We start from the raw sequence: 56,978 nt of genomic DNA, 5'->3' as shown, positions 1-56,978 counted from the left end.
TGGCGGGGCTCCTCCATCGTCCTGCTGCACAATCTGAGCCCGGAGCCGGTGGTCGTCGGCTTCGAGCTCGAGGACCTGTCGGAGGGCACGGAGCTGGTGGATCTGCTGCAGCCCGGGGCCTGCCGGCTGGATGCCGGCCGTCGCTCCGAGATCGACCTGGAGGGCTATGGGCACCGCTGGCTGCGTGTCAGGAGGCAGGAGGACCCGCGGCTCGTCTGAGGCCCCAGGTCATGTGGAGGCACGGACCAGGTTCCGTGGGTATAGTCACGCTTCGGACCACTCTGCCGCGAGGCGTCGGTGGTCCGACAGCACCCTGTGATCCGTTGCTGAGAGGCACCTGACGATGAAGCCCACCGCCGTGACGTCCCTGGCGATCGCCGGGACCCTGCTGCTCACCTCCTGCGCGTCGAACCCCTTCGCGGACGACGCCCCCGAGGACTCCGACGACGGCACCGTCGCTGAGGCCGAAGTCCCCAGCCTCGGCGAGATCCAGGACGAGATGTGGGAGACGATGCTCGCCGCCGAGACCGTCACCATCGAGGGGCAGGTCGAAGCCGGGGAGGCCGATCTGGACGAGCTGTTCGAGCAGATCGACGAGGACGCGGTCGGCGACATCACCATCACGGGTGCCCTGGACGGGACGGATTCGGAGATGAGCTACGCGGCCGGGGAGGGCAACACCTTCACCCAGCGTGCGGTCGGTGGTGTCGAGTACTTCCGCGGGGAGGACTTCGGCGCCCTGCTGTACGGCAACCTGGACGACGACGTCGCCGCCGCGGTGGAGCCGGAGTTCATCGAGGACCTGGTCGCCGACCAGTGGGTGGAGTTCTCCGCCGACGGCTCGGCCTCCATCTTCTCCGCCGAGGACTTCCTGGGCATCTGGCAGCGCGAGCTGCGCGAGGAGGACACGGACGCGATCTCGGGAGTCCGGGAGACCCGAGACGGGCAGGAGGTCTACGTCTACGCGCAGCAGGACGGCGAGACCGAGTACGTGGTGGCCGCGGACGGACAGCCGCACCTCCTGGAGCTGCGGGATGAGGACAGCACGTACACCTTCACCGACTGGAACTCCGCGGACATTCCCGAGGAGCCTGAGAACGTCATCACCCTGGACGACATCTTCGACGCCATCGCCGACCATCAGGGGTGGCCCACCGAGGAGGACGTCTCGGACCAGTGATGGGGTCGCGCGGCGACGCGCGGCGGAACGGAAGAATCATGCACCGCCTGAAGGAGGCACGACGTGACTGAGGAGATGGAGACCGCTGCGGTCCCGACCACGGTGAGGACGCTGGGGATCGTGGGGATCGCCCTGCTGGCCCTCACCGGCTGTGGGGCCGGCGAGGCCGAGGAGGACGCCGGCGAGCAGGACGCCGGTCAGGAGGATGTGGATCCGGACGGCGCCGAGGACCAGGGCGACGAGCCGGACGAGATCGCCGAGGACGGGGCCGACGAGGAGCCCGAGGACGAGACGGAGGCTGAGGCGGGAGACGCTCCGGCCATCGAGGAGATCGAAGCCGACCTGTGGCGTGCCATGGAGGAGGCCGAGTCCGTGGTGCTCGACGCCGAGGTGCCCGCCGGCGCCGAGGAGGTCGAGGCCGACATCGACGCCGAAGAGGGTGCGGACACCATCGTCCAGCACTACTCGGGGCAGATGGACGGCTCGGCGCTGACCCTGCGGGAGGAGGCAGGCGGCGCCTCGGCCGAGTACATCTCCTTCGACGACGGCACCTATCTGCGCGGCGAGGACGAGCTGGCCGCCGTGGCGCGACAGTTCCCGGGTGAGATCGACGAGGACGAGCTGGCCGGTGAGTTCGAGGGCAAGTGGGTGGACTACTCGCAGATCTTCCCCGAGGGCTTCACGGTGGACGAGTGGATGGCCGACTTCCGCGGCAGCCTCGAGGAGGCCGGAGGATTCGGCGAGCTCGAGGCGGAGGCGGACACCCGCGACGGCGAGGACGTGTGGATCTACACCGATGACCGCCGGGAGATCGTGGTCCGGGCCGGGGATGACCCGGTGCTGCTGTCGGTCTACGCGGACAATGACGGCGACGTCTTCGACGTCCGGTTCAGCGACTGGGACGAGGCTGCCGAGCCGGAGCGACCCGCTGACGAGGACATCCTGACCGTCGACGATATGGAGGACATCCTCAGCTGATCGGTGCGTCGACCCGGCGCCCCGGTTCAGCGGAGCTGTTGCTCGAGTGAACCGACCGCCGAGTGGACGTTCAGGTTCCGTCCAGATTCAGCGTGATCCGGGCGACAACCTGGACGATTCATGGGAGCGTCCTCATAGATTCGGGAGAAAGCTTTTGCAGAGCTTTCTTTCAGGGAACTTCTATGGTGAGAATGGTCACGAGTCATCTGGTCGAAGGCAGGCGACTGCCGCAGAACGGTCAGATCAGGTGACCAGCGGAAAGCCCGCGATGCATCGAGAATGCACCTGGACGGAGGTACTGATCCTATGGTTACCACCGACGACAACAAGCTTCGCTCCCTGGCTGCCGCCATCGGAGTCGGATCCCTGGCACTGTTCGGCGTCACAGCCTGTGACACCAACGGGGACACCGGCGAAGAGGACCCGGCGGTCGAAGAGGAAGAGGGTATGGAGGAGGACCCGGCCGAGGACCCGGCTGAGGACCCGGCCGAGGAGGAAGAGGAGGGCTGATCCCTTCTCCGACGTCCGGTTGAGGTCGTCTCCTGCAGGGCACGGTCCCGGCGGGAGAGCTTCTCCAGTACGACGATGGTCGGTGCGGCTCGGCCCATGGTGGACCGAGCCCACCGATCCAGTGCGGCCCCGGCGGTGCATACCGCCGGGGCCGTTCTGTGTCCGGAGGGCGTGCCCGTGGTCACCCCGGCGCGTCGCTGCGCACGTCCAGCGCACACCCCGGGGCTCTCCAGGGCCTTTTCGGCGGGCCTCCTGAGGGTGGTCTTCGGGAGGCTCCCTACCCCGTATCGGCCTGTACCCAGGGTCTGACCAGGGAGGATTGCCAAGGTGGGCACTTCCTCGATGCTCCGTAAGAGGTTCCCGAGAGTTTCCCGATCTGCCCGTGCTGAGCTTTTCCGAGCCCCTCTCCGTGTGGTGATGATGGGGACAAGCCATCCGGACGGCGTCGCGGTCAGCGGCCGAGGCGCCAGGCTCGGAAGGCCTGGAAGACAGACGCGGAGAGTCCGCGGAGCATCACACACGATGCATGACCACGGAGGTGCACACCATGGCTGCAACCGACGCGAACAAGCTTCGTTCCCTGGCCGCCGCCGTCGGCGTCGGCTCGCTGGCGCTTTTCGGCGTGACCGCATGCGACACCGAGGGCGAGGCCCCGGAGGACGCACCGGTCGAGGAGGAGGGCGCTCCCGAGGAGGACCCGGCTGACGAGGGCCTCCCGGAGGAGGACCCGGCTGAGGAGGACCCCGCCGAGGGTGACGCCGGCCTCGAGGAGGACGGTGCCGCTGAGGACGACGCCGCCGACGAGGAGCTCGAGGGCGGCCTGGAGGACGAGGGTGCTGAGGAGGAGGACGGCCTGGACGGCTGATCCGCCCGAGGCGCCCCGGTGCGGTCACGGTCTCCGTGACGCACCGTCGGGACACACAGGAGGCCCCCGACCGGGATCAAGCCGATCGGGGGCCTCCTGCTGTGTGCGTCCGTGGTGACGTCACACGGTCAGGTCACCGGATCAGCCGCTCTTCACGGCGTCCTGGATGCGCTGGCCGATCTCGGCGTCGACGTTCTTCCAGTACTGGAAGGCGTTGGAGAGCACCGGCTCACGGACGCCGTCCAGTGCGCCGGAGACGGTCTCCACGAGGCGATCACGGGCGGCGTCGTCGAAGACCTCCCGGACCAGGATCCCCGGCTGGGTGAAGTCGTCGTCCTGCTCACGCAGCGTGTAGGCGGAGCGGACCAGCTCGCCGTCGGCCTCCCAGCCGTTCTCCACGGGTCCCTGCTCGTCGGACCAGGTCGAGCCCTCCACGGTGTTCGGGGCGTACACCGGCTTGTCGCCGCTGTGGTCGAACCACATGTTGCCCTCGAAGTTGTAGGTGTGGACGGGGTTCTTCGGGCGGTTGACCGGCAGCTGCTGGAAGTTGGTGCCGATGCGGTAGCGCTGGGCGTCCGCGTAGGCGAAGTTCCGGCCCAGCAGCATCTTGTCCGGTGAGTTGCCGGTGCCGGGGACCATGTTGGCCGGGGAGAACGCCGCCTGCTCGATCTGGGCGAAGAAGTTCTCCGGGTTCCGGTTCAGGGTCAGCTTGCCCACCGGGATGCGCGGGTAGTCCGCCTTCGGCCAGGTCTTGGTCAGGTCGAACGGGTTGATCTTGTAGGTCTTGGCGTCCTCGTACGGCATGACCTGCACGTAGAGGGTCCAGGTCGGGTAGTCGCCGTCCTTGATCGCGTCGAACAGGTCGCGGCGGTGGTACTCGGCGTCGGCGCCGGCCAGGCGCTCGGCCTCCTCGCCGGACATGGTGTCGAAGCCGGCGTCGTTGATGAAGTGGTACTTCACCCAGAAGCGCTCGCCCTCGGCGTTGACCCAGGCGTAGGTGTGGGAGCCGTAGCCGTTCATCCGGCGCCAGGAGGCCGGCAGGCCGCGGTCACCCATGAGGTAGGTGACCTGGTGGGCGGACTCGGGGTTCTGGGTCCAGAAGTCCCACTGCATGTGGGCGTCGCGCAGGCCGGAGTCCGGCAGGCGCTTCTGGGAGCGGATGAAGTGCGGGAACTTCATGGGGTCGCGCAGGAAGAACACCGGAGTGTTGTTCCCGACGATGTCCAGGTTCCCCTCCTCCGTGTAGAACTTCAGCGCGAAGCCGCGCACGTCGCGCCAGGTGTCGGGCGAGCCGATCTCACCGGCCACCGTCGAGAAGCGCAGCAGGGTCTCCGTGGTGCGGCCCGGCTGGAAGACGTCGGCCTTGGTGTACTTCGAGACGTCTTCGGTGACCTCGAAGGTGCCGAAGGCACCGGCGCCCTTGGCGTGCGGACGACGCTCGGGGACGTTCATCCGGTTGAAGTGCGCCAGGGTCTCGACCAGGTGGTGGTCATGCAGCAGCAGGGGACCGTCTGCGCCGACGCTGAGCGAGTGGCGGTCGCTCACCGCGGGGATGCCGGCCTGGGTCGTCGACCCGGTGGCGTTCGGGGTGTTGCCAGTGGTCATCACTGTTCCCTTTCTCTCTTCCTTGGGTGTTTCTCGGGTGAGGCAGGTCTGGTCGGCCGCGCGCCGTGGGCCACGACGGCGGACAGCAGGCTCAGCGGGCGGCTGAGCTCTCGGCGGGGGAGGCGGGCGCGCTCTGACGGGCGGCGCACTCGTCGCAGATGCCGCGGAACACGACGTCGGCGACCTCCACGGTCATGCCGAGACCGGGAGGCGGCTGCAGGCATGGGGCCTCACCGGGGACGCATTCGACGTCCTCGATCCGCCCGCACACCGTGCAGATGGCGTGGTGGTGATTGTCATGGGTGCGCGTCTCGTAGCAGGCGGGCGAGCCCGGCGGATCGAAGCGGCGCAGCAGGTCGTGGGCGGTGAGGTCGTGCAGCACGGTGTACACCGACTGCACGGTGATCTCCGGGAGATGCTCGGTGACCTTGGCGTGGATGGCCTCCGCCGGGCGGTGCGGCTCATCGGCGACGGCGTCGAGCACGGCCAGGCGCTGGCGGGTGACGCGCAGTCCGCGGTCGCGCAGCTGGGAGGGCCAGTCGGTCGTCAGGGTCACGAACACCAGTCTGCCCTAGATCTGAGTGATTCACAATTACTGGGGAGCCGTAAGTTCGGCAGGGTTGGCGCCGTTCACCCTCCAAAGGCTGTCGAGTCGACCGCAGGGCTACTTCTTCGCAGGTCAGGTGGATTTCAACTGGCGTTCACGCCTCGTCTGCGTCACCTCTTCCCGCCCCTGGCATCGTGAGGGCGTTCTGCCCCGTCGTCAGTGAGAGGATCCATCACGATGCCCGTCCGAGAGCTGCTCCCCATGCTCGGTCATGTCCGCGGCAAGCGCAGCGCCGTCACCTGCGCGCTGAAGTGCGCCAACGCCTGCGCTGGAGAGGTCTGCAACACCTCCGGCAATGAGACCTTCCGGGAGGTCGCCTCGGCGGCCCTGACCCGACGCCAGCTGCTCGGCGCCTCCGCCGCGGGCGCGCTGGCCATCGCGGTGGGGGCGGCCGCCGGGCCGCAGGCGGCACCGGCGTCCGCGAGCACAGGATCCCGGCTGACGTTCCGTCCGATCAGCCCCGTCCACCGCGACGTCGACGGGCTGATCGTGCCGGAGGGCTACACCTGGGAGCCCGTCATCCGCTGGGGCGACAAGGTCTTCGCCGACGCCCCGGAGTTCGACGCTGGACACCAGACCGCCGAGGCGCAGGCGAAGCAGTTCGGGTACAACAACGACTACCTCGAGATCGTGGAGGTCCCCGGATCGAAGGGGCGTCGGGCGGTGCTGTTCGCCAACCACGAGTACACCAACGAAGACATCATGTTCCCCGAGGGCACCGACGAGGCCACCCGCCGGTCCGTGGGCATGGCCGCCCACGGGCTGACCGTCGTCGAGGTGACGCGGAAGAATCGGAACCATGCCTGGCAGGTCGACGTCGACGGCGTGCGCAACCGCCGCTTCCTGCTGGACACCGAGTTCGAGCTCACCGGTCCGGCCTCCGGCTCGGAGCTGCTGGTCACCGCCGACGACCCCGAGGGCCGGAGGGTCCGCGGCACGCTGAACAACTGCGCCGGCGGTCTCACCCCCTGGGGCACGTTCCTCTCCGGGGAGGAGAACTTCCACGGGTACTTCGTCTCCGAGGGGACCTCCGAGGCGGACCGTCGGTATGGCATCGACGCCGAGCCCACGGTCCGCGGCTGGGAGCAGGACGAGCCCCGATTCGACACCCGGAACCCGGGGTATGAGAACGAGAAGAACCGTTTCGGCTGGATCGTGGAGGTCGACCCCTGGGACCCGGAGTCCACCCCCGTGAAGCACACCAGCCTGGGCCGGTTCAAGCATGAAGGCGCCACCGTCATCCTCTCGGAGTCCGGCCATGCGGTGGCCTACGCCGGTGATGACGAGCGCTTCGACTACCTGTACAAGTTCGTCTCGCGCGGGACCTACGTCGAGGGGGACCGGGCGCACAACAAGACCCTGCTGACGGAAGGCGACCTGTACGTCGCGAAGTTCACCGGGAACTCCCCGGCGGCCGAGATCGACGGGACTGGGGCGCTGCCCTCCGACGGCGCCTTCGACGGCACCGGTGAGTGGCTCCCGCTGCTGGTGGACGGCGAGCCTCAGGTGCCGGGCTTCACCGCCGAGGAGGTGCTGGTCCATACGCGGCTGGCCGCCGACGCCGCGGGGGCCACGGCGATGGACCGCCCCGAGGATGTGGAGCCCAACCCGCACACCGGCAAGGTCTACATGGCCTGCACCAACAACTCTCAGCGCGGGCCGGACGGCGCCGCCGGCGCCGACGAGGCGAACCCGCGGACGGCGAATCGCGACGGGCACGTCGTGGAGATCACCGAACGCGGCGGTCAGACCTCCACGGTGTTCGACTGGACGCTGCTGCTGGTCTGCGGAGACCCCTCCCGGGATGACTCCACCTACTTCAGCGGGTTCCCGGCGGACCAGGTCTCTCCGATCTCCTGTCCGGACAACGTCGCCTTCGACTCCCAGGGGAACCTATGGATCTCCACCGACGGCGCCCCCAGCGGGATCGGTCTCTGCGACGGGCTGTTCAAGGTCCACCTGGATGGGGAGGCCCGCGGCAAGGTGGAGCAGTTCCTGTCCGTGCCCGCCGACGCCGAGACCTGCGGGCCGGTGATCCACGATGACCAGCGCAGCGTCTTCGTGGCCGTCCAGCACCCCGGCGAGGACGGCGTCTGGGGCGACCAGCGGTCGGCGTTCCCGGACTATGTGGGCGAGGACGGGCCGGGGCTGGCCGCCGTGCCGCGCCCCGCCGTGGTGCAGGTGCTCCCCGGCAGGCCGAAGAAGGGAACGGCCGACGCCCGACAGCGCCGGCTCATCGGCGACGTCCACGCCGGGGAGGAGCTGAAGCACGGCCTCGCCACGGGCTGAGGCGCCGGGAGGGATGCGTCGGACCCCGCCGCTAGACTGGTCGCGGAGTCCGACGGATGAGGAGACGACGTGCAGCGACAGGTGCGCCGACAGGTCACCGCGGCGGACGTCGCCGCCCGGGCCGGGGCGTCACGCAGCGCCGTGTCGCTGGTGCTCAACGGGCGTGCCGACGGCAACGTCGCGCCAGCGCTCCAGGAGCGCATCCGAGCCGCCGTCGAGGAGCTCGGCTACATCCCGCAGAGCGTCGGGCAGTCGCTGCGCAGCCGCAGCACCCGGACCATCGGCGTCATCACCGATGAGATCGTGACCTCGCCCTTCGCCGGCGGCATCATCAGCGGGGCCGACGCCGTCGCGCGGGAGTCCGGCTACATGGTCATGGTGGCCGACACGGAGGGCGAGGAGGCGCGCATCGGGCGGATGTGCGAGGTCTTCTTCGCCCGCAACGTCGACGCGCTCATGCTCGCCACCGGAGGGCTGGTGACGGTGGACCCTGCGGAGACGTTCTTCTCCGCGCCCGCCGTGCTGGCCAACTGTCTGGATCCCTCACGACGTGCTCCCGCGGTGATTGCCGACGAGGCCGACGGATCGGTGCAGGCGGTGCGCCATCTGCTGGAGCTCGGTCACCGGGACATCGCCCTGCTGTGCGGCACCGAGGAGTCACCGGCCACCCCCCTGCGCAGGGACGGTTTCCTGCAGGCCGCCGGGGAGGTGGCCACGCAGGTGGTCCCCTGCGGCTGGGAGATCGCCGAGGGCTACCGTGCTGCCTCCGCGTTTCTCGACGGCGCCGCGCCGCCCACCGCCGTGCTGGCCTCGAACGACCGCACGGCGGTGGGAGTCCTGCTGGCTGCCGCGCATCGCGGCGTGGACGTCCCCGGTGACCTCTCGGTGGTCGGGGTGGACGACCAGGCACATGTGGCCGCTCAGGTGGTCCCTGCGCTGACCACGGTGGCGCTGCCCCACCAGGACATCGGGCGACGGGCCATGGAGATCCTGCTCACCGGGATCTCCAGGGCGGACACGCAGGCGCCTCACGAGCCGGAGCTGCTGCCGACTCAACTGATCAGGCGGGACTCCACGGGCGCAGCGCCCACCAGGTGACGGCGGCACCCTGGGGGATCAGCTGCCACTGCTGCCCCGGCGCGGGTTCCGCCCGCACCGTGCGCGCCGGCCCGTCCTCCCGGTAGACCTCGATGATCGACCGGTCGATCACGATCCGGGAGGCGGGCCCGCTGTAGACCGTCTCGGCCGTCTCCGATCCCGTGTCCGATCCCGTCTCCGACCCCGTCAGCGGACTCGTGGGCATCCGCAGCGTCACGACTGCCGGGCTCCCCGTCGAGCCGTGGGGCTCGAGACGACGTCACAGCGTCCGGGAGGACGACGACGTCGTCGTCGGCACGGTGCGCCGGGCCCTCGCGCCATCCCTCGCATTCCGGGGCGGGCCGGCTGACCAGTGCGCCGTCCTGCAGCGTGAGCACCCGGGGCCAGGTGAGCAGTCCCGACCACCCGGCCGCGTCGCTGAGCTCCTGAGCACGGCGCTCGCGGGCCCACCCGATCATCAGCGCCCGGTCGGGCTCGGCGAGCACCTGCGGCGCGTAGAAGCTGGGGCCGTCGTCGACCGCCGAGGTGCCGACGATGCGCGGAGTGGGGACCGTCGTGGGGGCTCCATGCGGCGCGGCGTCTGCAGGGGCGGCGTCCTCGATCTCGAGCAGCAGAGCCTGGGTGTCGCCGAGCTCGTGGCCGCCGTCGGGCCTGCGGTGCCACCGGGACACGACCAACGCCCAGGTCTCGGTGCCCGTCAGCCGCACCAGCTGCGGGCACTCCCAGATGTCGCGTCGACGGCGGCGGGAGCCTGACCGGAGCTCAGCCAGACGCCGTGATACGTCCACCGGTCCAGATCCTCGGCGTCATAGAGCAGGACGGCGGCCTGTCCGTCCGCCAGTCCTGCGCCCTGCAGCGCCCACCGGCGTCCCGCGATGCGCACCAGGAACGGATCCCGCACCCCGATGACCCGATCGTCCTCGGGCATGCCGGCGGCCACGTGACGCTCGGCCGACCACTCACGCAGGTCCGCGGAGCCTCGGGCCAGGGTCACCTCCGAGGCGTTCTCGATGCCCTGGACCCCGCTGTAGACGGCCACGGGGGCGCCGTCGTCGTCGAAGCCCATGACGCCGGACCAGCACCCGTCGCGGTCCGGACCGTCGGTCGAGGGGACGAGTGCCACGGGTTCCTCGGTCCAGTCCACGAGGTCCGGGGAGGAGAGGTGGCCCCAGTGGATCCGGTCGTGTCGGGCGGAGCGCGGATTGTGCTGGAAGAACACGTGCCAGACGCCGTCCACCCGGCACAGGCCGTTGGGGTCGTTGAGCCATCCCCTCGCGGGCCGGGGGTGAGCCACGGGGAAGGCGGGGTCCGGGTGGGAGGCGGTGGGGCTGGGCATGGAGTCCTTTCCGTGGGTGGCCACGAGCGGGTCGGTGGTGAGAGGGGCGGCAACGGTCATTTGCCGGCTCCGGCGGTGAGGCCTTCGCGCAGATAGCGCTGCCCGAAGAGGAACACGATGAGCGCCGGAATCATGGAGAGCACCACACCGGCCAGCACCACTGAGATGCTCCCGGTCCCGAGGTGCCCCTGCAGGGAGACCAGGCCCAGGGGCAGCGTGAAGTTCTCCTCCGAGTTGACCAGCACCAGCGGTCGGAAGAACTCGTTCCAGTGGTAGTTGAAGGCCAGGATGCCCACGATCGCCATGCCGGGAGCGGAGAGCGGCAGGTACACGGATAAGAACACTCGCCACGGCCCGGCGCCGTCCAGGGAGGCGGCTTCGGCGTAGTCGCCGGGGAGGTTGAGGAAGTACTGCCGCATCAGAAACGTCCCGAAGGCCGTCGGGACCGCCGGAATGATGAGCGCCAGCAGGGTGTCGGCCAGCCCCATGCCCCGGATGAGCATGAACACCGGGACGATCGTGACCTGCACGGGGATCATCATGGTGGCCAGCACCAGGGCGAAGAGGAGCCCGGAGCCCCGGAACCGCATGCGGGCGAAGACGTAGCCGGCCATCGCCGCGGTGAGCATCTGCCGCCGGCGATCAGCGCGGTGACCAGCGCGGAGTTCAGCACCAGCCGGGTGACGTCGATCTGGGTGAAGACCTCGCGGTACGCCGAGACGTCGAAGCCGAGGGGGATGAAGTGCGGCGGCAGGTCGAAGGACTCCGCCGGCGCTCGCAGGGAGGTGGACAGCGTCCACATCACCGGGCCGAGCACGGCCACGGCGGCGACGATCATGAACAGCAGGGCGGCGGCCCGCGAGGGAGAGGGCAGGCGCAGGCGTCGGCGGGGTCTGTCGGTGACAGGCTGGAGGGTGGTCATGGGTTCAGAGCTCCTTCGTCCACGGCGCGACGGCACGGAGGCGGCGGCGTCGGACGGTTCACTGGTAGAAGACGAATCGGCGGGAGAGGCGGAACTGCGCCCAGGTGATGAGCATGATGATGAGCATCAGCACCAGTCCGGCGGCCGAGGCCAGCCCGAACTCCAGGCGCTGGAAGGCGGCCTCGAATACCACCATGACGGCGGAGCGGGTGGAGTCGCCGGGTCCTCCGCGGGTGAGCACGTAGGGCTGGTCGAAGACCTGCAGGGCCATGATCATCGCGGTGACGGAGGCGACCAGCAGCGAGGGGGAGACCAGCGGGAAGGTGACGTTCCTGAAGGCTCCCCAGCCGCGGGCGCCGTCGAGCTCGGCGGCCTCGTAGAGCTCCTTCGGGATGGAGGCGATCCCGCCCAGCAGGATGAGGAAGGAGAATCCGAAGTTCTGCCAGACGAAGACGAAGATGACGACGGCGGCGGCACCGGTCGGCGTCGTCAGCCAGGGGACGTTCGGGATGCCGACCAGGCCCAGCAGCCAGTTCACGACGCCGAACTGCTCGTTGAACAGGTAGCTCATGAAGATGGAGACCCCTGCGGCCGAGAGGACCAGCGGGAAGAAGAACGTGGAGCGGAAGAACAGCCGCAGCCACTCGGGCATCCGGGACTGGACCATCACGGCCAGGAACATCGCGAGGCTGAGCTGCAGCGTCACGGCGACGATCACGAACACGATGGTGTTCAGGAAGGCCGTGCGCACCGTGGGGTCGGCGCCGAGGGTGAGGAAGTTGTCCACGCCGGCGAATTCGGGGGCTGAGAGCAGGTCCCAGCGGAAGAACGCCAGGGCCAGGGAGCCGGCGATCGGCAGCAGGGTGAAGATCCCCATGCCGACCACGGTGGGGGCCAGCAGAAGCAGGATCACCCAGCGTTCGGAGCGGGAGCGGCGACGGGGAGCGGGGGAGGCTTCGCCGACGACGCCGCGGCGTCGGCGGGTCCGGCCGGCGGTGTGACAGGTGCGGTGGTGGTCATGTGGTCTTCTCCATGGCGACGGTGAGTTCACGGTCGAGGCGGTCCAGGGCCGTCTCCAGCTGGGCGGGGCCTCCGCTCATGCCGAGGGCGACGTTGCGGGCCAGGGCGTTCTCCACCTCCGCCTGCTGGGGCGGGGCGGGAATGGGCCCGGAGGAGGGGAACTCGTCGAGGGTGTCGTAGAAGACCTTCCAACTGCGGGGCCCGGTCTCGCGGTAGAAGGCCTCGTTCACCATCGAGCGGCGGGTCGGGGTGGTCGTGGGCTCTGGCATCGCCAGCTCCATGGACTCCTTGCGCGTGGTGAACTCCAGCCAGCGCCAGGCCTGGTCCTTGCGCTCGGAGGTGCGCATGATCGAGTAGCCGGCGGTGCCGAACTGGTGGCGCTGGCTCCGCCACCGAGGGAAGTACTGGACGTCGAAGTCTTCCTCCGACATCCCGTTCTCATGCAGCCCCTGGGCCCAGTAGCCGCCGGCCGGGGTGGCGCCGATGCGGTCTGCGGCGAACAGGCCGATCAGCGATGTCCCGCCGCCCTCCTCCGGGCGGATGCTCAGCCCCTCGGAGACCCAGCTCTGCAGCCGCTCGAAGGTCTCCACGACGCGGGGGTCGCCGACGTTGGAGGACGTCCACCGGTAGCCGCCCTGGCGGCCTGCCGTCTGCTCCGGGGTGTAGAACCGGTCCCAGAGCCAGTCGCCCCCGTCGAACCGCTCCTCGGTGAGGATGCTGGTGTCGTTGGCGTAGAGCAGGGGACGATTCCGCCGAAGAGCCGGTTGGTCCAGAAATAGGGGACGAACCCGCCGTCTGCGGTGTCCCGCATGGTGCGCAGCATGTGCTCGAACTCGTCGATGTCCCAGTCCGGGGAGGGCATGTCCAGCCCCGCCCGTTCCAGGGTCGGCAGGTTGAGGTACATGTTGGCCGCGTTGAAGTCCAGCGGCAGCACGTAGAGGCTGCCGTGGTACATGAAGGCTTCGATGAGGGATGGGTGGACGTCGCTGAAGTAGTCGGTCAGCCGTGTCTGGTCCTGGGTGATCCAGTCGTCCAGCGGTTCGGCGAGCCGCTCGGCGAAGAGCTGCGCGCCCTCGGTGGCGACGTAGACGACGTCGGGTGCGGTGCCCGCGGCCACCATGGTGAGGATCTTGGTGAAGAAGTCGCCCCAGTCCACGGCCTGGATCGCCTCGATTCGGACCGGAATGTCCGGGTGCTCGGCGGTGAACTCGTCGGCCAGGGCCTGGCGGCGGCGGCGTCCGCGCCGGTGCCCTGGATGGCGACGCGCAGGACGTCCTCGCCGCGGCCCGGGATGTCCTGGCCGGAGAGCCGGGGCCACGCGGCGACCGTGCCGCCCAGGGCGGCGAGCCCGCCGACGCCGAGCAGCGTGCGTCGGGTGATGGTCCGTGACTGTGATGAGATGTGCATCCTGCCTCCTAACACGTGTGAGGAAATGTACTGTGAGTCAGAGCACACGTCAAGCCGCGCAGGTCAGCGCTGCGAGATGCAGGCCGGAGTCGTGATGCGGCAGATCGACGCGGAGAGATTCCGCAGGAGTGTGGGACGAGGAGGCGTCGCGGCGATAGACTGTCTCGGGACTGCGGCCGGGAGCCGGAGCTCCGTCTCCCACGGCATGTCTCTGCGACGTGCCAAGCGCCCCTCCACGAGGCCGGGCCGCGGTCGTCCCTGAACGCACAGCGAGGAGACCGCGTCGATGACCACTGCCGAGTCCACCGTGAACATCAACACTGCGCCACTGTCCGAGGTCGACCCCGAGATCGCCCAGGCGATCTCCGACGAGCTGGGGCGCCAGCGGGGGACTCTCGAGATGATCGCCTCCGAGAACTTCGTGCCGCGAGCGGTGCTCGAGGCGCAGGGGTCGGTGCTGACCAACAAGTACGCCGAGGGGTACCCGGGTCGGCGCTACTACGGCGGCTGCGAGTTCGTCGACGTCGCGGAGAACCTCGCGATCGAGCGCGCCAAGGCGCTCTTCGGCGCGGACCACGCCAACGTCCAGCCCCACGCCGGCGCGCAGGCCAACGTCGCCGTGATGACGGCCTTCCTCAAGCCCGGGGACAAGCTCATGGGCCTCTCGCTGGCCCACGGCGGACACCTGACCCATGGCATGAAGCTGAACTACTCGGGCAAGTTCCACGAGGTCGCCGCCTATGAGGTGGACCCGGAGACCGGTCTGATCGACATGGAGAAGGTTCGGGAGCAGGCGCTCGCCGAGCGTCCGGACATGATCGTGGCCGGCTGGTCCGCCTACCCGCGGCAGCTCGACTTCGCCGCGTTCCGTGAGATCGCCGACGAGGTCGGCGCCATCCTCTGGGTGGACATGGCCCACTTCGCCGGCCTGGTGGCCGCCGGCCTGCACCCGAACCCGGTGCCTCACGCCGACGTCGTCACCACCACGGTGCATAAGACGCTGGCGGGCCCTCGCTCCGGCATGATCCTCTGCAAGGAGGAGCACAAGAAGAAGATCAACTCCGCGGTGTTCCCCGGCCAGCAGGGCGGGCCGCTCATGCACGCCATCGCCGCGAAGGCCATCGCGTTCAAGATCGCGGCCTCCGAGGACTTCGCGGCGCGCCAGCGGCGCACGGTCGCCGGCGCACAGATCCTCGCCGAGCGCCTGGTGGCCGACGACGTCACCGCCCACGGGGTCAACGTGCTCACCGGGGGCACCGACGTCCACCTGGTGCTGGTGGACCTGCGGAACTCGGAGATGGACGGCAAGCAGGCCGAGGACCTGCTCCACGAGGTCGGCATCACCGTCAACCGCAATGCTGTGCCGAACGACCCGCGCCCGCCGATGGTGACTTCCGGGCTGCGCATCGGCACCCCGGCGCTGGCCTCCCGCGGCTTCGGCGACGTGGAGTTCGCCGAGGTGGCGGACATCATCGCGGAGGTGCTCAAGCAGGGGGCCGCCGGCCAGCCCGACCTTGAGCCGCTCAAGGCCCGGGTCGCCGCGCTGGCCGCCGACTTCCCGCTCTACGAGGGCCTCGAGGAGTGGTGATGGCTCAGCAGGACACGACGACGGCACGTCGCCTCGACGGCAAGGCGGCCTCCGCACAGATCCGCGCGGAGCTGACCGAACGGGTGGCGGCGCTCAAGGAGCAGGGCGTCACTCCGGGCATCGCCACCGTGCTGGTGGGCGCGGACCCGGCGTCGCAGCTCTACGTGGGGATGAAGCACAAGCAGTCCCAGGCCATCGGGATGAACTCGATCCAGCGGGAGCTGCCGGAGGACGCCACGCAGGAGCAGGTCGAGGCGCTGATCGACGAGCTCAACGCGGATCCGGCCTGCCGCGGCTACATCGTCCAGCTGCCGCTGCCGAAGCACCTCGACACCGACCGGGTGCTGGAACGCATCGACCCGGCCAAGGACGCCGACGGGCTGCACCCGGTCAACCTGGGTCGTCTGGTGCTCAACGTCAACGAGCCGATCCACACGCCGCTGCCCTGTACTCCGCGCGGAGTCATCGAGCTGCTGCTGCGCCATGACTATGACCTCGCCGGCAAGCACGTGGTCGTCGTCGGCCGCGGCGTGACCATCGGCCGCTCCATCGGGCTGCTGCTGACCCGTCGCGAGCTCAACGCTACGGTGACCCTCACCCACACCGGCACGGTGGACATGTCTCACCACCTGCGGCAGGCTGACGTCATCGTGGCCGCCGCCGGAGTGAAGCACCTGGTGCGTCCGGAGGACGTCAAGCCCGGCGCCGCGGTGCTCGACGTCGGCGTCACCCGGGAGCCGGACCCTGACGGAGGCAAGGCGAAGGTCTACGGGGACGTCCACCCCGACGTCGCCGACGTCGCCGGCTGGCTCTCCCCGAACCCCGGGGGAGTGGGCCCCATGACGGTGGCGCTGCTGATGACCAATGTGGTGGAGGCCGCCGAGCTGCAGGCGGGCTGAGGCGGCCGTTCCTCCCCCATCGAGTGGCCACGAATCCCGGCTTCTCCCCACGCGACACGGCGTGTCCTCGGGGAGATCGCGGGATTCGTGGCCACTCGCGTGTCACCCGTCGGCAGTGTCGCCCGTCGGCAGTGTCACCCGTCGGCAGTGTCACCCGTCGGCAGTGTCACCCGTCGGCAGTGTCACCGGCCGGCAGTGTCAGGTTGCTCGTAGGCCCGCCCAGTTGAGGCGGGTCAGCCGGGCCGCCTCCTCGGCGTCGCCGGCGCGCAGCGCTGTCAGGATCTGCTCATGCTGGGCGGGGGAGTCGGCGCCGGTGAGGCTGCCGAAGTGGAGGTGCTCGGTGCGTCGCAGCAGGGCGACCACCTGGTCCAGGGCGTCATCCAGGACCGGGTTCTCCGCCCGCTGCAGCGCCACGGCGTGGAACGCCTCGTCTGCGGCGACGGCGGCGGGCGCGTCCCGGTCCTCCAGCGCCCGGGCCAGTCTGTCGTTGGCCTCGGCCATCTGCACCAGATCCTCGGGTGTGATCCGGGGTGCGGCGCTGCGGACGGCCAGCTCATGGAGTGCTGCGGCGACGTCACGGGCATGGGCCACACGCTCCGGATCCTCCTCGGCCACGGTGGTGCGGCGACCCGGCTGGGCGTCGACGAGCCCCTCTCGCTCCAGGCGCAGCAGGGCTTCCCGGATCGGAGTGCGGGAGACTCCCAGCCAGTCCTCCAGGTCGGCATCGCGCAGCAGCTCACCGGGGGAGAGATCCCCGGTGACGATCGCCTGACGGATGGTGCGGTGGACCTCGTCGCGCAGCAGGGTGCGGCGGTGGACGCCGCGAGCCGCGGGGACGGGCATGGTCGGCTCCTCAACAGGTGGGGCGGCGTCGGGGGCCGCGGGCGGGCAGGGTCGTCTCGGGCAGGAACGTCTCGAGCAGAATCGCGACTCGAGCAGGGCCTTGACATCATCGCATCCACCGCGTGGAATGCTGAGTGCAATATATCGCATATCGTCGGGACGGCCGGTGCCGCCCTGGCCCATCCCGAGGAGCCCCATGGCCATCACCGACTTTCCCCGCTACGAGCTGACCTTCGGCCCCAGCCCCGTCCATCGGCTGGATCGGCTCACGGCTCATCTGGGCGGGGCACGGATCTGGGCGAAGCGGGAGGACGTGAACTCAGGCCTGGCCTTCGGCGGCAACAAGACGCGGAAGCTGGAGTACATCGTCCCGGACATCCTGGCCTCCGGCGCGGACACGCTCGTCTCGATCGGTGGCTACCAGTCCAACCACACCCGTCAGGTGGCCGCCGTCGCCGCGCGGCTCGGCCTGAAGGCGCGTCTGGTCCAGGAGCGCTGGGTGGACTGGGACGACCCCGTCAACGACAGGGTCGGCAACATCCTGCTCTCCCGCCTCATGGGCGCCGACGTCCGTCTGGACGACGCCGGCTTCGACATCGGCATCCGCTCCAGTTGGGAGGAGGCCATCGCGGAGGTCGAGGCCTTGGGTGGCACGCCCTACCCCATCCCGGCCGGCGCCTCGGAGCACCCGCTCGGTGGCCTGGGCTTCGCGAACTGGGCCTATGAGGTCGCCGCCCAGGAGCGCGAGCTCGGCGTCTTCTTCGACACGATCGTGGTCTGCACGGTCACCGGATCCACCCATGCCGGGATGATCGCCGGATTCGCGGCCCTCGAAGAGGCCGGCGGTGGCCCCCGGCGGGTGATCGGCATCGACGCCTCCGCCACGCTGGAGAAGACCCGCGCCCAGGTCGAGCGGATCGCCCGGCACACCGCCGAGCTGATCGGGCTGGGTCGGGAGCTGCGCGCCGAGGAGATCACCGTGCTGCCCGGCTGGGCGGGTGAGGAGTACGGCATCCCGGTGGAGTCCACCGTCGAGGCGATCCGCACCACCGCCCAGCTGGAGGGTGTCATCCTCGACCCGGTCTACGAGGGCAAGTCCATGGCAGGGCTGATGGACCTGGTCCGCGAATCCGAGATCCCCGCCGACTCGACGGTGCTCTATGCGCACCTCGGCGGGCAGCCGGCGCTCAACGCCTACAGCCAGGTCTTCTGAACGGCGCCCCGGCTGGGCAGCTGTCCAGGGCCGCAGCCGCTCAGCGCAGGAACAGCCGACGCATCCGCAGCGTCGCCACGGTCATCCCGACGGCGACCATCACCAGGTAGTAGCCGATGTGCACCAGGGTGAGCCCGCTGAAGGAGAAGGCGGCGATGTCCCGCATCAGCTCCACCGCGTGCCACAGCGGCAGCGCCTGGATCATCCACTGGACACCGGCCGGGTAGACGTCGATGGGGAACAGCGTGGCCGAGAACAGGAACATCGGCATCATGACCATCATCATCCAGTCCATCTGCTGGAACCGGCTCATGAAGGAGGTCACCGCCATGCCCACCGACGCGAAGCCCAGGGCGATGAACAGGGCCGTGACCAGCATGATCACGGCGGCCAGCGGACTCACCAGGCCTGCGGCCACCAGCACCGTGAGGAAGCCGAGCGCGTAGATCCCGCCGCGGAACAGCGCCAGCAGGATCTCCCCGACGGCGACGTCCAACGGGCCCAGCGAGGTTGCCATCATCGACTGGTAGAGCTTGGTGATCTTCAGCTTGAAGAACACGTTCCAGGTGGAGTCGAAGACCGCGCCGTTCATCGCGGAGACCGCCAGCAGAGCGGGCGCGATGAACGCCGCGTAGCTCATCTCGCCGCCGTCGGCGGCCTGCACTCCGGAGATCATGGGGCTGATGCCCAGGCCGAAGGAGGTCAGGAACAGCACGGGCTCCAGGAATCCGGAGAGGAAGATGACCCCGCGGTTGTTCCGGATGGCCGACATCCCCCGGGAGAACACCGCCCGGATGTTGCCCGAGTAGTAGTTGCCGACCGGTCCGGTGCGGACCTTCACCGGTGGGGTGCCCGGTGCGGGCGGCCCGGCCGCCAGGTCCTTGGCCTCCAGTCGGGCCTCCCGCTTCAGTCGAGACTTCTCGCCAGGGGTGCGGCCCCGCCATTCGCTCAGCCCGAGACGTCGGATGTAGATCCTCCGCACCCACAGCCAGGCCGCGCCGGCCAGGACCAGCAGGTAGCCCAGATGCACCGCGGCCATCCCCAGGGTCATCGGCTGCCCGAAGGCCAGCAGGCGCCCGAGCTCATTGGCATGCCAGATGGGGGAGACCCAACCGATGAGCTGCAGCGGTCCGGGCAGGTTGGTCAACGGGTAGAACGTGCCGGAGAACAGGAACAGCGGCATGATGATGAACCGCTGGATCAGCGCCGCGTGGCCCTTCTCATCCCGCAGGGAGGCGATGTAGGCCATGATAGGCAGCCCCAGGGCCAGCGACCCCAGGGCTGCGGTGAACACCTGCAGCCAGGCCCAGGGGCTCGTGGTGGCCCCGAAGGCGACCAGCACGGCGGTGAACACCACGCCGTGGACGCCGAACCGTGCGCAGACGGCCAGAATGTGCCCGGAGGCGATCTGGGTGGGCGTCAGCGGGGAGGCCTGCGCACCGTAGTAGATGCGCCGCCACTTGAACTTCTCCATGACCGGAAAGGTGAACTCGATGCCCGCTGACATCGCCATGGTGGAGGCCAGGATCGCCGGACCGATGTACATCAGGTAGGACTCGGCGCCGTAGGCGGTCAGGTCCGCGCGGTCGCCCACCAGCACACCGAGGCCCAGGCCCATGGCCAGGATGTACAGGATCGGCTGGGCGATGGAGCTGGTCAGGATCACCACCGCATAGGCGCGCATGCCGCGCAGCGTGTGCTCCGCCTGGTACAGGATCCCGCGGGACCGCACCCGGGAGGCCAGCGCCGCCTTGTCCGCGGCCGGCGACGACGGCGCGGCGCCGGGTCCCGAGGAGGTGACGTCGGAGGGCCGCGTCTCAGTCAATGAGGCTCCTCCCGGTCAGCCGCAGGAACACGTCCTCCAACGAGGACCGGCGCACCAGGGAGGTCACCGGACGGTGACCGGCGGCGTGGACCTGCTCCAGGGCCTCCTCGGCCCGCTCGGCGTAGACCAGCAGGCGGTCCGGCAGCACCTCGATGCGGTCGAAGCCGGCGTCGCCGGGCGTCAGGACGCCGGTGAGCTCCTCTGCCTGCTCGGCGTTGCGGTCCATGCCGAAGCGCAGTTCCAGGACCTCCCGGGTGGAGTGCTCCCGGATCAGCCCCGAGGGGCTGCCCTCGGCCATGATCCGGCCGTGATCCACCACGATGAGCCGGTCGCAGAGCTGCTCGGCCTCATCCATGTGGTGGGTGGTCAGCACCAGGGTGGTGCCGGTCTCCTTGAGCCTGAAGAGGCGGTCCCACAGCACATGGCGGGCCTGCGGGTCCAGCCCGGTGGTGGGCTCGTCCAGCAGCAGCACGTCAGGCTCGTTGACCAGGGCGCGGGCGATCGTCAGACGCCGCTTCATGCCTCCGGAGAGGTCCTCCACCCTGGCCTTGGCCTTCTGGGTCAGCTGCGCGAACTCCAGCAGCTCCTCGGCCTTGCCCAGCAGCCAGCGGCGCGGCAGGCCGAAGTAGCGGCCGTACATGATGATGTTCTCCCGGACCGTGAGCTCCTCGTCCAGGTTGTCCTGCTGGGGGATCACGCCCAGCCGGGCGCGGACCTCCGGGCCCTGCTTCTCGGGGTCCAGGCCGGCCACGGACAGCTCGCCGGCGGTGCGGGAGGCGACGGCGGCGATCATCCGCATCGTGGTGGACTTTCCGGCACCGTTGGGCCCCAGCAGACCGAAGGACTCGCCGCGGGCCACGCTGAAGTCGATTCCGTCGACGGCGGTGAAGTCGCCGTAGCGCTTCGTCAGGCCGACGGCGGTGATGGCGTCGGAGGGGGCGGCTCCGCCGTCGGGGCGGGAGCTGACGGCGTCGGCGGCCGCGGGCGCACGGGTGGCACGGGCAGAATCGGGCATGTGGCGCAGTTTACGCGGGCAACCACCGCCTGACCAGGGCTCCGCCGGGTTCTCCGCTGTCAGCGGCGGCGGGTGAATCATCCTCACGGTCGATGTGCCCGGCGCCCTCATCCTGAAGAATGATCACCGTTCCATCACCCGCTTCCATCCCATGGAGAGGACATCACCATGTCCACCCCTGTCCTCGAGACGGAGAACCTGGTCAAGGTGTACGGCCGAGGGGCCGCACGCTTCGACGCGCTGAAGGGGCTGACCTTCGAGATCCACGACGGCGAGTCCGTGGCGATCGTCGGCAAGTCCGGCTCCGGCAAGTCCACCCTCATGCATCTGCTGGCCCTGCTGGACGAGCCGACCGCCGGCGTCGTCGCCTTGGAGGGCAGGCCGGTCTCGCAGCTGGACCCGAAGAAGGTCTCCCGCCTGCGCAACGAGACCTTCGGCTTCGTGTTCCAGCAGTTCTTCCTCAACGCGAACCAGTCTGTGCTGGACAATGTGACCCTGCCGCTGAAGATCGGCGGGTGGGGCCGATCCCAGCGCAACGAGCGCGGCATGGAGGTCCTGGAGCAGCTGGAGATCGCCGACAAGGCGAAGAACCGCGCCACGGACCTCTCCGGCGGGCAGAAGCAGCGCGTCTGCATCGCCCGTGCCCTGGTGAACCGGCCTTCGGTGATCTTCGCCGACGAGCCCACCGGCAACTTGGACACCGCCACCTCCGAGGTGGTGGAGGACATCCTGTTCGGCCTGCACCGTGATCAGGGGATCACGCTGGTGGTCGTCACCCACGACGAAGATCTGGCCGGCCGGTGCGAACGCCGCCTGCATATGCAGGACGGGCTCATCGTGGCCGAGGAGCACGGCGTCATCACGCCCGGGCAGCTGGACACGACGTTCGACCCGGCCCAGCTGGGCCTCGAGGATGAGGAGGACCGGGCATGAGGGCTCTCGACGTCACCCGGACCGCATTGGGGAACACCATGCGGTCCAAGCTCCGCACGTTCCTGACCGTGATCGCCATCGTCATCGGCGCGTTCACGCTGGCGGTGACCACAGGGCTGGCCGCCGGTGTGAACCAGACCATCGAGGACATGGTCGACGGCTACGGAGACCAGGACCAGATCTATGTGATGCAGGCCAGCGCCATGGGCCAGGGAGAGGACACCGGCCCGGGCCCGCAGGAGTACGACCCGGACACCGCCGGCCAGCAGAGCGAGTTCGGTCAGGCGATGCTCACCGAGGAGGACATCGAGACGATCGAGGGGATCGACGGGATCACGAACGTGGACCCGATCTTCTTCGTCTCGCCGGACTACCTCGAGGCCCCTGACGGCGGGCAGTACCTGCTCAGCGAGCTGGGGCTTCCTGCCGACGCCTCGGGCATGGAGCTCGTGGCCGGCGAGACCCCGGCCCGGGACTCCATGGAGATCACGGTCCCGGAGACCTGGCTGGCCATCTTCGACGACGCGGACGACGACTACGAGGACGTCGACCCGGAGTCGGTCCTGGGCGAGACGGTGGAGCTGGGCATCTCGGACATGGTCCGCGAGTCGCACACCGTCGAGGCCGAGGTGGTCGGCGTCTCGGTGCAGAACCTGGCCGGCATCGGCGGGTCACCCATGCCCTCGCACGCTCTGAACGATGAGCTCTACGAGATCCAGAGCTCCGGGCTGGACGTGGAGCAGGACGACGCCTTCGTCCAGGCCGCCGCCGACGTCGAGGACATGGAGGCCTTTGAGGACTCCATCAAGGAGGCCCTGCAGGAGGAGGGCCTGGTCGGTCTCACGGTCGAGGACTTCATGGGCATCATCCAGACCGTCATCGACGCCATCGCGTGGGTCCTCTACGGCTTCGCGGTGATCGCCCTCATCGCGGCCTCCTTCGGCATCGTGAACACTCTGCTGATGTCGGTGCAGGAGCGGACCCGGGAGATCGGGCTGATGAAGGCGCTGGGCATGTCCGGCGGCCGGATCTTCGGGCTGTTCTCCATGGAGGCCGTGATGATCGGTCTGCTCGGATCGCTCATCGGCGTCGGCGGCGGTGTGCTCACCGGTGTGGTGGCCAATGCCCTGCTCACCGGCAGCGGCGGGCCGCTCGGCGACGTCGGCGGACTCATCCTCTATGCGGTGAGCCCCGTGGCGATCCTCAGCATCACCGGGCTGGTGGTGGGCATCGCCTTCCTGGCAGGAACCCTGCCGGCGGCGCGTGCGGCGAAGAAGGACCCGATCGAGGCCCTACGCTACGAGTAGGCGCCCAGGTAGTGTGAAGGACATCATCGTGAGAAGGAGAGAGTCGTGACCAGCTCGCCCTATGGGGACCCCCAGCATCCGAACCCGCAGGACCCGAACCAGCAGCCGGGTCAGAACCCCTACCAGCAGCCGAGCCCCGAGGGGCCCAAGTTCGGCACCGACCCCTATGACCCGAACGCGGTCGGCGGGCCGATGGCCGAGCCGACCAAGTTCGGCCTGCTGAAGAAGCTCACCCTCGTCTCTCTGGGGATCTACGTCCTCTCGGGACTCGTCGGGATGTTCCAGGCGACGGATGAGGACGCGGTGCGTGAGCAGTTGGCGGCCCAGGGCATGGCCGTGGACGAGGAGACACTCTCCTTCGCCATGGTCGGGGGATGATCTTCGCCGCCGTCATGCTCATCATCCCGGTGGTGCTCTACATCGTGGCCTACCTCGGCATCACCAAGGTGAAGAACTGGGGCAGGATCCTCGGCACCGTGTTCGCCGCACTCGGCACCCTGTTCACGCTGTGGGGCCTCACCGGCATCGGGATGATGCTGGACACGGGGGCGATCGGCATCCTCTCGCTGGTGCTGTCCATCGCGTTCATCGCGGTGAACGTCTACTGGTTCCTCACTGCGTTCACCAAGGACGTCAGCAGGTACTTCGAGCAGGGGAAGGTCGCCTGACGGCCCACAACCGCTGGAGAGCATCAGAAGGGGCGGGGTCCACCACAGGGGTGGGTCCCGCCCCTTCTGCCGTCCGGGGTCGCACACGGTCGGGAACCGGCCCGGAACCGTTGCCCGGGGACCGGGCGTCGGGAAGACTGCTTCCGACCATCGCCGACCGGAGGGCAGATCCATGACCATGGAGTTCACGGTGGACGAGCAGGGGCGCCCGGAGGCCCCGCTCGCCGGCGGGGAGCTGGAGACCCTTCTGGGGTTCCTGGAGTTCCATCGGGCGACCCTCGCCCACAAATGCGCGGGGCTCGACGCCGCGGGGCTGGCTCAGCGGGTGGAACCCTCCACCATGACGCTGGGCGGGCTGTTCAAGCATCTGGCCTTGGTGGAAGACCACTGGTTCTCCGTCACGCTCTTCGCCCGCGAACCGGCGGAGCCCTGGCTCAGCGCGGACTGGGAGGCAGACGAGGACTGGGAGTGGCACTCCGCGGCCGCAGATTCTCCCCAGGAGCTGCGGGCTCTGTGGGAGCGGTCTGTGGAGGCGTCGCGGCGGCTCACCCAGCAGGCCCTCAACGACGGCGGCCTGGAGAGATCCGCCGACCGCGCCCGGCCCGACGGCGCCGTGGTCACGCTGCGGTTCATCCTGGTGCACGCGATCGAGGAGTACAGCCGGCACAATGGCCACGCAGATCTGCTGCGCGAGTCGATCGACGGTCAGCGGGGGGAATGACGAGCCAGGGGTGAACCGATCAGATGCCGGTGCCGGCCGACGCCCCGTCATCTCACGTCCCGTACTGATCAGCCTACGTACTGATCAGCCCATGTACGGATCAGCCCACGTACTGATCAGCCCACGCGCTGATGATCTTCCCTGCCCGCGCGGCCTGGCCGTCAGCAGTCAGCAGGTGGTCCGAGCCCTCGAGGGCGACGAAGCTGCGGGGATGCTTCGTGGCCCAGAAGAGCGTGCTGGCGTTGTCGATGCTGACAGTGTTGTCCGTGGGGGAGTGCATCACCATGAACGGCAGGGACAGGGCGCGGATCTTGTCATCGATGTCCGCACGGCGCACGTCCTCGACGAAATCACGTTTCAGCGTGAGCGCTCGGCCGCCGACCAGCCACTCGGCCTCACCGTCAGCCACAGCACGGTCGGCGATCGCGTCGAAGTGATGCTCCACATGGCTCGGATCGGCGGGCGCCCCGATGCTCACCACGGCGCGGGTGCCGGGGGATCGCTCGGCTGCGGCGATCACCGCGGCCCCGCCCCAAGAGTGGCCCACGAGGATGTCCGCCGGGGTGCCTCGCTCCGCCATGAACTGGCACGCCCGGACGGTGTCGTCGACCTTCACGGTGAAGGATCCGTCGCCCCAATCGCCGTCTGAGTCTCGGAGGCCGAGGGCATCGAAGCGGAGCATGCCGATCCCTTCGGCGGCGAGCTGCTTGCACATCCGCGAGGCGGCCGGAGTGTCCTTGCCGAGGGTGAAGCCGTGGACGAACACGCCCCACCCGCGGACAGCACCCTCGGGCAGGTCGATCCGGCCGGCCAGCATCGGCCCGGTCGAACTCGGAAACTGGACTGATTCACCCATGATCACTCCCGACGACAGACACCATCATCAGCGCCAGCCTAGCGGGGGTGCCACCGCGGTGAGGATCGACTCCATCAGGTGCGCGTTGTAGTCCACCCCGAGCTGGTTCGGCACGGTGATCAGCAGCGTGTCCGCGGCGGCGACGGCCTCGTCGCGGGCCAGCTCCTGCACCAGCTCCTCGGGCTCGCCGATGTAGCTGCGCCCGAAGATCGCCCGCGTCCTCTCGTCGAGCATGCCGACCTGGTCCTGGGCCTCGCGCTGCCCGAGGAAGTAGGCCCGGTCCTGGTCGCTGGTGAGCGCCACGATCGACCGACTCACCGAGACGCGCGGAGTGAAGCCGTGGTCGTGGCCCTCCCACTCGTGGCGGAAGGCCTCGATCTGTCGCCGCTGCTGGACGTGGAAGGGCTCCCCGGTCTCGTCGTCCTTCAGGGTCGAGCTCATCAGATTCATCCCCTGCCGGGCGGCCCAACGAGCCGTGGCGTCGGAGCCCGCGCCCCACCAGAGGCGTTCCCGCAGTCCGGGGGAGTGCGGTTCGGGCCGCAGCAGCCCGGGAGGGTTCGGGAACATCGGCCGTGGATTCGGCTCGGCGAAGCCTTCACCGGTGAGCACCTGCAGGGCTGCCTCGGTGTGGCGGCGGGCCATGTCGGCGTCGGACTCGCCCTCGGCGGGACGATGCCCGAAGTGTCGCCAGCCGTCGATGACCTGCTCGGGGGATCCCCGTGAGATGCCGAGCTGCAGCCGGCCCCCGGAGATCAGATCCGCCGCCCCGGCGTCCTCGGCGAAGCGCAGCGGGTTCTCGTAGCGCATGTCGATCACCCCGGTGCCGATCTCGATCCGGCTGGTGCGTGCGCCGATCGCGGCCAACAGCGGGAACGGGGAGGCCAGCTGGCGCGCGAAGTGGTGGACCCGGTAGTACGCCCCGTCGGCGCCGAGCTCCTCGGCGGCCACGGCCAGGTCGATGGACTGCAGCAGCGCGTCCTGCGCTGACTGCGTCCTCGAATGGGGCGAGGGCGTCCAGTGTCCGAAGGAGAGGAATCCGATGCTCTTCACCTCCGCAGGAACCGGCGACGGCACCGGGGTATTCCTCCTGCCGAAAGGGGTGGGCCGACCGGAGACAGCGGCGGGCCCCGACCGCGGAGCGGGACGACGTGTTGCGCGTCACGTCATACGACCCTAAAATGAATCACGATCATTAAAGCGAGGTGCGGAGTCTCTGGCCTTCCGGCCGGTCTCGTCCCTCGGCATCACAAGACATCACCACAGGAACAGGAGCGTCATCATGGGTGAGCGGTTGGAGAACTTCATCGATGGTCGGTTCGTGCCGGCCCAGGGACAGGAGGTCTTCGAGGTGGTGGATCCGGCCACCGGGGAGATGGTGGCGGTCTCGCCGATCTCGGGGGCCGCTGATGTGGATGCCGCGTTCGAGGCGGCTGAGCGGGCTTTCACCGGGTGGAAGCAGGTGACCCCGTCGGTGCGGCAGAAGCATCTGCTGGCGTTGGCCGATGCCATCGAGGCCCACAGTGAGGAGCTGGTTCAGGCTCAGCATCGCAACACTGGTCAGCCGCGGGGGATCATCGCTGAGGAGGAGGTCGCCGCGGGGGCGGATCAGCTGCGGTTCTTCGCGGGGGCGGCCCGGATGCTGGAGGGCCGGGGTGCCGCGGAGTATATGGAGGGTCATACCTCCTATGTGCGGCGGGAGCCGGTGGGGGTGGTGGCGCAGATCGCGCCGTGGAACTTCCCGTTGATGATGGCGATCTGGAAGATCGGCCCGGCTCTGGCGGCGGGGAACACGGTGGTGCTCAAGCCCTCGGAGACGACTCCGGAGTCCACCCTGGTGTTGGCCCGGTTGGCTGGGGAGATCTTCCCGACCGGGGTGGTCAATGTGGTCCTCGGTGATGGTTCGACCGGGCGGCTGCTCACGGAGCATCGGGCTGCGGCGATGGTCTCGTTGACCGGGTCGGTGCGGGCCGGGGAGGCGGTGGCCGCCTCGGCGGGGTTGAAGCGCACGCATCTGGAGCTCGGTGGGAAGGCTCCGGCGGTGGTCTTCGGTGATGTGGATCTTGCGGCGGTGGCGAAGGCTGTGGTGGAGTTCGGGACCTTCAATGCGGGGCAGGACTGTACGGCGGTGACTCGGGTGTTGGTCGAGGAGTCAGCTCATGATGAGTTGGTGGAGCATCTGGTGGCTGCGGCGGAAGCGACCCGGACCGGCAATGTCGATGATGGGCTCAATGATTATGGGCCGTTGAACAATGCGCGGCATTTCGCGGCGGTGCAGGCCAAGATCGAGGGGTTGCCGGGGCATGCGCGGATCCTCACCGGGGGTGGCCCGGTGGAGGGCAGTCCGGGGTTCTTCTTTGAGCCCACGATCATCACGGGGGTTGAGCAGTCGGATGCGATTGTGCAGGAGGAGGTCTTCGGGCCGGTGCTCACGGTGCAGTCGTTTGCCTCGGAGCAGGAGGCGTTGGAGCTGGCCAATGGGGTGGAGTATGCGTTGGCTTCGAGTGTGTGGACGGCTGATGGGGCGCGGGCGATGCGGTTCACTCGGGATCTGGACTTCGGGTGTGTGTGGGTCAATACGCATCTGTTGTTGGTCGCGGAGATGCCTCATGGGGGGTTCAAGGCTTCGGGGCATGGGAAGGATCTCTCCGGGTATGCGGTGGAGGAATACACCCGGGTCAAGCACGTCATGCACGCCATCGAGGTCTGAGCGGCCGCTCCTGAGCATCCGCCCGAGCGGCCGCCCGAGGGGCTCATGCCCGCGCCTCCCCAGAGGTCGCGCGACGCTCACTCGGTGGCCACGCGGCGGCGCAGTCCGTCGATCAGAGAGTCCAAGGTGAACAGGAAGGCGCGGTCCGCCGCGGCGCGGGCGTCTCGTCCCGCGCCGCAGCGGCCCGGCCGAAGCGCGGGGCCAGGTCTGCCCGGCGCCCGGGGTCGAAGATGTCGGCCGGTGCCGAGGCGTCGTAGGCGGCGCCGAAGACGAGGGCCTCGACGCCGACGATCACGTCCACGGCGTCCGGCCCGGGGATGCCGGCGTCCTCCAGTGCGGCGGTGACACGTTCGTACATCACCAGCGTCTGGGGCGCGTCGGCTACCGGGAGGACAGCCATGATCGGGATCAGCTCGGTGTGCCGGATGTAGCAGTCCCGGTAGGAGATCGCCCACCGGCGCAGCGCCTGGTCCCAGGGCAGGGACTGGAAGCCGGTGGTGTCGATCTGTTCGTTGAGCCGATCCTGCAGGAGCAGCATCACATCTCGCTTGGAGGAGACGTGGTTGTACAGCGCCGAGGTGGAGACGCCGAGCTCGCGGGCGAGGGACGCCATCGTCAGGTCCCGGTAGCCACGGGTGCTCACGATCCGGATCGCCGCGGTGGTGATGCCCTCGCGGGAGAGTACGGGGGAGGACGGTCGGCCGCGTCGTCGGGGTCGGGTCTGCTCCGGGCTCACGGTGGTCCTTCGGGTCGAGGTCAGCTGGCGCCCTCAGTGTAGGCGGCGCCTGGGTGAGAACCACGACGACGGCCCGCAGGGCGGGGGAAGTCATCGCAGGGCTTGACAAGGTGGGTGTCCATGCCCGTTAATGAATATAGTTCATTTAATTGTGAAGGAGAGCACAGTGACAGGGATCCGCTCCGTGGGAAGCATCGAGGCACTCGACCGTGACGTCGTCGTGGTGGGGGCCGGACCGGCCGGGCTGCGCGCCGCCCGCGCCCTGCAGCAGCAGGGCCGCAGCGTCGCCGTCCTGGAGGCTCGCGACCGCGTGGGAGGCCGCACCTGGTCGCAGGAGATCGACGGCGCCTTCCTGGAGGTCGGGGGCCAGTGGGTCTCGCCGGACCAGACCGAGCTGCTGGGTCTCCTCGACGAGCTTGGGCTGGAGACCTTCCAGCGCCACCGCGACGGGGCCAACGTCTACCTGGCCACCGACGGCACCCGCCACGAGTTCACCGGTGAGATGTTCCCCGTCGGGGAGCACACCGAGGCCGAGATGGAGCGCGTCATCGAGATCCTCGATCGGCTGGCCGCCGAGATCGGGGCCCAGGAGCCGTGGGCGCACCCGCAGGCCCGGGAGCTGGACTCGGTCACGTTCGCCGAGTGGCTGCGGCAGCAGACCGACGACGCCCCGGCCCGCGAGAACCTCGCGATCTTCCTGGCCGGCGGCATGCTGACCAAGCCGGACCACGCCTTCTCCGCGCTGCAGGCGGTGCTGATGGCCGCCTCCGCAGGCTCCTTCAGCCACCTGGTCGATGAGGACTTCATCCTGGACCGTCGCGTGGTCGGCGGCATGCAGAGCGTCTCCGAGACGATGGCCGCTCAGCTCGAGCCGGGCACCGTGCACCTGGAGACCCCGGTGCGCACCATCGCCTGGGAGGAGCCGCACGGGGTCACCGTGTGGTCGGACCGGGTCACCGTCCGCGCGCAGCAGGTGATCGTGGCCGTCCCGCCGAACCTGTACTCCCGCATCAGCTTCGAACCGGCCCTGCCACGACTGCAGCACCAGATGCACCAGCACCAGTCCATGGGCCTGGTCATCAAGGTCCACGCCGTCTACGACCGCCCCTTCTGGCGCGAAGCAGGCCTCTCCGGCACCGGGTTCGGGGCCGCGGAGATCTGCCAGGAGGTCTACGACAACACCAACCACGGGGACTCCCGCGGAACCCTCGTCGCCTTCGTCTCCGACGAGAAGGCCGACGAGATGTTCGCCCTCCCTGAGGAGGAGCGTCGTCGGCGGATCCTCGAGTCGCTCGCGCACTACCTGGGTGATCAGGCGCTGAGCCCCGAGGTCTACTACGAGTCCGACTTCGGCTCGGAGGAGTGGACCCGCGGAGCCTACGCCGCCAGCTTCGACCTCGGCGGACTGAGCCGCTACGGCGCCCATCAGCGGGAGGCCGTCGGTCCGATCCACTGGGCCTGCTCGGACCTTGCCGCCGAGGGCTATCAGCACGTCGACGGCGGACCTGCGCCAGGGCCGCCGAGCCGCCGAGGACGTCCTGGCCGAGCTGCCGACGTCAGCCGCCACGGTGTGAGCGACGAGCCTGCGAGAGGAGACCCCCCGATGAGCCCCCACACAGAGACCGGCACCGGCACTGACGCCGGCGCTGAGGCCGTCACCGTCACGGAGACGGAGACCCCGCCCGCGGTGACGGCCCCCGCCCTGCGACGCATCCTGGTCGGATACGGCGGTGACGAGCGCAGCCGCGATGCGGTGCGACTCGGCGTCGCCCTCGCCCGGGCCGCCGACGCACACCTGCACCTGCAGCTGATCCTGCGGCAGCACTCCGCCTTCACCCCGGCGTACCCGCCGGTGGGCGACGTCGGCGGGATCATCGCCGACCAGGCACGCGGCTGGCTCGCCGAGGCGCAGCAGATGATCCCCGACGACGTCGCGCACAGCAGCGCGATCAGCCCCGCCCCCTCGGTGGCCGAAGGTCTGATCGCCGCCGCCGAGGAGCACGGAGCCGACCTGCTGGTCACCGGTTCCGGAGTGGGGGCCCGTCGGCTCACCACCCACCCGGCGGTGGACGCTCTGCTGCACAGCTCCCCGGTGCCGCTGGCGTTGGCGCCTGCCGGCCACCGCGACGAGACACCGGTCGGCCACGTGCTGGCCGCCGTCTCCCCGGGCGGTGGCGTGCACCAGGTCGCCGACGACGCCGCCGCCTGGGCGGCCCAGCTCCAGGTGCCGGTGACCCAGGTGACCTTCCCCCAGGGCGGGGACCCCGCCCGCGCCGTCGCCGCCCACGACTGGCCCGAAGGCGGCCTGCTCATGATGGGCTCCTCCCGCCTGGCCGGCCGACGTCGACTCTTCCTGGGTGACACCGCCGCCCGCATCCTCACGCAGCTGCCGATCCCGCTGATCGTCATGCCGCGCCATGACACCCCTGACCACCGGAACGACCACCCGAACCCCGCGGACGCCGTCCGCTGAGGGAGGACACCACCATGACCCAGATCGGCAGCGGCGCCGCCACCGGCGCCCCAGGATCCGCACCCGCAGGGACGGACCACAGGAAAGGCCTGAGTGCCGGAGCGATCGGCACGCTCGGCGCCGTCGTCATCGGCGTCTCCACGATCGCACCGGCCTACACGCTCTCCGGCGCGGTCGGACCCACCGCCTCGGCCGTTGGTGAGCACCTGCCGGCGGTGCTGATCGTCGGGTTCATCCCGATGCTGCTGGTGGCCCTGGGCTACCGCCAGCTCAACCGGGCCATGCCCGACTCCGGCACCACCTTCACCTGGGCCTCCCGGGCCTTCGGCCCATGGATCGGGTGGATGGGCAGCTGGTGCCTGCTGGCCTCCACGATCCTGGTGCTGTCCAACCTTGCCGGCATCGCCGTGGACTTCTTCTACTTGGCGATCAGTCAGCTCACCGGCCTGGACTGGATCGCGGACCTGACACGCAACGTGCCGGTCAACATCCTCACCTGCCTGGCCTTCATGGCCGTGGCCGCCTACATCTCCTACCGCGGACTGGAGGCCACCAAGGCGTTCCAGTACCTGCTGGTCTCCTTCCAGATGCTCGTGCTGGTCTGGTTCTCCGTGGTGGCCTTCCGCCACGTGGGCAGCGGCACCGCCTTCGACGCGACCCACTTCAGCTGGGACTGGTTCAACCCGTTCGGTGTGGAGACCTTCTCCGCCTTCGCCGCAGGCATCGCCCTGTCGGTGTTCATCTACTGGGGCTGGGACGTCGTACTGACGATGAACGAGGAGTCCAAGGGCACCACCACCACGCCCGGCAAGGCGGCCGTGCTGACCATCCTGGTCGTCGTCGGGCTCTACACCCTGGTGACGCTGGCGACCCTGTCCTACGCGGGCGTCTCCACCGGGGACTTCGGCCTGGGCAACCCGGACATCCAGGAGAACGTCTTCGCCGCGCTGGCCGGCCCGGTGATGGGGCCCTTCGCGATCCTCATCTCCCTGGCAGTGCTGTCCTCCTCCGCCTCCTCGCTGCAGTCCACGATGATCTCCCCGGCGCGGACCATGCTCGCCATGGGCCACTACGGAGCGCTGAGCCCCAAGTATGCGAAGGTCAGCCCCAAGCACCAGACGCCGGCCTACGCGACGATCGTCTCGGTGGTCATCGCCGCGGTCTTCTACGCGGTGATGCGCGTGATCTCGGAGAACGTCCTGTGGGACACCATCACCACTCTGGGCATGATGGTCTGCTTCTACTACGGCGTCACGGCGCTGGCCTGCGTGTGGTACTTCCGTGCCGAGGCCACCGCCTCCGTGGGATCCTTCATCAACAAGCTGCTGGCCCCGCTGCTGGGCGGCATCCTGCTGCTGATCTTCTTCTTCCAGACCGCCTGGGACTCGATGGACCCGGCCTACGGCTCCGGCTCCGAGATCGGCGGCGTCGGCCTGGTGTTCATCCTGGGCGTGCTGATCTTCGTGCTCGGCGTGGCCGCGATGCTCTACCAGCACCGCCGCAACCCGGAGTTCTTCCGCCGCCGTTTCGAGACCACCGAGCACCCGACCGCCTGACCGCCCCGCGGAGGACCCTGAGGAGAGACATGGACACCCCCATCTCACAGCCGACGACGGCGCAGCCGGTCGGCGCCACGACGGAGACGACCGTGATGCCGCCCGAGTGGGCGCCGCATGAGCGCACCTGGATGGCCTTCCCCCCGGCCAACGAGACCTTCGGTCCGCACGGCTCGCAGTCGCTGGCACGCGCCCGGCGGGCCTGGTCCCAGGTGGCGCGTACCATCGCCGCCGTCGAACCGGTCACCGTGGTGGCCGACCCGGCGGACGAGCAGGCCGCCCGGGAAGCGCTCGGCGAGGTCGCCGAGATCGTCACCATCGCCCTCGACGACGCCTGGATGCGTGACATCGGGCTGACCTTCGTCCACACCGCCTCGGGCGCCGTCGCCGGAGTGGACTGGATCTTCAACGGCTGGGGCGACCAGCCCTGGGCCCCCCATGAGCGGGACGCCAAGGTCGGAGTGGAGATGGCCGGTCCCGCCGGCGCCGAACGGATCGGCAGCCCGCTGGTCAACGAAGGCGGGGCCTTCCACGTGGACGGCCGCGGCACCGTGCTGCTCACCGAGACCGTCCAGCAGGATCCGGGGCGGAACCCCGGGCTGAGCAGGGAGCAGATCGAGGCGGAGCTGCACGCGAAGCTGGGCACCCGCCACGCCGTCTGGTTCCCCCGTGGTCTCACCCGGGACTACGAGGAGTTCGGCACCCGCGGTCATGTGGACATGTTCGCCTGCTTCACCCCGTCCGGCAGCGTGCTGCTGCACCGGCAGGACGACCCCCGGCACCCGGACCACGCGGTCACCCGCCGGCTGCGCGAGGTCCTGGAGGCGGCGCGCGACGCGGAGGGGAACCCGTTCGAGATCATCGACGTCCCGGCCCCGCGCACCATCGTGGACGCCGACGAAGAGTTCGTGGACTGGACCTACATCAACCACTACGTGGCCGACGGCCTGGTGGTGCTGTGCGGCTACGACGACCCCCACGACGCGCAGGCCGCCGAGATCCTGGCCCGGGCCTACCCGGACCACCGGATCCAGCTGGTGGACGCCCGGGACATCCTCTGCTTCGGGGGCGGCATCCACTGCATCACCCAGCAGCAGCCGCGGCCGCGCCTCCGCCCGGAAGCACCCGGCCGGGCGCAGGCGACCCCTCACGCGTGAAAGGAACAGATCAGCGATGACGGCAGCATTCGACGTCGTGGAGGCCGCGATCCCGCAGATGCGCGCGGCTCTGGAGCGCGGCGAGACCACCAGTGAGGAGCTGGTGGGCGCCCACCTGGCGCGCATCGAGGCCTACGACCAACAGGGCCGCGGCTCAACGCCGTGGTGGTGCGCAACGAGCAGGCACTCGCCGAGGCCCGCGCCTCGGACGCCCGCCGTGCCCGCGGCGAGCTCCTGGGTCCGCTCGACGGCATCCCCTACACCGCCAAGGAGAGCTACCAGGCCGCCGGGCTGACCGTCTCGGCCGGCTCGCCGGCCTTCGCGGAGCTCGTCGCCCAGCGGGACTCCTTCACCGTGGAGCGGCTGCGAGCCTCAGGGGCGGTCCTGCTGGGCCTGACCACCATGCCTCCGATGGCCAACGGCGGCATGCAGCGAGGTCTGCGCGGCCGGGCCGAGAGCCCGTACAGCGCCGAGCACCTCACCTCCGCCTTCGCCTCCGGCTCCTCCAACGGATCCGGCACGGCGACGGCGGCCAGCTTCGCGGCCTTCGGCCTGGCGGAGGAGACCTGGTCCTCCGGGCGCGCGCCGGCGTCGAACAACGCCCTGTGCGCCTACACCCCGTCCTGGGGGATGATCTCGATCCGGGGGAACTGGCCGCTGGTGCCCACCATGGACGTGGTGGTGCCGCACACCCGCAGCATGGAGGACATGCTGGAGGTGCTCGACGTCATCATGGTCGACGACGCCGAGACCCGGGGCGACTTCTGGCGGGTGCAGCCGTGGGTGGAGATCCCGAAGACCTCTGCTGTGCGTCCGGAGAGCTTCACGGACCTGCGTCCGGCCGATCCCGCGGAGGCCGCGCGGCTGCTCGCGGGGCTGCGGATCGGGGCGCCCGCCCTGTACTTGGGCCTGGACGCCTCGGCCGGGACCGCTGAGCCGTCCCCCGAAGGGGTCACGGGCATCGGCGGCTCCACCGGGCGGCCGATTACCCCGCGGCCCAGTGTGCTCGACCTCTGGGAGCAGGCGCGCGCGGACATGGAGCGCCACGGGGCCGACGTACGCATCACGGACCTGCCGGTGGTCACCAACTACGAGGGAGACCGCCCAGGGGCCCCGACGATCCGCACCCGAGGGCTGGTCAGCTCCGAGTATCTGGACCGAGAGATCCTCGACCTCTCCGCCTGGGGGTGGGAGGACTTCCTGAACGCCAACGGGGACCCCGGGCTGTCCAGCCTCGCGGCGGTGGACGGGACGCAGATCTTCCCGCACCCGGAGGGCGCCCTGGAGGACCGGTACCACGGCTTCGACGACGACATCGCCGCCTACCCGCAGTTCATCCGGGACACCCCCGAGCTGTCGATGCATCAGATCCCGCACCTTCAGGAGGGCCTGCGTGGTCTGGTGCGCACCCGGGAGGTCGATCTGGAGGCCTGGATGGACCGGCTGGGCCTGGACGTCATCGCTTTCCCCGCGGTGGCCGACGTCGGACCTGCGGATGCGGACGTCAACCCAGACTCGGCGGAGCTCGCGTGGCGCAACGGCGTCTGGGTGGCCAACGGGAACCTGGTCTGGCGGCACCTGGGGGTGCCGACCGTCACCGTGCCGATGGGCACCATGGCCGACACCGGGATGCCGGTGGGGCTGACCTTCGCCGGGCGCGCCCACGACGACGTCAGGCTGCTGCAGATCGCCGCGGCCCTCGAGGCCACCGGGCGCCGCCGCACCGAGCCGCCGCGGACGCCGCGGCTGGATGCTTCGTAGGATGGAGGCGCCGGCGGGTCAGCGGAGCCGGCCCGCCGCGAGTCGGGGCTGACCTGCTCCGGCCCGCCAGACGCCCCGTCCTTGCGAGGAGAGACATGACCGAGCTTCCTGAGACCACCGTCGGCGCCGAGGAGACCCGGCGCACCACCTGGATGCGCCGCTACAGGCTGGACCCGGAGCTGGCGCAGGAGTTCGTCGCGTTCCTGCGCGACGAGGTCTTCCCCGCCCGGGAGGAGCGCGGCTTCACCGTCGAGTCGGTGTGGCTCGCCGCGGACAGCACCGAGCTGACCTGGTATGTCAGCCGCTTCGGCACTGCCGAGGAGTTCGCGGCCGCCGAGAAGGAGTGGGAGGAGTCCGAGGAACGGGCTCGGATCTTCTCCGGCCGGCCGAAGTACGTGCTCGACAAGGACCTCACCCAGGTCACGCGCCTGCGCTGACCGGGCCCCTCACGAGGCGGCCGCCGGGGCCCGTCGCGCCCGGCGGGCCGCCAGCACTGCGGCGAGCACGGCGCTGAGCATGCATGCGGCGATCGCCAGGGAGGCCACCAGCACGGCGGCATGGTGGTCCACGGCTGCCGCGATGCTGAAGTAGACCCCGGTGACCAGAGCGATGCCGACCGCCGTGAACAGCCTCTGGGAGGTCTGCGCGACGCCGCCGGCCGCGCCTGCCATGCGCGCCGGCACATCCTGCATGGACAGGGTCTGCGCGCTGGGGATGATCAGCGCCTGGGAGAGCCCGTTGAGCGCCAGGGCGGCTCCCACCAGCCACAGGGACCCGGAGCCGGCGCCCATCAATGCGGTGGCCCCGGCCAGGGCGAGCATGGAGAGCACGGCGATCACCGTGCCGACCACCAGCATCCGAGGGCCCGAGGTCTCCACGCGGCGCCCCACCGCGGTGGAGAGCAGCATGACCATCACCGCCGAGGGCAGGGTCACGACGCCGGCCACCAGCGCCCCATGGCCCAGCCCCTGCTGCACATAGACCGCGACGACCGCCCACACAGCCGGCATTCCGAGGAAGTACAGGGACAGCACCAGGGTGTTGAGGGTGTAGCTGGGACGGGTGAACAGGGCCAGGTCCACCATGGGCGCCTCGGCGTCGAGCCGTCCCAGGCGGCGCTCCCAGAACGCCCAGACGGTCATCAGCGCCAGACCAGCGGCGCCGAGGAACGCTCCGGTTCCGGAGCGGAACTGGATGAACGGCAGCATGACCAGCACCACGCCGCGGAGAGCAGCGCCACGCCCAGCGGATCCAGCGCGGCCAGGCCTCGGCGGCCGCCGCTGCCGGTGCGGGTGCCGGTGCTGCTGGTGGTGCCGGTGACGGCCCCTCCACCGGTGCGCGGGAGCCACAGGAAGGCGAGCACGAAGGCCAGCAGGGTCAGCGGCACATTGATCAGGAACGTCGTCCGCCAGCCCAGGTCGTCACCGACGACGTCGATGATCAGCCCGCCGATCGCCGGTCCGGCCGCCACGGCCACGCCGATGACGGTGCTCATCAGCCCGTAGGCCCGGCCGCGGGCCGACCCACGGAACAGCTGCTGGATCATGCCGATGATCTGTGGGGTCAGCAGCCCCGCCCCGACTCCCATGAGCACGCGGGCGATGTTGAGCACCATCGGGGTGGGCGCCAGGGCGGACATCAGGGAGGCCAGCCCGAACACCGCCACGCCCAGCAGGAAGAAGCGGCGGCGGCCCCACAGGTCGCCGGCCCGGCCCGCAGGCACCAGCACCACCCCGAAGGCCAGGGCGTAGCCGGACAGGACCCACTGCAGATCCGAGGACCCGGCGCCCAGCCCTGATTCGATCGCCGGCAGCGCCACGTTGACGATGCTGATGCTCATCAGCGCGGCGAACAGCGGAGTCAGCAGCGCCACCATCACCCGACGGGCCGGGGGATCAGGCGGCGCGCCGTCCGGGGCGGCTGAGCCGGCGTCGTCGGGTGTGGGGGAGGCTGAGGTCACACTCTGCCCAACCGTGCTGACTCGGGAGATCTTCCCCCGGGTGTGACCCCGGGCCTACACTCACCGGCACAGCCGTCGGCGGTGAAGGAACAGGGGTGAGGGAGATGCTGAGAGCCACGTTGATCCTGGAGGTCCCACGCGGGCTGCTGATCAAACAGGAGGAGCACCACGACAACGACGTCGAGGGCTACACCGGGCAGCACCTGATCCGCGGGGAGGAGGGGTTCACCTTCACAGTGGACCAGTACACCTACTCGCAGCATGAGGAGCACGTCGACATCAGGCTCTCTGAGCCGGTGGACGACGAGGGTCTCCACCGCGATCCCATGCAGGCGCTCCCGAGGCACGGCTGGGAGCACCATCTGACCTGGCCGACCCGCTGACGCGATTCGCCGTCCCACCCCGGTCTCGGAGATAATCGGGACCATGAGTTCGCAGCCTCCTCTCGAATCCGGGTCCACGGGCCGTCGTGCCGACGACGCCCTCCGCAGCTTCGGGCGCCGATCCTCCGGCATCACCTTCGCCGTGATGATCACGGTGCTGCTGGTGGCGCTGGTGTTCGCCGCCAACCAGAACGACGTGATCGGGTGGATCATCGTCGCCATCTCCGCCGGCTGGCTGATCCTCGCCGCGATCCTGGTGACCTCGGTGCGCCGAGGGGCGCAGAAGATGAGCCAGACGCTCGACTCGGCGCGGGCCGACGCCGCCGCGCGCCACAGCCAGGACGCAGGCGGAACCGCCGTCGTGGACGAGGACGCCCACACCCGCAATATGAAGCTGGACCACTCCTTCAAGATCGTGCAGGTCCAGCGCAGGGTCATCGGACAGGAGCTCGCCAAGGGCGAGGAGGCCGACCTGGAGATGGTCGAGCGTGCCCTGGACACCATCGAGATGACCGCGACCAACGGTCGTGACATGCTCGCCGAGCACGTCGGCCGCGGCGGTGAGGAGCAGCGCCGCGGGCGGGAGCAGCGTGACGACCGCCCGCGCGATGACGATCGGCCCATCAGCGGCGAAGTCGTCGACTGCGCGGCACCGGCCGGAGCCGGCGTCGCGGGCCGCGGCGCCGGTGCACACCAGACTGAGCTGACAGACGAGAGGATCCTCCGTGCCTGACGAGACCACCCCCTTCGGCGAGTTCCCGCATCGCGTCGTCGACCCCAAGCCCGAGGGCCTGACCCGCGTGGCGTCGGTGAACGTCAACGGCATCCGCGCCGCCCACCGCAAGGGGATGGGGGAGTGGCTGGCCTCCCGCGACGTCGACATCCTCGCCCTGCAGGAGGTCCGTGCCGACGAGTCCATCGTCACCAAGCTCATCGGAGAGATGACCGAGCCCACAGGCGTGGCATGGCACGTCCACGAGGAGGAGGCCGCACAGAAGGGGCGGGCCGGCGTCGCCATCGTCTCCCGCACCGAGCCCACCGAGGTCCGCAGCGGCATCGGCGACGGCCACCCGGAGGACCAGGGCCGGTGGGTGGAGGCGGACTTCGCCCTCGGAGACGGCAGCACGCTGACCGTGGTCAGCGTCTACGTGCATTCGGGCGAGGTCGGCTCCGTGAAGCAGGAGCACAAGATGCGGTTCCTGGAGTACATGCGTCACCACCTGCCGCAGCTGGCCCGCACCAAGGACCACGTGCTGGTGGTCGGGGACCTCAACGTCGGGCACACCGAGCTCGACATCAAGAACTGGAAGGGCAACGTGAAGAACTCGGGCTTCCTGCCGGAGGAACGGGCGTACTTCGACGGCTACTTCGGCGACGAGGGCGGATACGTCGACGTCGCCCGCACCCTGGCCGGTCCCGTGGAGGGGCCCTACACCTGGTGGTCCTACCGCGGGAAGGCCTTCGACAACGACACCGGCTGGCGCATCGACTACCAGATGGCGACCCCCGCACTCGCGGAGACGGCCGAGAAGTCCGCCGTGGACCGGGCGCTGGACTATTCGCTGCGCTGGTCCGACCATGCGCCCCTCGTGGTGGACTACCGCCTCCCGTAGGCTGAGCGGGCCACCCCACTGATCACGAGAACTCGATGAGGAGCATGCGATGGTCACAGCCTTCGTGATGATCAAGACCGACCCCCAGGGCATCCCGGAGGCCGGCCAGCAGATCGCCGACATCGACGGCGTCCAGGCCGTCTATTCGGTCACCGGACCCTGGGACCTGGTCGCGATGGTCAAGGGCCCCAGCTTCGACGAGCTCGCCGAACTGATCCCGGACCGCATCTCCAAGGTCTCCGGGATCCGGGACACCGAGACCCTGCTGGCGTTCCGCACGTACTCCGATCAGGACCTCGAGGCCGGATTCGCCCTCGGGCTGGACGACTGAGTCCCGGTCCGGGGCAGAGAGGCGCCATGACAGAGTCGTCGACGGCCCGACCCAGTGAGACGGCCGAGCACAACGAACGTGAGCTTGAGGCCGGGATCCACACCGACCTGCGGGACCGCATGACCTACGGGTCCTATCTGGGGCTGGAGCGGCTGCTCTCCGCCCAGCATCCGGTCAGCGAGCCCGAGCACCATGACGAGCTGCTGTTCATCATCCAGCACCAGACCACCGAGCTGTGGCTGAAGCTGGTCATCCATGAGCTGCGCGCCGCCCGGGACCTGATCGCGGCCGATCAGCTGCAGCCCGCGCTGAAGTGCATCGCCCGGGTCAAGCACATCCAGCGGACGCTGACCGAGCAGTGGTCGGTGCTGGCCACGCTCACTCCCAGCGAGTACGCGGAGTTCCGCGACTTCCTGGGCAGCTCCTCGGGATTCCAGTCCTGGCAGTACCGGGCCGTGGAGTTCCTGCTCGGCAACAAGAACGCCGGCATGCTGAAGGTCTTCGACGCCGAGCCCGAGGCACAGCGTCAGCTGGCCGAGCTGTTGGAGCAGCCCAGCATCTATGACGAGTTCATCCGCCATCTGGCCCGCCTGGGGCACCCGGTGCCCCAGGAGCTGCTGGCCCGGGACGTCTCACGGGCCCACACCGCCCACGACGGCCTCACGGAGCTCTTCCGCGGCATCTACGAGGATCGCGAGCAGCACTGGCTGATCTATGAGAGCTGCGAGGAGCTGGTGGACCTGGAGGAGAACTTCCAGACCTGGCGGTTCCGCCACCTGCGCACCGTGATGCGGATCATCGGCGGAAAACCCGGCACCGGCGGCTCCAGCGGGGTCGCGTTCCTGCAGAAGGCACTGGAGCTGACCTTCTTCCCTGAGCTGTTCGCCGTCCGCTCCGAGATCGGACGCTGAGGTCACCGAGGAGATGCCCATGGACGCCCAGCAGCCTGCCCAGCACCACGCCCGGCAGCACGCACCAGCCGCAGCGCCGGCCGCCGTCGACCGCGCCGCCGTCGACCGTGCCCTCGTCGACCGTGGCCGCCGCGCTCGTCGCCGCCGATCCGTTGGCCCACCTCCGGGACGAGTTCGTCCTGGACGAGCAGGTCCGCTCCTACCTGGACGGCAACTCCCTCGGGCGGCCCACCAGGACGGCGGCCGAGCGACTGGGCCGCTTCGCCGTCGAGGAATGGGGCGCTCGGCTGATCCGCGCCTGGGACGAGTCCTGGATGGAGCTGCCGCTGCGCCTCGGGGACCGGATCGCCCGGCTCACCCTGGGAGCCGCCGAGGGGCAGACCTTCGTCGGGGACTCCACCACCGTCATCCTGTACAAGCTGCTGCGCGCCGCCGTCGACGCCCAGGCCGCGGCCGGCCGTCATGAGATCATCCTGGACACCGGTAACTTCCCCACCGACCGGTATCTGCTGGAGGGCATCGCGGCCGAACGCGGCATGACGCTGCGCTGGATCGACACCGACCCGGTGGAGGGCGTGGCCCTGGCAGACGTCGAGGCGCTGCTGGGGGAGCGGACCGCCGTCGTCGTGCTCAGCCACGTGGAGTACCGCTCCGGGCATCTGGCGGATCTTCCGGGCATCACCGCCGCGGCGCACCGGCACGGCGCGCTGGTGCTGTGGGACCTGTGCCATTCGGTCGGGTCGGTGCCGATCACCTTGGACGCCCATGAGGTGGACCTGGCGGTGGGCTGCACCTATAAGTACCTCAACGGCGGCCCGGGCTCCCCGGCCTTCGGCTATGTGGCTCGCCGTCACCTGGGCCGCCTGCGGCAGCCGGTCCAGGGCTGGATGGGCGCGGCAGACCCGTTCGCCATGGGGCCGGAGTATGCCCCGCACCCGGGCATCCGGGGGTTCATCAGCGGCACCCCGCCGGTGACCGGCATGCTCGCCATGGAGGGGATGCTGGACCTCATCGAGCAGGCCGGGATGGAGGCGGTGCGGGAGAAGTCGGTGGCGCTGACGGCTTCGCCGAGGAGCTGGTGGACGAGCTGCTGACACCGCTGGGCGTGCGTCTCTCCTCCCCACGGGATCCGCAGCGGCGCGGGTCCCACGTCACCGTGGACCACGAGGACTTCGCCGCCGTGCTGCCGGGGCTCTGGTCCCAGGGCGTGATCCCCGACTTCCGGCCTCCGCACGGGCTCCGGCTGGGCCTGTCCCCGCTGTCCACCAGCTTCGCGGAGGTGGAGGTCGGCATCCGCGCCATCCGGGACAGCCTGGTGGAGGTTCGCGACGGCGCAGGGTCGGCATGAGCCGCGCCGGCACGCGCAGGGTCGGCGCGGGACATGACGGTACGACGCCGGCGCAGCGGGAGTCCGCCCAGCTGGCCTCCCTGCTGGCCCGCGGGATCGCCGCCGGGACGCGCCACACCTACGGGGACCGGCCCGATCAGCACCTGGAGCTCTACGGCGACCCGGCCACCGCCGAACAGGGGATCATCCTGATCCACGGCGGGTACTTCCGTCAGCGTGTCGACCTCACCCACGCGCGCCCTCTGGCCGCCGCGCTCGCCGGGGGAGACGCGTCCGGGCGAGGGGGCGCGTCGTGGCCCTGCTGGAGTACCGGCGGGCCGGCGGAGACGGCGGGCATCCGCGCACGCTGGCGACGTCAGCACTGCGGTGGCGCACTGTGTCCGGCTGTGGCAGGAGCTCGGGATGCGTCCCGAGGGGGCCGCCGCCCCGCTGATCGTCGGGCATTCGGCCGGAGGGTGTCTGGCCCTGGCCTGGGCCACCCACCACGGGGCGGACCTGCCGCAGGCCCGGGTGCGGGCGCTGGCGCCCATCACCGACCTCATCCGTGAGGCGCGCGGTGGGCTCGCCGAGGGTGCGGTGCTCGACTACATGGGTGCGCTCCCGGACGAGGCGCCTGAGGCGTACCGCTGGGAGGATCCGCGCTCGCGGGCCGCGCTGCTGCCGGACGGATTCGACGCGCGGATCATCCACGGCACCGATGACGCCACCGTGGACATCGGATTCTCCCGAGACATGCCGCTGCCCGCGCACCGAACTCGACGGCGCCTGCCACTTCGACGTCATCGACCCGGCGTCGCCGTACTTCGCCGGCGTGCGGGACTGGCTGGCGGGCTGAGGCGCGGTCCGCCCTCGCGGCACCCGACGCGCTGGTAATCTGACGGAGGCAGCGACACACCACGCCAGGGACTCCTGGCACGATCGATGAGGGAGAACATGGCCGAGCAGAGTGCGCAGCTGGTGGGCATCTCCGACGAGCACCGAGTGCTCTCCGGGATGCAGCCCTCCGGAGACTCCCTGCACCTGGGGAACTACGTGGGCGCACTGGTCAACTGGGTGAAGATGCAGGAAGACTATGACGCCTTCTTCTTCATCCCGGACCTGCACGGCATCACCGTCCCCCACGACCCGGCGGAGCTGCGGCATCGCACCCGAATGACCGCCGCCCAGTTCCTGGCCGGCGGGATCGACGTGGAGCGCTCCACGCTGTTCGTGCAGTCCCATATGCCGGAGCACGCCCAGCTGGCCTGGGTGCTGACCTGCCTCACCGGAATGGGCGAAGCCTCCCGGATGACCCAGTTCAAGGACAAGTCCGCCAAACAGGGGGCGGACTCCGCCGGAGTGGGTCTGCTGACCTACCCGATGCTCATGGCCGCCGATATCCTGCTCTACCAGCCCGACGGCGTGCCGGTGGGTGACGACCAGAAGCAGCACGTGGAGCTGGCACGCAACCTGGCCCAGCGGTTCAACCACCGGTTCGGAGAGACCTTCCGGGTCCCGGAACCCTTCATCCCCGAGGTCGGGGCCCGCATCTACGACCTGCAGGACCCCACCACCAAGATGAGCAAGTCCGCCTCCTCACCGAACGGGCTGCTCAACATCATGGACACGGACAAGAAGATCGCCAAGAAGATCAAGTCCGCGGTCACCGACGACGGCACCGAGATCCGCTTCGACCGGGATGCCAAGCCCGGGATCTCCAATCTGCTGAGCATCTACTCCTCGGTCTCCGGAAAGAGCATCGACGAGCTTGTCGAGGAGTACCAGGGGAAGATGTACGGCCACCTGAAGGTGGATCTGGCCGACGCCGTGGTGGCGACGCTGGGACCGATCCGTGACCGGGCCCTGGAGCTGCTGGAGGACACCGACGAGCTCGACGCCCTGCTCGCCCGCGGTGCGGAGAAGGCACGCGGCATCGCCTCACCGCTGCTGGCCGACATCTATGAGAAGGTCGGCTTCCTGCCCGCATCCGGGGCGTGAGCCGAGGCAGTGTCGACGGTGACGCGGGAGGTAGGCCTGAGATGACCACGAACCCTTCCCGCCTCCGCCCACGGAACTCCCACCACAACGCCCTGCTGCAGTCTGCGCGCTCCAGGATCGAGAAGATCGACGATCGCACGGAGGTCCGCGCCCGGCCGGACCCGATCGATGCCGCGGCGCTGAAGCAGGAGGAGCTGCGCGCCCGAATGGCGTTCGGCCGCGCCCGCCGCGACGCCCGGGGGACCCTGGCCGTAGGGATGGCCCTGGTGGAGTGGGGACTGGCGCGGTGGGCGCGGTTCCGGCCGGTCCGGGCGATCAATCTGTTCTTCTTCCACTACGGCACGGTGATGGCCGCCGGCGCCGCCTACATGATGTTCTTCTCCGTGGCCGCCATGCTGGTGGCGGTCTTCTCCGTGGCGGGTCTGGTGATCGGCGGGGACGAGGAGATGCAGTCCTTCATCGTGGAGGCGGTGGAGACCGCGGTGCCCGGGGTGATCGACACCGGCGACGGTGGGCTGGCGCGGCCGGAGACGCTCTTCGACACCGCCGGATTCAACGCAGCCCTGGTGGTCTCGCTGACCGTCATGGTGGTCGCCTCGCTGAGTTGGATCCACGGCCTGCGCTCCGGGATCCGCAGCATCTTCGACCGGCCGCTGATGGCCGAGTACATCTGGGTGGTGAAGTCCCGGGACTTCCTGATCATGCTGGTGCTCGGCGCGGTGCTGGCCAGCACGACGGCGGCGAACCTGCTGACGACGGTGTTCCTGGACGCCACCCTCGGCATCCTGGGGTGGGAGGCGCTGGACGGGCCGCTGACGCGTCTGACCACCATCGGAGTGTCCTTCGTGCTGGACGTGCTCGTGGCGGTGCTGCTGATGCGGGTGGCCTCCCGGATCGTCATCCCCGTCTCTGCGCTGTGGCAGGCCGCGATCATCGCCGGGCTGGGGTCCTCGTTGCTGCGGCAGCTCTCCACGCAGCTGATCTCCGGGGCCACCGCCAATGAGCTGCTGCTGCCGTTCACCACGGTGCTGGGGCTGTTCTTCTACTTCTACGTGTTCAGTCTGGTGTACCTGCTGGCGGCCGCGTGGGGCGCCGTCGTCGCCGCCGACCGTACCGCGAAGGACTGACCAGTGCCGCCCGGCTCGCCCGTTGTGCGCCGTCCAGCACGACGCCGAGCGAAAGATCGTCCCTCTATGAGAGATCGTGCCTGTATGGACGGGCGATTTCTCATAGAGAGACGATCTGTGAGGACGGCAGCCGCGGGACGCCGGCGGCACACAGACGCGTGCCGAGCGTGGTGGGGCGTCGCAGGTCCTCCCATCCCCATCGCACCACCGTGCGGCCGGTGCGGCGGATCCCGTCCTCGCGGATCTTCTCTTCATAGACGGCCAGGGCCGCGCTCCGTCCCGTCTGATCCTGCTGGCTGAAGTACTTGATCCGGCCGTCGAACTCTCCGACGACGCCGGCGTCACGCCATTCGAAGTCCAGTCGGGCGTGTCCCGTCTCCAGCGCCACTCGGGTCTGAAGCTCCGGCGTGACGAACCCCAGCTCATGGATCCTCACGCGCGACCATGATTCTCCCGGAGATTCGGCCCGCGGGTCGGTGAACGCGAGACGCTTCTGCAGCAGAGCGCGCCGGCGTCGTGAGCTGACGTGGTCCTTCCACGCGAGAAGCAGACGCCGCGCCTCATCTTCCGCCGTACCTTGCGCCATGAGCCGGGCGAGCACGGCATCGAGGATGACGACGGCGTCCGCGGCGGGCACCCTGGTCGCTGTGTCCACCGCGGCGAGTTCCAGAGGCTCAGCTCGGTACCCGGCGGCAGGGCCCTGGCAGATTCTCAGCGCCGTGGGCGGGAGCATCTGCTGGGGGAGGAGCAGCTTTTCGGCAGATCGCCTGTCCTGCTGGGCCTGCGACCGCATGGCAGAGCGGTGCTGGTCAGGTGGAATCATCGGCTCATGGCGCTGCGTGGGCATGCCCTGCAGAATCGCTGCCCGTGCCGGAGGATGGCGGTGCTTGGCCAGAACGGCGTCAGCGGAGAGCCGGCCCGTCATCGGCGTCTGCCGTGTGATGCGCACCGAACTCCTGCGCATCGTCCGCACGTGGATGCGCTGAGGAGGATGCAGCAGCGGGATGCCGTGCAGAAGCAGGGCGCTGGTGCGGCAGAAGACCGTCTCAGGGTCGGCCAGGGCCGTGGCTGCGATCATCAGGACGGGTCTTTCCCACGGTGCGGCGTCGAGCCATTCCTGCGCGGGGACGTAGACGCCGCGTCGCAGCCTGAGCATGTCGCCCGTCCGCACTCCGTAGCTGAGGTCGGTGCCGGTGTGCAGACCGTCAGGGGTGGGCCGGGCGAGGTGCAGGGGGATCTGGGGCCGGGAGGGGATCTCCATGGAAGCACTCTGCCGCACATCGGCCTGATGCCGCCCACGTTATCCACAGGTCCGGGGCACCGGCCGCTGGGGGGAGGGGCGGCGAAGGAGCAGACGCAGAGGGTGCAGACGCAGAAAGTGCAGACGCCAGGAGGGGCCCGCCGCATCATGCGGCGAGCCCCTCCTGGTGCCTGGGAACGTAGGTCAGCCGGTCACATGGCCCGGGTCAGGATGGCCGTCTTGACCTCCTGGATGGCCTTGGTGACCTCGATCCCGCGCGGGCAGGCGTCCGAGCAGTTGAAGGTGGTGCGGCAGCGCCACACGCCCTCCTTGTCGTTGAGGACCTCCAGGCGCATGTCGCCGGCGTCGTCGCGGGAGTCGAAGATGAAGCGGTGGGCGTTCACGATCGCCGCGGGGCCGAAGTACTGGCCGTCGGTCCAGAACACCGGGCAGGAGGACGTGCAGGCCGCGCACAGGATGCACTTGGTGGTGTCGTCGAACCGCTCGCGGTCCTCCGGGGACTGCAGCCGTTCCGCCGTCGGGGCGGGGGAGTTGTTGACCAGGAACGGCATGATCTCCCGGTAGGACTGGAAGAACGGCTCCATGTCCACGATCAGGTCCTTCTCCACCGGGAGGCCCTTGATCGGCTCCACCGTGATCGGCTTGGAGGTGTCGAGGTCCTTCAGCAGGGTCTTGCAGGCCAGGCGGTTGCGGCCGTTGATGCGCATGGCGTCGGAGCCGCAGATGCCGTGGGCGCAGGAACGACGGAACGTCAGCGAGCCGTCGATCTCCCACTTGACCTTGTGCAGGGCGTCCAGCACACGGTCCGTGCCGTACATGGTCAGGGTCCACTCGTCCCAACGGGCCTCATCCGAGAACTCGGGATCGTAGCGGCGCACCTTCAGGGTGATGTCGAAGCTGGGGATCTCCCCGCCTCCGCCCGAGCTCTGGGCGAGATCGACCTTGGAGGCAGGCTCTGCGACGTCTTGGGTGGGGGTGCTCATCAGTACTTACGCTCCATCGGCTCGTAGCGGGTGAAGACGACCGGCTTGGTCTCGAAGCGGATGCCCTTCGTGCCCTCGGTCTCCGCCTCGGGGTCCTGGTAGAGCATCGAGTGCAGCATGAAGTTCTCGTCGTCGCGGTCGGGGAAGTCCTCGCGGTAGTGACCTCCGCGGGACTCCTGCCGGTGCAGCGCGGCCACGGTCATGACCTCGGCCATGTCCAGCAGGAAGCCGAGCTCCACGGCCTCGAGCAGGTCGAGGTTGAACCGGCGGCCCTTGTCCTGGATCTGCACCTGCTGGTAACGCTCCCGCAGGTTCTCGATGACGCCGAGGGCCTCCTTGATGGTCTCCTCGGAACGGAACACCTGCATGTTGGCGTCCATGGTCTCCTGGAGCTCGGCACGGATGGCGGCCACCCGCTCTCCGCCGTTGCCGTTGCGGACCGTGGCGAGCATCTCCTCGGTGCGGGCGGTCGGGTTCTCCGGCAGCTCCACGAACTCGGCGGTGGAGGCGTACTCGGCGGCGGCGATGCCGGCGCGCTTGCCGAACACGTTGATGTCCAGCAGGGAGTTGGTGCCCAGACGGTTGGACCCGTGGACGGAGACGCAGGCGACCTCGCCGGCGGCGTAGAGGCCGGGGACGGTGGTGTCGTTGTCCTGCAGCACCTCGGAGGTCACCGTGGTGGGCACGCCGCCCATGGCGTAGTGGCAGGTGGGGAACACCGGAACCGGCTCCGTGTACGGCTCCACACCGAGGTAGGTGCGGGCGAACTCGGTGATGTCCGGCAGCTTGGCGTCGATGTGCGCCGGCTCCAGGTGGGTCAGGTCCAGCAGCACGTAGTCCTTGTTCGGGCCGCAGCCGCGCCCCTCCCGCACCTCGTTGGCCATGGACCGGGCGACGATGTCACGCGGGGCCAGGTCCTTGATGGTGGGGGCGTAGCGCTCCATGAAGCGTTCACCCTCGGAGTTGCGCAGGATGCCGCCCTCACCGCGGGCCGCCTCGGAGAGCAGAATGCCCAGCCCGGCCAGTCCGGTCGGGTGGAACTGCACGAACTCCATGTCCTCCAGCGGGATGCCGGCGCGGTAGGCGATGGCCATGCCGTCCCCGGTCAGCGTGTGCGCGTTGGAGGTGGTCTTGAAGATCTTGCCCAACCCGCCGGTGGCGAACACCACGGACTTGGCCTGGAAGACGTGGATCTCACCGTTGGCGAGGTCGTAGGAGACGACGCCGGCGACGCGCTTCTGCTTGTAGGGGGTGCCGTCCTCGCGGGTGGCGTCCTCCTCCACGGTGAGCAGGTCCAGCACGTAGTACTCGTTGTGGAACTCCACGTTGTGCTTGACGCAGTTCTGGTAGAGCGTCTGCAGGATCATGTGGCCGGTGCGGTCGGCCGCATAGCAGGCGCGGCGCACGGCGGCCTTGCCGTGGTCGCGCGTGTGGCCGCCGAAGCGACGCTGGTCGATCTTGCCCTCGGGGGTGCGGTTGAAGGGCAGCCCCATCTTCTCCAGGTCGAGGACGGCGTCGATGGCCTCCTTGGCCATGACCTCGGCCGCGTCCTGGTCGACCAGGTAGTCACCGCCCTTGACGGTGTCGAAGGTGTGCCACTCCCAGTTGTCCTCCTCGACGTTCGCGAGGGCGGCGCACATGCCGCCCTGGGCGGCGCCGGTGTGGGAGCGGGTCGGATAGAGCTTCGTCAGCACGGCGGTGTGGGCGCGCTGGCCGGATTCGATGGCGGCGCGCATCCCCGCGCCGCCGGCGCCGACGATGACGACGTCATACTTGTGAACCTGCATCAGCTTGGGTGTCTCTCTTCGGTCGGAAGTGGTGGAGGCGTCTCGGACGGGGCCCGCGCTCCCCGCCGTCGTCGTGCCCTGGGCGGAGCCCGGGGTCAGCCCGGCGGGGAGGGGCGCTCGTCGATCAGTTCGGGCAGACCGCCCGCGGCAGCGGCTCGCCGGTGGTGCTGTCCAGCAGGCACGGCTCGAAGGTGAAGATCACCATGGTGCCCAGGATGATGATCACCGTGCTGCCGATGTAGAGGATCGACTTCAGCCACAGGCGGGTCGAGTCCTTCTCGGCGTAGTCGTTGATGATGGTGCGCATGCCGTTGGTGCCGTGCAGCATGGCCAGCCAGAGCATGGTCAGGTCCCAGAACTGCCAGACCGGGTTGGCCCACTTGCCGGCGACGAAGCCGAAGTCGACCTGGTGGATGCCGTCACCCACCATGAGGTTCACCCACAGGTGCACGAAGATGAGCACCACCAGGGCGATGCCGGAGACGCGCATGAAGACCCAGGCGGCCATCTCGAAGCTGCCGGAGGTCGTCTTGCTGCGCAGGTACTTGGGGTCCACTCGTCCCGAGCGGGGGGCCTCGATGCCCTGTGCCGGGAGGACTGCTTCAGAGTTGGTGGCGGTCATCGATCAGTTCCACCCTTCCAGGAAGAGCATCAGGTGACGGGCGCTGAAGGCGACCATCGTCACGATCCAGAGGGCGAGCACGCCCCAGAGCATCTGCTTGTGGTAGCGCGTGCCCTTCTTCCAGAAGTCCACCAGGATGATCCGCAGACCGTTGAAGGCGTGGAAGACGATCGCGCCGACCAGGCCGATCTCGCCCATGATCATGATGGGGTTCTTATAGGCGCCGATGACGGCATCGTAGGCCTCCGGAGACACGCGCACGAGCGAAGTGTCGAGCACGTGGACCAGGAGGAAGAAGAAGATGCCGACGCCGGTGATCCTGTGGCCGACCCAGGACCACATGCCTTCTCGGCCCCTGTACAGGGTGCCTTTGGATTGCGTCACGTGTGTAAACCTCCCTGCATCGTCGCATGGCGTTCCGCCCGCCCTTCCTTGGGTGCGCATCTGATCGCAGTTGGCGGAGCGGATGTGTGTGACGCCTGTGCGAGTGCGATCTACGTACCAGGGTAAGCCACCGTCGCCGGTGACGCGGGCGTCGGCACATTCCTGGACGCAATGTTGCGCGGATCATCGTAGACCTTCCGCCCGGGAGGAGATGAATCATGACCTTCGCCACAGGACGGACCGCCAATATTTCTACGTGACGTAGAAATTCGACTTTCCCGGGGGCGCGAGAGCGGCCACAGGAAGGGATGCGGGCCCGAGAGGGAGGCTCACGTCGCTCCGGGCGGGAGAGGACCCGCAGCGCCGGAACGGGCCGATGTCGCCGGACACGTCTACCCTGGGGGAGTGACTTTCGCACATGATGCCTCTCTGGCCGGGGCCGAGGCCCGGCACGCCGGGGACCACGACGTCGTCGCGGCCTCTGCTGCGCCCCCCGTCAGCTTCGAGCGCTTCTACACCGTGATCCCCGCCGGAGGAGTGGGCACCCGGCTGTGGCCGCTCTCGCGCGCGAACGCGCCGAAGTTCCTGCATGACCTCACGGGCTCCGGCACCACCCTGATCCGGGGCACCTACGAGCGGCTGGCTCCGCTGACCGGCGAACGCGTGGTGGTGGTCACCGGTGAGCAGCACCGGGACGCGGTGCGCGCCCAGCTGCCCGAGGTGGACGAGGACGATCTGGTCCTCGAGCCCTCGCCGAAGGACTCTGCGGCCGCAATCGGACTGGCCGCGGCGATCCTGCACCGGCGCAGTCCGGACATCATCATGGGGTCCTTCGCCGCCGACCAGGTCATCGCCCCGGTGGACGCCTTCCAGGCGGCCGTCCGGGAGGCCGTCGCCACGGCGGCCACCGGCAAGATCGTGACCATCGGGATCACCCCCACCCATCCCTCCACCGCCTTCGGCTACATCCGCCGCGGGGAGCGGCTCGAGGTGGACCACGCGCCGAGCGCTCGTCAGGTGGCCGAGTTCGTGGAGAAGCCGGGGGAGGCGCGGGCCGCCCAGTACGTGGCCGACGGCGACTACCTGTGGAACGCGGGAATGTTCGTGGCCCCGGTGGGGCTGCTGCTGCAGCATCTGCGGGCCGCCGAGCCGCAGCTGCACGCCGGTCTGGTGGAGATCGCCGAGGCCTGGGGCACATCGCGGCAGGACGAGGTCATGCAGCGGATCTGGCCGTCGTTGCCGAAGACCGCCATCGACTATGCCGTGGCGGAGCCGGCCGCCGACGCCGGGGACGTGGCCGTCATCCCCGGGGACTTCACCTGGGACGACGTCGGCGACTTTGCCGCCATCGCCCGACTGAACCCCGCGCATGAGCAGGATGAGATGACCGTGCTGGGAGAGAAAGCACGCGTCTATTCGGACCAGTCCAGCGGCGTGGTGGTCTCCGACACCCAGCGGGTCGTCGCGCTCATCGGCGTCCAGGACATCGTGGTGGTGGACACCGAGGACGCCCTGCTGGTGACCACCACCGATCACGCCCAGTCCGTCAAGCAGGCGGTGGAGGCGCTGCGTGAGAAGGGAGACTCCGATGTCCTCTAGCCCTGTCACCACCGATGAGGCGCTCCACGGGGCGGCCGCCGTCGTCGAGGACCTGGAGCCCCGGCTGCTGGCCATGCGCCGGGAGATCCACTCCCATCCGGAGCTCTCCTGGCAGGAGGTGGAGACCACGAACCGGATCGCCGCCTGGCTGCGGGAGGTCGGACTGGAGCCGCAGATGCTGCCGGAGACCACCGGGCTGTTCGTCGACGTCGGCGACGGGCCGCTGGTCGCCGGATTCCGCGGGGACATCGACGCGCTGCCGGTCACCGAGCTGACGGACCTGGACTACGCCTCGCAGCACCCCGACGTCGCCCACGCCTGCGGCCATGACATCCACACCACCGTCATGCTGGGGCTGGCACTGAGCCTGCAGCGGCTGCACGACGAGCGGCCCCATGGGTTGGGCGGCAGCGTGCGGATCATCTTCCAACCGGCGGAGGAGACCATGCCCGGCGGCGCGCTGGAGGTGATCCGTCGCGGCGTGCTGGAGCCGGTGCGCGGGTCTTCGCGCTGCACGCGGACCCGCGCATCGACGTGGAGACCATCGGCACCCGCATCGGTGCGATCACGTCGGCGGCCGACGTGGTGCGCATCGAGGTCACCGGCCGCGGCGGACACACCTCCCGGCCACACCTGACCGAGGACGTGGTTTCCGCCCTGGCGCACATCGCCACCACCGCCCCCAGCGTGCTGTCCCGCCGGGTGGACGTCCGCTCAGCGGTCTCCCTGGTCTGGGGCCAGATCCAGGCCGGCAGCGCGCACAACGCCATCCCGTCGACCGGCACGCTGGTGGGCACCATGCGGGTCCTCGACGCCGAGGCCTGGCGCGGTGCCGGAGAGCTGCTGGAGGAGATCATCGGCCAATGCGCGGCACCCTTCGGCGTGGACGTCGCCCTGGAGCATGTCCGGGGCGTGCCGCCGGTGAACAACGCCGAGGCGGAGACCATGCTGCTGGAGGAGTGCGGACGGGCCATGCTGGGCGCCGACGCCGTCGAACTGGCCCCGCAGTCCATGGGCGGAGAGGACTTCGCCTGGATGACCCAGGAACGGCCCGGAGCGATGTTCCGGCTGGGAACCCGCACCCCCGGCGGGGAGGACTTCGACCTCCACCGCGGAGACTACGCCCCGGACGAGCGGGCGCTGGCGGTCGGCACCAAGGTCATGGTCGCCACGGCGCTGCGCTGCCTGGCCGCCGGGCCGTCCGGAGCCTTCGGCAGGACCTCATGACGCCACCCGCCCCGGTCCACTCCCTGTCCGTACCACCCGTAGGATGACCCCATGAACGTCGATCACCCCCGCGACTCCGCCGAGCGCTCGACAGATCCGGCCGGCGGCCCTTCCGCGGAGCATGAGGATCTGGACTTCACCGGCAGCCTCCGGCTGGCCCCCGGCGGGGGCTCCGTGGACTGGGATGCATTGCACACCCAGGCGCGGATCGCCATGACCAAGGCCTATGTGCCGTACTCGAAGTACCCGGTGGGAGCGGCGGGGCTGCTGGACACCGGCAGCATCGTCTCCGGCTGCAATGTGGAGAACGCCTCCTACGGGCTGACGCTGTGTGCGGAATGCACCATGGTGGGCCAGCTGCAGATGTCCGGAGGCGGCCGTCTGGTGGCGTTCACCTGCGTCAATGGCGACGGCGAGCCGATCACCCCGTGCGGCAGGTGCCGTCAGCTGCTCCATGAGTTCGCCGCCGAGACGCTGTTCATCCGGACCGCGGACGGCGTGACCACGCTGCAGGACCTTCTGCCGCAGGCCTTCGGCCCGCGGGACCTCGAGGACTGAGCCCTCCCGCGCCGCCCTGTCCGATCCACGACACCGTCCACTCGAGAGGACACCTCCCCATGACCTCTGACGTCGCCTCCGCACCGACCGGCTTCGACCCGCAGGCCTTCGACGTCGTCGACCTGATCCGCACCAAGCGCGACGGCGGGGTGCTCTCCTCGGCGGAGATCGACTGGGTGATCGCCGCCTACACCGCCGGCCGGGTGGCCGATGAGCAGATGTCGGCCATGGCCATGGCGATCCTGCTGCGCGGCATGGGCCGGGACGAGATCTCCTCGTGGACCCGGGCGATGATCGCCTCGGGGGAGCGGATGGACTTCTCCTCGCTGACCACTGCCGACGGCGCCCGCCGCCGCACGGCGGACAAGCACTCCACCGGCGGGGTAGGGGACAAGATCACCCTGCCGCTGGCTCCGCTGGTAGCGAGCTTCGGGGTGCCGGTGCCGCAGCTCTCCGGCCGCGGCCTGGGCCACACCGGCGGCACGCTGGACAAGCTGGAGGCCATCCCCGGCTGGCGGGCGTCGCTGAGCAATGAGGAGATGCTCGCCCAGCTGGACGACGTCGGCGCGGTGATCTGCGCGGCCGGAGCCGGGCTGGCACCGGCGGACAAGAAGCTCTATGCCTTGCGGGACGTCACCGGCACCGTGGAGGCGATCCCGCTGATCGCCAGTTCCATCATGTCCAAGAAGATCGCCGAGGGCACCGATGCGCTCGTGCTGGACGTGAAGGTCGGCTCCGGTGCCTTCATGAAGTCCCGCGAGGACGCCGAGGAACTGGCCCGCACCATGGTCGCCCTGGGCACCGACGCCGGAGTGGCGACCACCGCCCTGATCACGGCCATGGAGACCCCTCTGGGACTGACTGCCGGCAATGCCATCGAAGTTCAGGAGTCGGTGGAGGTGCTCGCCGGGGGCGGACCGTCCGACGTCGTGGAGCTGACCGTGGCACTGGCGCAGGAGATGCTCACCGCCGCCGGGGTTCCGGATGCGGACCCTGCGGAGGCGCTGCAGGACGGACGGGCCATGGACACCTGGCGGCGGATGATCGCCGCCCAGGGCGGCGATCCGGACGCGGACCTGCCGACTGCGGCGCATCAGCACACGGTGACCGCAGGGGTCTCCGGGACGGTGACCCGGATGGATGCGATGGCGGTGGGCCTGGCCGCCTGGCGTCTGGGGGCGGGGCGCGCCCGCAAGGAGGACGCCGTGCAGGCCGGAGCTGGGGTGCGTATGCACGTCAAGCCCGGTGAGGTGGTCCAGGAGGGCCAGCCGCTGTTCACGCTGCTCACCGATGAGGAATCGCGGATGGCCCGTGCCGAGGAGGCGCTGCAGGGAGCGGTCGACGTCGATGCGGAGGGTGGTCCGGTGGAGCTCGGGGACCTGGTGCTGGACCGCATCAGCGCCGAGGACCTCTAAGCGGCACCGGCCGCGGCGCTGCTGAGGGGACCCCGATGACGCGTTTCCAGGAGTGGAGCGAGTTCTTCAACGCGCTGGTCATCGAGGTGGCCTCCGGCTGGTGGACCCTTCTGGGCCTCGGGGGCTTCGTCTTCATCAATGGGGTCTTCCCGCCGCTGCCGTCGGATTCGCTGATCATCACACTCGGCTCGGTCCAGGACCAGCCGGGGACGCCCTGGTGGCTGTGGGTGATCCTGGTGGCAGCAGGCGCCGCCGTGCTGGGTGACTTCGTGGCCTACCTGTTGGGCCGACGGATCGGCACCGATCGGTGGGCATGGCTGCGTCGCCCGGCGATGCAGCGGACCCTGACCTGGTCCCGCCATGAGCTGGACAAACGGGGAGTGCTGCTGATCTTCGTGGGTCGCTTCATCCCGGGCGCGCGGGTGGCGATCAATTTCGTGGCCGGGTCCACTCGGTACTCCAAGCGACGGTTCCTGCTGATCGACGCGGTCGCCTCCCTCGTCTGGGCGAGCTGGCTCATCGTGCTGGGTGCAGTGGGCACCGAGCTGCTGGGCAGCCAGCTGCTGGCGATGCTGGTGGGCATCGGGGTGGCGGTGCTGCTGGGTCTGCTCTGCGACCGGCTCTTCCGCCTGCTGTCCGTCTGGCTCGATCGCAAGGGTGTGCACATCGACCCGGAGGGCTATCAGGACACCGGTGTCATCGAGGTGGAGCGGCCGATCCGGCTGCGGCGACACCATCGGGAGCACGACGACGAGGGGTGACCGGGCTCTCCGAGCGCTGACGGTGGGTCGGTTTGACGGACACGGTCATGTCGGTGTGAGCTGTTCGGGGTGAGCAGCAGGCCAGGGGGGACTGGTCTGCTCACGTACTGGTCGAGTCCTGAACGGGAGGGAACGGGCGTTGGTCTTCTACGACGTCAACGTGTCGCAGTGCATCACGATCTTCGGTGCGGCAGAGGATGAACCGCCCTGGGTTCTGTTCCGGTCTTTATGCGGGTGCCCGGGCGGGCTCGTGTGATTGATAGTAGGCGGCCTCGGCCTCTGCTGGGGTGCGATAGTCGAGCGCTTCGTGCAGGCGCTGCGTGTTCCACCAGTTGACCCAGTTCATGGTCTGGAACTCGACCTCGGTCGTCGAAGGCCAGGCGGGTCGAGCGTGGATGAGTTCGGCCTTGTAGAGGCCGTTCACGGCCTCAGCGAGGGCGTTGTCATAGCTGTCTCCGACGGTGCCGACCGAACCGGTGATCCCGACCTCGGCGAGGCGTTCGGAGTAGCGGATGGACACGTACTGACTCCCGCGATCGGAATGATGCACGAGCCCATCTAGGGCGTGTTGCTAAAGGGTGGAGCGTCGGTCGTCGGCGAGTCTGTCCTTGTGGCACGCAGAGAGATATCTGACGAGACCTGGGCAGTGATCGGCC

General features: G+C 69.4%; 50 protein-coding genes and 7 pseudogenes (1 of these 57 running past the window's edge). 36 read left to right on the top strand and 21 right to left on the bottom strand.

What is annotated here, in order from left to right; genetic code table 11:
- From BCY76_RS03055 to BCY76_RS03040, 5 genes are all read left to right on the top strand, one after another.
- Positions 1-219, top strand: partial view of an alpha-amylase family protein gene (locus tag BCY76_RS03055; protein WP_070159655.1) — the final stretch only. Its footprint begins 1,482 nt before the window's first position; only the last 219 of its 1,701 coding nucleotides appear in the window; its start codon lies off the left edge, out of view; it ends in the stop codon at positions 217-219.
- Between the two features lie 124 nt (positions 220-343).
- Positions 344-1,180: a hypothetical protein gene (locus BCY76_RS03050; protein WP_070159653.1), complete on the top strand. Its 837-nt coding sequence runs from the start codon at positions 344-346 to the stop codon at positions 1,178-1,180.
- A gap of 63 nt (positions 1,181-1,243) precedes the next feature.
- A complete protein-coding gene (locus BCY76_RS03045; protein WP_070159651.1) occupies positions 1,244-2,158 on the top strand; it encodes a hypothetical protein in 915 nt (304 codons plus the stop codon).
- Between the two features lie 306 nt (positions 2,159-2,464).
- Positions 2,465-2,668, top strand: coding sequence for a hypothetical protein (locus BCY76_RS17370; protein ID WP_070159649.1), 204 nt, complete (start codon positions 2,465-2,467; stop codon positions 2,666-2,668).
- 547 nt (positions 2,669-3,215) lie between these two features.
- The gene (locus tag BCY76_RS03040; RefSeq protein WP_139827584.1) at positions 3,216-3,533 is read left to right on the top strand and encodes a hypothetical protein; all 318 of its coding nucleotides are present in this window, start codon (positions 3,216-3,218) and stop codon (positions 3,531-3,533) included.
- A 141-nt stretch (positions 3,534-3,674) separates the two neighbouring features.
- On the opposite strand, the gene BCY76_RS03035 is transcribed toward BCY76_RS03040, so the two are convergent.
- On the bottom strand, positions 3,675-5,138 hold the full coding sequence (locus tag BCY76_RS03035; RefSeq protein ID WP_070159644.1) for a catalase: 1,464 nt from the start codon (positions 5,136-5,138) through the stop codon (positions 3,675-3,677).
- A gap of 91 nt (positions 5,139-5,229) precedes the next feature.
- Positions 5,230-5,694, bottom strand: coding sequence for a Fur family transcriptional regulator (locus tag BCY76_RS03030; RefSeq protein ID WP_237089930.1), 465 nt, complete (start codon positions 5,692-5,694; stop codon positions 5,230-5,232).
- 228 nt (positions 5,695-5,922) lie between these two features.
- Here BCY76_RS03030 and BCY76_RS03025 point away from each other — a divergent pair, with 228 nt between their 5' ends.
- Entirely contained in the window at positions 5,923-8,034 is a 2,112-nt protein-coding gene (locus BCY76_RS03025; RefSeq protein ID WP_085437144.1) for a PhoX family protein, read from the top strand.
- Between the two features lie 69 nt (positions 8,035-8,103).
- A complete protein-coding gene (locus BCY76_RS03020; protein WP_237089929.1) occupies positions 8,104-9,132 on the top strand; it encodes a LacI family DNA-binding transcriptional regulator in 1,029 nt (342 codons plus the stop codon).
- On the opposite strand, the gene BCY76_RS19800 is transcribed toward BCY76_RS03020, so the two are convergent.
- From BCY76_RS19800 to BCY76_RS03000, 5 genes and pseudogenes are all read right to left on the bottom strand, one after another.
- The gene (locus tag BCY76_RS19800; RefSeq protein ID WP_272896810.1) at positions 9,087-9,920 is read right to left on the bottom strand and encodes a hypothetical protein; all 834 of its coding nucleotides are present in this window, start codon (positions 9,918-9,920) and stop codon (positions 9,087-9,089) included. The genes BCY76_RS03020 and BCY76_RS19800 overlap by 46 nt on opposite strands.
- Positions 9,830-10,468 carry a glycoside hydrolase family 32 protein gene (locus BCY76_RS19795; RefSeq protein ID WP_272896809.1) on the bottom strand — a complete coding sequence of 213 codons (639 nt, stop codon included), beginning with the start codon at positions 10,466-10,468 and terminating at the stop codon, positions 9,830-9,832. The genes BCY76_RS19800 and BCY76_RS19795 overlap by 91 nt, the downstream gene beginning before the upstream one ends.
- Before the next feature lie 56 nt (positions 10,469-10,524).
- Positions 10,525-11,390 (bottom strand): annotated as a pseudogene (locus tag BCY76_RS03010) (carbohydrate ABC transporter permease).
- A 58-nt stretch (positions 11,391-11,448) separates the two neighbouring features.
- A complete protein-coding gene (locus BCY76_RS03005; RefSeq protein ID WP_237089937.1) occupies positions 11,449-12,303 on the bottom strand; it encodes a carbohydrate ABC transporter permease in 855 nt (284 codons plus the stop codon).
- A gap of 103 nt (positions 12,304-12,406) precedes the next feature.
- Positions 12,407-13,817, bottom strand: a pseudogene (locus BCY76_RS03000) (extracellular solute-binding protein).
- Between the two features lie 286 nt (positions 13,818-14,103).
- On the opposite strand from BCY76_RS03000, the gene glyA reads away from it, so the two are divergent.
- Positions 14,104-15,405 (top strand): serine hydroxymethyltransferase, encoded by a 1,302-nt coding sequence (glyA, locus tag BCY76_RS02995; RefSeq protein WP_070162518.1) that lies wholly within the window; start codon positions 14,104-14,106, stop codon positions 15,403-15,405.
- Positions 15,405-16,304: a bifunctional methylenetetrahydrofolate dehydrogenase/methenyltetrahydrofolate cyclohydrolase gene (locus tag BCY76_RS02990; RefSeq protein ID WP_070162516.1), complete on the top strand. Its 900-nt coding sequence runs from the start codon at positions 15,405-15,407 to the stop codon at positions 16,302-16,304. The genes glyA and BCY76_RS02990 overlap by 1 nt, the downstream gene beginning before the upstream one ends.
- A gap of 198 nt (positions 16,305-16,502) precedes the next feature.
- Here BCY76_RS02990 and BCY76_RS02985 read toward each other — a convergent pair whose 3' ends face one another.
- Positions 16,503-17,147 (bottom strand): GntR family transcriptional regulator, encoded by a 645-nt coding sequence (locus BCY76_RS02985; RefSeq protein WP_070162514.1) that lies wholly within the window; start codon positions 17,145-17,147, stop codon positions 16,503-16,505.
- A 196-nt stretch (positions 17,148-17,343) separates the two neighbouring features.
- Between BCY76_RS02985 and BCY76_RS02980 the strand changes: the two genes are divergently transcribed.
- On the top strand, positions 17,344-18,360 hold the full coding sequence (locus tag BCY76_RS02980; RefSeq protein ID WP_070162512.1) for a 1-aminocyclopropane-1-carboxylate deaminase: 1,017 nt from the start codon (positions 17,344-17,346) through the stop codon (positions 18,358-18,360).
- Between the two features lie 40 nt (positions 18,361-18,400).
- Here the strand turns inward: BCY76_RS02980 and BCY76_RS02975 are convergent, their stop codons facing one another.
- Both BCY76_RS02975 and BCY76_RS02970 read right to left on the bottom strand, forming a co-directional pair.
- Positions 18,401-20,185 carry an ABC transporter permease gene (locus BCY76_RS02975; RefSeq protein WP_237089928.1) on the bottom strand — a complete coding sequence of 595 codons (1,785 nt, stop codon included), beginning with the start codon at positions 20,183-20,185 and terminating at the stop codon, positions 18,401-18,403.
- Positions 20,178-21,200, bottom strand: a complete 1,023-nt coding sequence (locus tag BCY76_RS02970) for an ABC transporter ATP-binding protein (protein ID WP_083277797.1) — start codon at positions 21,198-21,200, stop codon at positions 20,178-20,180. The genes BCY76_RS02975 and BCY76_RS02970 overlap by 8 nt, the downstream gene beginning before the upstream one ends.
- 168 nt (positions 21,201-21,368) lie before the next feature.
- Between BCY76_RS02970 and BCY76_RS02965 the strand changes: the two genes are divergently transcribed.
- The 5 genes from BCY76_RS02965 to BCY76_RS02945 all read left to right on the top strand — a co-directional run bounded on the left by BCY76_RS02965 (position 21,369) and on the right by BCY76_RS02945 (position 24,829).
- Positions 21,369-22,133, top strand: coding sequence for an ABC transporter ATP-binding protein (locus BCY76_RS02965; protein ID WP_083277796.1), 765 nt, complete (start codon positions 21,369-21,371; stop codon positions 22,131-22,133).
- Positions 22,130-23,440, top strand: coding sequence for an ABC transporter permease (locus BCY76_RS02960; protein ID WP_070162510.1), 1,311 nt, complete (start codon positions 22,130-22,132; stop codon positions 23,438-23,440). The genes BCY76_RS02965 and BCY76_RS02960 overlap by 4 nt, the downstream gene beginning before the upstream one ends.
- A gap of 45 nt (positions 23,441-23,485) precedes the next feature.
- Positions 23,486-23,818, top strand: a complete 333-nt coding sequence (locus tag BCY76_RS02955; protein WP_085437143.1) for a hypothetical protein — start codon at positions 23,486-23,488, stop codon at positions 23,816-23,818.
- Positions 23,815-24,108, top strand: a complete 294-nt coding sequence (locus tag BCY76_RS02950; protein WP_070162506.1) for a hypothetical protein — start codon at positions 23,815-23,817, stop codon at positions 24,106-24,108. Before BCY76_RS02955 ends, BCY76_RS02950 begins: the two co-directional genes overlap by 4 nt.
- A gap of 172 nt (positions 24,109-24,280) precedes the next feature.
- Positions 24,281-24,829, top strand: a complete 549-nt coding sequence (locus tag BCY76_RS02945) for a DinB family protein (protein ID WP_070162505.1) — start codon at positions 24,281-24,283, stop codon at positions 24,827-24,829.
- Between the two features lie 100 nt (positions 24,830-24,929).
- On the opposite strand, the gene BCY76_RS02940 is transcribed toward BCY76_RS02945, so the two are convergent.
- Entirely contained in the window at positions 24,930-25,685 is a 756-nt protein-coding gene (locus BCY76_RS02940; protein ID WP_070162520.1) for an alpha/beta hydrolase family protein, read from the bottom strand.
- 27 nt (positions 25,686-25,712) lie between these two features.
- Positions 25,713-26,735: an LLM class flavin-dependent oxidoreductase gene (locus BCY76_RS02935; RefSeq protein WP_085437142.1), complete on the bottom strand. Its 1,023-nt coding sequence runs from the start codon at positions 26,733-26,735 to the stop codon at positions 25,713-25,715.
- A 229-nt stretch (positions 26,736-26,964) separates the two neighbouring features.
- Between BCY76_RS02935 and BCY76_RS02930 the strand changes: the two genes are divergently transcribed.
- Positions 26,965-28,392 carry a gamma-aminobutyraldehyde dehydrogenase gene (locus BCY76_RS02930; RefSeq protein WP_070162503.1) on the top strand — a complete coding sequence of 476 codons (1,428 nt, stop codon included), beginning with the start codon at positions 26,965-26,967 and terminating at the stop codon, positions 28,390-28,392.
- A 112-nt stretch (positions 28,393-28,504) separates the two neighbouring features.
- Here BCY76_RS02930 and BCY76_RS02925 read toward each other — a convergent pair whose 3' ends face one another.
- Positions 28,505-29,128, bottom strand: a complete 624-nt coding sequence (locus BCY76_RS02925) for a TetR/AcrR family transcriptional regulator (RefSeq protein ID WP_237089927.1) — start codon at positions 29,126-29,128, stop codon at positions 28,505-28,507.
- Between the two features lie 193 nt (positions 29,129-29,321).
- Here BCY76_RS02925 and BCY76_RS02920 point away from each other — a divergent pair.
- From BCY76_RS02920 to BCY76_RS02895, 6 genes and pseudogenes are all read left to right on the top strand, one after another.
- Positions 29,322-30,702, top strand: a pseudogene (locus BCY76_RS02920) (flavin monoamine oxidase family protein).
- Between the two features lie 29 nt (positions 30,703-30,731).
- Entirely contained in the window at positions 30,732-31,601 is an 870-nt protein-coding gene (locus tag BCY76_RS02915) for a universal stress protein (protein WP_085437141.1), read from the top strand.
- A 14-nt stretch (positions 31,602-31,615) separates the two neighbouring features.
- Entirely contained in the window at positions 31,616-33,157 is a 1,542-nt protein-coding gene (locus tag BCY76_RS02910) for an APC family permease (protein WP_070158743.1), read from the top strand.
- Positions 33,158-33,186: 29 nt separating this feature from the next.
- The gene (locus tag BCY76_RS18475) at positions 33,187-34,314 is read left to right on the top strand and encodes an agmatine deiminase family protein (protein ID WP_070158744.1); all 1,128 of its coding nucleotides are present in this window, start codon (positions 33,187-33,189) and stop codon (positions 34,312-34,314) included.
- A gap of 16 nt (positions 34,315-34,330) precedes the next feature.
- Positions 34,331-36,075, top strand: a pseudogene (locus tag BCY76_RS02900) (amidase).
- 95 nt (positions 36,076-36,170) lie between these two features.
- Positions 36,171-36,512, top strand: coding sequence for a hypothetical protein (locus BCY76_RS02895; RefSeq protein WP_070158746.1), 342 nt, complete (start codon positions 36,171-36,173; stop codon positions 36,510-36,512).
- A 9-nt stretch (positions 36,513-36,521) separates the two neighbouring features.
- Here BCY76_RS02895 and BCY76_RS02890 read toward each other — a convergent pair whose 3' ends face one another.
- The gene (locus BCY76_RS02890; RefSeq protein ID WP_139827583.1) at positions 36,522-37,283 is read right to left on the bottom strand and encodes an MFS transporter; all 762 of its coding nucleotides are present in this window, start codon (positions 37,281-37,283) and stop codon (positions 36,522-36,524) included.
- Positions 37,217-38,035: an MFS transporter gene (locus BCY76_RS02885; RefSeq protein WP_139827582.1), complete on the bottom strand. Its 819-nt coding sequence runs from the start codon at positions 38,033-38,035 to the stop codon at positions 37,217-37,219. The genes BCY76_RS02890 and BCY76_RS02885 overlap by 67 nt, the downstream gene beginning before the upstream one ends.
- Positions 38,036-38,130: 95 nt before the next feature.
- Here BCY76_RS02885 and BCY76_RS02880 point away from each other — a divergent pair, with 95 nt between their 5' ends.
- The 9 genes and pseudogenes from BCY76_RS02880 to BCY76_RS02840 all read left to right on the top strand — a co-directional run bounded on the left by BCY76_RS02880 (position 38,131) and on the right by BCY76_RS02840 (position 45,725).
- Entirely contained in the window at positions 38,131-38,418 is a 288-nt protein-coding gene (locus BCY76_RS02880) for a hypothetical protein (protein WP_070161518.1), read from the top strand.
- Positions 38,419-38,461: 43 nt separating this feature from the next.
- Positions 38,462-39,151, top strand: a complete 690-nt coding sequence (locus BCY76_RS18470) for a hypothetical protein (protein ID WP_201791065.1) — start codon at positions 38,462-38,464, stop codon at positions 39,149-39,151.
- 58 nt (positions 39,152-39,209) lie between these two features.
- Positions 39,210-40,031, top strand: a complete 822-nt coding sequence (locus BCY76_RS02870; RefSeq protein WP_070161527.1) for an exodeoxyribonuclease III — start codon at positions 39,210-39,212, stop codon at positions 40,029-40,031.
- Between the two features lie 49 nt (positions 40,032-40,080).
- Positions 40,081-40,362: an Lrp/AsnC family transcriptional regulator gene (locus BCY76_RS02865; RefSeq protein WP_070161514.1), complete on the top strand. Its 282-nt coding sequence runs from the start codon at positions 40,081-40,083 to the stop codon at positions 40,360-40,362.
- 26 nt (positions 40,363-40,388) lie between these two features.
- Positions 40,389-41,273 (top strand): tryptophan 2,3-dioxygenase, encoded by an 885-nt coding sequence (locus BCY76_RS02860; RefSeq protein WP_070161512.1) that lies wholly within the window; start codon positions 40,389-40,391, stop codon positions 41,271-41,273.
- Positions 41,274-41,380: 107 nt separating this feature from the next.
- Positions 41,381-42,621, top strand: a pseudogene (gene kynU, locus BCY76_RS02855) (kynureninase).
- A 402-nt stretch (positions 42,622-43,023) separates the two neighbouring features.
- Entirely contained in the window at positions 43,024-43,494 is a 471-nt protein-coding gene (locus tag BCY76_RS02850; protein ID WP_085437139.1) for an alpha/beta hydrolase family protein, read from the top strand.
- Positions 43,495-43,554: 60 nt separating this feature from the next.
- Positions 43,555-44,598 (top strand): tryptophan--tRNA ligase, encoded by a 1,044-nt coding sequence (gene trpS / locus BCY76_RS02845; protein ID WP_237089926.1) that lies wholly within the window; start codon positions 43,555-43,557, stop codon positions 44,596-44,598.
- Between the two features lie 41 nt (positions 44,599-44,639).
- Positions 44,640-45,725, top strand: a complete 1,086-nt coding sequence (locus BCY76_RS02840; RefSeq protein ID WP_070161506.1) for a YihY/virulence factor BrkB family protein — start codon at positions 44,640-44,642, stop codon at positions 45,723-45,725.
- A 100-nt stretch (positions 45,726-45,825) separates the two neighbouring features.
- On the opposite strand, the gene BCY76_RS02835 is transcribed toward BCY76_RS02840, so the two are convergent.
- The 5 genes from BCY76_RS02835 to sdhC form a co-directional block, all read right to left on the bottom strand.
- Entirely contained in the window at positions 45,826-46,986 is a 1,161-nt protein-coding gene (locus tag BCY76_RS02835) for a hypothetical protein (protein WP_070161504.1), read from the bottom strand.
- A gap of 191 nt (positions 46,987-47,177) precedes the next feature.
- Positions 47,178-47,969 carry a succinate dehydrogenase iron-sulfur subunit gene (locus tag BCY76_RS02830; protein ID WP_070161503.1) on the bottom strand — a complete coding sequence of 264 codons (792 nt, stop codon included), beginning with the start codon at positions 47,967-47,969 and terminating at the stop codon, positions 47,178-47,180.
- Positions 47,969-49,756 (bottom strand): succinate dehydrogenase flavoprotein subunit, encoded by a 1,788-nt coding sequence (gene sdhA, locus BCY76_RS02825; protein ID WP_070161501.1) that lies wholly within the window; start codon positions 49,754-49,756, stop codon positions 47,969-47,971. Before sdhA ends, BCY76_RS02830 begins: the two co-directional genes overlap by 1 nt.
- Positions 49,757-49,880: 124 nt before the next feature.
- Positions 49,881-50,378, bottom strand: coding sequence for a succinate dehydrogenase hydrophobic membrane anchor subunit (locus BCY76_RS02820; protein WP_070161499.1), 498 nt, complete (start codon positions 50,376-50,378; stop codon positions 49,881-49,883).
- Between the two features lie 3 nt (positions 50,379-50,381).
- Positions 50,382-50,762 carry a succinate dehydrogenase, cytochrome b556 subunit gene (gene sdhC, locus BCY76_RS02815; RefSeq protein ID WP_139827581.1) on the bottom strand — a complete coding sequence of 127 codons (381 nt, stop codon included), beginning with the start codon at positions 50,760-50,762 and terminating at the stop codon, positions 50,382-50,384.
- A gap of 519 nt (positions 50,763-51,281) precedes the next feature.
- Between sdhC and BCY76_RS02810 the strand changes: the two genes are divergently transcribed.
- From BCY76_RS02810 to BCY76_RS02790, 5 genes and pseudogenes are all read left to right on the top strand, one after another.
- Positions 51,282-52,361, top strand: coding sequence for a mannose-1-phosphate guanylyltransferase (locus BCY76_RS02810; protein ID WP_237089936.1), 1,080 nt, complete (start codon positions 51,282-51,284; stop codon positions 52,359-52,361).
- Positions 52,351-53,588: pseudogene (locus BCY76_RS02805) on the top strand (amidohydrolase). Before BCY76_RS02810 ends, BCY76_RS02805 begins: the two are co-directional and overlap by 11 nt.
- Before the next feature lie 51 nt (positions 53,589-53,639).
- Positions 53,640-54,146, top strand: coding sequence for a cytidine deaminase (locus BCY76_RS02800; RefSeq protein ID WP_083277677.1), 507 nt, complete (start codon positions 53,640-53,642; stop codon positions 54,144-54,146).
- Positions 54,147-54,205: 59 nt separating this feature from the next.
- Positions 54,206-55,561, top strand: coding sequence for a thymidine phosphorylase (locus BCY76_RS02795; RefSeq protein WP_085437137.1), 1,356 nt, complete (start codon positions 54,206-54,208; stop codon positions 55,559-55,561).
- Between the two features lie 35 nt (positions 55,562-55,596).
- Entirely contained in the window at positions 55,597-56,322 is a 726-nt protein-coding gene (locus BCY76_RS02790; protein ID WP_070161492.1) for a DedA family protein, read from the top strand.
- 226 nt (positions 56,323-56,548) lie between these two features.
- Here BCY76_RS02790 and BCY76_RS02785 read toward each other — a convergent pair.
- Positions 56,549-56,878: pseudogene (locus tag BCY76_RS02785) on the bottom strand (integrase core domain-containing protein); the annotation flags it as partial.
- Positions 56,879-56,978 lie beyond the last annotated feature (100 nt).

Origin of the sequence: Nesterenkonia sp. PF2B19, assembly GCF_001758425.2 — a bacterium.
GTDB lineage: Bacteria > Actinomycetota > Actinomycetes > Actinomycetales > Micrococcaceae > Nesterenkonia > Nesterenkonia aethiopica.
This window is presented reverse-complemented; position numbering and strand designations above follow the sequence as displayed.

What these genes read in the sequence shown, in the direction of transcription:
- BCY76_RS03050 (WP_070159653.1), top strand. Translation starts at nt 344, where the DNA reads ATGAAGCCCACCGCCGTGACGTCCCTGGCGATCGCCGGGACCCTGCTG.
- BCY76_RS17370 (WP_070159649.1), top strand. Translation starts at nt 2,465, where the DNA reads ATGGTTACCACCGACGACAACAAGCTTCGCTCCCTGGCTGCCGCCATC.
- BCY76_RS03040 (WP_139827584.1), top strand. Translation starts at nt 3,216, where the DNA reads ATGGCTGCAACCGACGCGAACAAGCTTCGTTCCCTGGCCGCCGCCGTC.
- BCY76_RS03035 (WP_070159644.1), bottom strand. Translation starts at nt 5,138, where the DNA reads ATGACCACTGGCAACACCCCGAACGCCACCGGGTCGACGACCCAGGCC.
- BCY76_RS03025 (WP_085437144.1), top strand. Translation starts at nt 5,923, where the DNA reads ATGCCCGTCCGAGAGCTGCTCCCCATGCTCGGTCATGTCCGCGGCAAG.
- BCY76_RS19795 (WP_272896809.1), bottom strand. Translation starts at nt 10,468, where the DNA reads ATGCCCAGCCCCACCGCCTCCCACCCGGACCCCGCCTTCCCCGTGGCT.
- glyA (WP_070162518.1), top strand. Translation starts at nt 14,104, where the DNA reads ATGACCACTGCCGAGTCCACCGTGAACATCAACACTGCGCCACTGTCC.
- BCY76_RS02990 (WP_070162516.1), top strand. Translation starts at nt 15,405, where the DNA reads ATGGCTCAGCAGGACACGACGACGGCACGTCGCCTCGACGGCAAGGCG.
- BCY76_RS02985 (WP_070162514.1), bottom strand. Translation starts at nt 17,147, where the DNA reads ATGCCCGTCCCCGCGGCTCGCGGCGTCCACCGCCGCACCCTGCTGCGC.
- BCY76_RS02980 (WP_070162512.1), top strand. Translation starts at nt 17,344, where the DNA reads ATGGCCATCACCGACTTTCCCCGCTACGAGCTGACCTTCGGCCCCAGC.
- BCY76_RS02970 (WP_083277797.1), bottom strand. Translation starts at nt 21,200, where the DNA reads ATGCCCGATTCTGCCCGTGCCACCCGTGCGCCCGCGGCCGCCGACGCC.
- BCY76_RS02965 (WP_083277796.1), top strand. Translation starts at nt 21,369, where the DNA reads ATGTCCACCCCTGTCCTCGAGACGGAGAACCTGGTCAAGGTGTACGGC.
- BCY76_RS02960 (WP_070162510.1), top strand. Translation starts at nt 22,130, where the DNA reads ATGAGGGCTCTCGACGTCACCCGGACCGCATTGGGGAACACCATGCGG.
- BCY76_RS02950 (WP_070162506.1), top strand. Translation starts at nt 23,815, where the DNA reads ATGATCTTCGCCGCCGTCATGCTCATCATCCCGGTGGTGCTCTACATC.
- BCY76_RS02945 (WP_070162505.1), top strand. Translation starts at nt 24,281, where the DNA reads ATGACCATGGAGTTCACGGTGGACGAGCAGGGGCGCCCGGAGGCCCCG.
- BCY76_RS02940 (WP_070162520.1), bottom strand. Translation starts at nt 25,685, where the DNA reads ATGGGTGAATCAGTCCAGTTTCCGAGTTCGACCGGGCCGATGCTGGCC.
- BCY76_RS02930 (WP_070162503.1), top strand. Translation starts at nt 26,965, where the DNA reads ATGGGTGAGCGGTTGGAGAACTTCATCGATGGTCGGTTCGTGCCGGCC.
- BCY76_RS02915 (WP_085437141.1), top strand. Translation starts at nt 30,732, where the DNA reads ATGAGCCCCCACACAGAGACCGGCACCGGCACTGACGCCGGCGCTGAG.
- BCY76_RS02910 (WP_070158743.1), top strand. Translation starts at nt 31,616, where the DNA reads ATGACCCAGATCGGCAGCGGCGCCGCCACCGGCGCCCCAGGATCCGCA.
- BCY76_RS18475 (WP_070158744.1), top strand. Translation starts at nt 33,187, where the DNA reads ATGGACACCCCCATCTCACAGCCGACGACGGCGCAGCCGGTCGGCGCC.
- BCY76_RS02895 (WP_070158746.1), top strand. Translation starts at nt 36,171, where the DNA reads ATGACCGAGCTTCCTGAGACCACCGTCGGCGCCGAGGAGACCCGGCGC.
- BCY76_RS02890 (WP_139827583.1), bottom strand. Translation starts at nt 37,283, where the DNA reads ATGCTGCCGTTCATCCAGTTCCGCTCCGGAACCGGAGCGTTCCTCGGC.
- BCY76_RS18470 (WP_201791065.1), top strand. Translation starts at nt 38,462, where the DNA reads ATGAGTTCGCAGCCTCCTCTCGAATCCGGGTCCACGGGCCGTCGTGCC.
- BCY76_RS02865 (WP_070161514.1), top strand. Translation starts at nt 40,081, where the DNA reads ATGGTCACAGCCTTCGTGATGATCAAGACCGACCCCCAGGGCATCCCG.
- BCY76_RS02860 (WP_070161512.1), top strand. Translation starts at nt 40,389, where the DNA reads ATGACAGAGTCGTCGACGGCCCGACCCAGTGAGACGGCCGAGCACAAC.
- BCY76_RS02850 (WP_085437139.1), top strand. Translation starts at nt 43,024, where the DNA reads ATGCGTCCCGAGGGGGCCGCCGCCCCGCTGATCGTCGGGCATTCGGCC.
- trpS (WP_237089926.1), top strand. Translation starts at nt 43,555, where the DNA reads ATGGCCGAGCAGAGTGCGCAGCTGGTGGGCATCTCCGACGAGCACCGA.
- BCY76_RS02840 (WP_070161506.1), top strand. Translation starts at nt 44,640, where the DNA reads ATGACCACGAACCCTTCCCGCCTCCGCCCACGGAACTCCCACCACAAC.
- BCY76_RS02835 (WP_070161504.1), bottom strand. Translation starts at nt 46,986, where the DNA reads ATGGAGATCCCCTCCCGGCCCCAGATCCCCCTGCACCTCGCCCGGCCC.
- BCY76_RS02830 (WP_070161503.1), bottom strand. Translation starts at nt 47,969, where the DNA reads ATGAGCACCCCCACCCAAGACGTCGCAGAGCCTGCCTCCAAGGTCGAT.
- sdhA (WP_070161501.1), bottom strand. Translation starts at nt 49,756, where the DNA reads ATGCAGGTTCACAAGTATGACGTCGTCATCGTCGGCGCCGGCGGCGCG.
- BCY76_RS02820 (WP_070161499.1), bottom strand. Translation starts at nt 50,378, where the DNA reads ATGACCGCCACCAACTCTGAAGCAGTCCTCCCGGCACAGGGCATCGAG.
- BCY76_RS02800 (WP_083277677.1), top strand. Translation starts at nt 53,640, where the DNA reads ATGAACGTCGATCACCCCCGCGACTCCGCCGAGCGCTCGACAGATCCG.
- BCY76_RS02795 (WP_085437137.1), top strand. Translation starts at nt 54,206, where the DNA reads ATGACCTCTGACGTCGCCTCCGCACCGACCGGCTTCGACCCGCAGGCC.
- BCY76_RS02790 (WP_070161492.1), top strand. Translation starts at nt 55,597, where the DNA reads ATGACGCGTTTCCAGGAGTGGAGCGAGTTCTTCAACGCGCTGGTCATC.